Origin of the sequence: Bartonella sp. CB10SXKL, from assembly GCF_042195515.1 — a bacterium.
Taxonomy (GTDB): domain Bacteria; phylum Pseudomonadota; class Alphaproteobacteria; order Rhizobiales; family Rhizobiaceae; genus Bartonella.
Map to the genome: position 1 here is coordinate 57,672 of NZ_JBHION010000007.1, position 46,033 is coordinate 103,704.

General features: G+C 38.9%; 37 protein-coding genes, 1 other RNA gene and 1 pseudogene (1 of these 39 running past the window's edge). 22 read left to right on the forward strand and 17 right to left on the reverse strand.

Translation table 11 applies throughout. The features are described 5' to 3' along the window. The 13 genes from murD to ligA form a co-directional block, all read left to right on the forward strand. Positions 1 to 90, forward strand: the 3' portion of a protein-coding gene (murD, locus tag ACFIK3_RS05145) for a UDP-N-acetylmuramoyl-L-alanine--D-glutamate ligase (RefSeq protein ID WP_375664783.1). It extends 1,305 nt beyond the left edge of the window; 90 of the gene's 1,395 nt are visible here — the last part of the coding sequence; its start codon lies off the left edge, out of view; its stop codon occupies positions 88 to 90. Positions 91 to 235: 145 nt separating this feature from the next. Beyond that, entirely contained in the window at positions 236 to 1,390 is a 1,155-nt protein-coding gene (locus tag ACFIK3_RS05150; RefSeq protein ID WP_273790781.1) for an FtsW/RodA/SpoVE family cell cycle protein, read from the forward strand. Next, positions 1,383 to 2,519: an undecaprenyldiphospho-muramoylpentapeptide beta-N-acetylglucosaminyltransferase gene (gene murG, locus ACFIK3_RS05155; protein ID WP_375662971.1), complete on the forward strand. Its 1,137-nt coding sequence runs from the start codon at positions 1,383 to 1,385 to the stop codon at positions 2,517 to 2,519. The genes ACFIK3_RS05150 and murG overlap by 8 nt, the downstream gene beginning before the upstream one ends. Beyond that, positions 2,503 to 3,930 (forward strand): UDP-N-acetylmuramate--L-alanine ligase, encoded by a 1,428-nt coding sequence (gene murC / locus ACFIK3_RS05160; protein ID WP_273790779.1) that lies wholly within the window; start codon positions 2,503 to 2,505, stop codon positions 3,928 to 3,930. The genes murG and murC overlap by 17 nt, the downstream gene beginning before the upstream one ends. After that, positions 3,908 to 4,885: a UDP-N-acetylmuramate dehydrogenase gene (gene murB, locus ACFIK3_RS05165; protein WP_273790778.1), complete on the forward strand. Its 978-nt coding sequence runs from the start codon at positions 3,908 to 3,910 to the stop codon at positions 4,883 to 4,885. Before murC ends, murB begins: the two co-directional genes overlap by 23 nt. A gap of 238 nt (positions 4,886 to 5,123) precedes the next feature. After that, positions 5,124 to 6,044, forward strand: coding sequence for a D-alanine--D-alanine ligase (locus tag ACFIK3_RS05170; protein ID WP_375660019.1), 921 nt, complete (start codon positions 5,124 to 5,126; stop codon positions 6,042 to 6,044). Further along, positions 6,032 to 6,943, forward strand: a complete 912-nt coding sequence (locus tag ACFIK3_RS05175) for a cell division protein FtsQ/DivIB (protein ID WP_273790776.1) — start codon at positions 6,032 to 6,034, stop codon at positions 6,941 to 6,943. Before ACFIK3_RS05170 ends, ACFIK3_RS05175 begins: the two co-directional genes overlap by 13 nt. Further along, positions 6,940 to 8,241, forward strand: coding sequence for a cell division protein FtsA (gene ftsA, locus ACFIK3_RS05180; protein WP_273790775.1), 1,302 nt, complete (start codon positions 6,940 to 6,942; stop codon positions 8,239 to 8,241). Before ACFIK3_RS05175 ends, ftsA begins: the two co-directional genes overlap by 4 nt. A 63-nt stretch (positions 8,242 to 8,304) precedes the next feature. After that, positions 8,305 to 10,077 carry a cell division protein FtsZ gene (gene ftsZ / locus ACFIK3_RS05185; RefSeq protein WP_375631175.1) on the forward strand — a complete coding sequence of 591 codons (1,773 nt, stop codon included), beginning with the start codon at positions 8,305 to 8,307 and terminating at the stop codon, positions 10,075 to 10,077. Positions 10,078 to 10,293: 216 nt separating this feature from the next. Further along, on the forward strand, positions 10,294 to 11,178 hold the full coding sequence (gene lpxC, locus ACFIK3_RS05190) for a UDP-3-O-acyl-N-acetylglucosamine deacetylase (protein ID WP_375637669.1): 885 nt from the start codon (positions 10,294 to 10,296) through the stop codon (positions 11,176 to 11,178). A gap of 160 nt (positions 11,179 to 11,338) precedes the next feature. Continuing rightward, entirely contained in the window at positions 11,339 to 12,232 is an 894-nt protein-coding gene (locus tag ACFIK3_RS05195) for an outer membrane protein assembly factor BamD (protein ID WP_273790773.1), read from the forward strand. 6 nt (positions 12,233 to 12,238) lie between these two features. Then, positions 12,239 to 13,900, forward strand: coding sequence for a DNA repair protein RecN (recN, locus tag ACFIK3_RS05200; protein ID WP_375676343.1), 1,662 nt, complete (start codon positions 12,239 to 12,241; stop codon positions 13,898 to 13,900). A gap of 112 nt (positions 13,901 to 14,012) precedes the next feature. Further along, on the forward strand, positions 14,013 to 16,172 hold the full coding sequence (gene ligA / locus ACFIK3_RS05205) for an NAD-dependent DNA ligase LigA (RefSeq protein WP_375676344.1): 2,160 nt from the start codon (positions 14,013 to 14,015) through the stop codon (positions 16,170 to 16,172). 395 nt (positions 16,173 to 16,567) lie between these two features. Here ligA and ACFIK3_RS05210 read toward each other — a convergent pair whose 3' ends face one another. The 4 genes from ACFIK3_RS05210 to ACFIK3_RS05225 form a co-directional block, all read right to left on the reverse strand. Further along, on the reverse strand, positions 16,568 to 17,200 hold the full coding sequence (locus tag ACFIK3_RS05210) for a hypothetical protein (protein ID WP_375676345.1): 633 nt from the start codon (positions 17,198 to 17,200) through the stop codon (positions 16,568 to 16,570). Between the two features lie 965 nt (positions 17,201 to 18,165). Continuing rightward, entirely contained in the window at positions 18,166 to 19,992 is a 1,827-nt protein-coding gene (locus tag ACFIK3_RS05215) for an aminopeptidase P family protein (protein ID WP_375676346.1), read from the reverse strand. Between the two features lie 22 nt (positions 19,993 to 20,014). After that, complete coding sequence (locus ACFIK3_RS05220; RefSeq protein WP_375637653.1) at positions 20,015 to 20,884, reverse strand: 50S ribosomal protein L11 methyltransferase; 870 nt, start codon at positions 20,882 to 20,884, stop codon at positions 20,015 to 20,017. A gap of 26 nt (positions 20,885 to 20,910) precedes the next feature. Continuing rightward, positions 20,911 to 21,492, reverse strand: a complete 582-nt coding sequence (locus ACFIK3_RS05225; protein WP_273790767.1) for an SCO family protein — start codon at positions 21,490 to 21,492, stop codon at positions 20,911 to 20,913. 135 nt (positions 21,493 to 21,627) lie between these two features. On the opposite strand from ACFIK3_RS05225, the gene ACFIK3_RS05230 reads away from it, so the two are divergent. Beyond that, positions 21,628 to 22,257 (forward strand): DapH/DapD/GlmU-related protein, encoded by a 630-nt coding sequence (locus ACFIK3_RS05230; protein ID WP_375643457.1) that lies wholly within the window; start codon positions 21,628 to 21,630, stop codon positions 22,255 to 22,257. Positions 22,258 to 22,313: 56 nt separating this feature from the next. On the opposite strand, the gene ACFIK3_RS05235 is transcribed toward ACFIK3_RS05230, so the two are convergent. The 5 genes from ACFIK3_RS05235 to ssrA all read right to left on the reverse strand — a co-directional run bounded on the left by ACFIK3_RS05235 (position 22,314) and on the right by ssrA (position 26,314). Beyond that, positions 22,314 to 24,653, reverse strand: coding sequence for an ATP-dependent helicase (locus ACFIK3_RS05235; RefSeq protein WP_375676347.1), 2,340 nt, complete (start codon positions 24,651 to 24,653; stop codon positions 22,314 to 22,316). Positions 24,654 to 24,773: 120 nt separating this feature from the next. Further along, the gene (locus tag ACFIK3_RS05240; RefSeq protein WP_273790764.1) at positions 24,774 to 25,025 is read right to left on the reverse strand and encodes a ribbon-helix-helix domain-containing protein; all 252 of its coding nucleotides are present in this window, start codon (positions 25,023 to 25,025) and stop codon (positions 24,774 to 24,776) included. A 10-nt stretch (positions 25,026 to 25,035) separates the two neighbouring features. After that, positions 25,036 to 25,218 (reverse strand): DUF4169 family protein, encoded by a 183-nt coding sequence (locus tag ACFIK3_RS05245; protein WP_273790763.1) that lies wholly within the window; start codon positions 25,216 to 25,218, stop codon positions 25,036 to 25,038. Positions 25,219 to 25,226: 8 nt separating this feature from the next. Beyond that, positions 25,227 to 25,778: an SspB family protein gene (locus ACFIK3_RS05250; RefSeq protein WP_375631167.1), complete on the reverse strand. Its 552-nt coding sequence runs from the start codon at positions 25,776 to 25,778 to the stop codon at positions 25,227 to 25,229. A gap of 179 nt (positions 25,779 to 25,957) precedes the next feature. Continuing rightward, positions 25,958 to 26,314: a transfer-messenger RNA gene (gene ssrA / locus ACFIK3_RS05255) on the reverse strand. A gap of 97 nt (positions 26,315 to 26,411) precedes the next feature. On the opposite strand from ssrA, the gene ACFIK3_RS05260 reads away from it, so the two are divergent. Next, entirely contained in the window at positions 26,412 to 26,717 is a 306-nt protein-coding gene (locus ACFIK3_RS05260) for a DUF2853 family protein (protein WP_375660748.1), read from the forward strand. Positions 26,718 to 26,784: 67 nt separating this feature from the next. On the opposite strand, the gene ACFIK3_RS05265 is transcribed toward ACFIK3_RS05260, so the two are convergent. The 3 genes from ACFIK3_RS05265 to ACFIK3_RS05275 all read right to left on the reverse strand — a co-directional run bounded on the left by ACFIK3_RS05265 (position 26,785) and on the right by ACFIK3_RS05275 (position 32,322). Then, positions 26,785 to 28,092, reverse strand: a complete 1,308-nt coding sequence (locus tag ACFIK3_RS05265; protein ID WP_273790760.1) for an MFS transporter — start codon at positions 28,090 to 28,092, stop codon at positions 26,785 to 26,787. 653 nt (positions 28,093 to 28,745) lie between these two features. Next, positions 28,746 to 30,056, reverse strand: coding sequence for an MFS family transporter (locus ACFIK3_RS05270; protein WP_375676348.1), 1,311 nt, complete (start codon positions 30,054 to 30,056; stop codon positions 28,746 to 28,748). A gap of 958 nt (positions 30,057 to 31,014) precedes the next feature. Then, complete coding sequence (locus ACFIK3_RS05275; RefSeq protein ID WP_375676349.1) at positions 31,015 to 32,322, reverse strand: MFS family transporter; 1,308 nt, start codon at positions 32,320 to 32,322, stop codon at positions 31,015 to 31,017. Between the two features lie 213 nt (positions 32,323 to 32,535). Between ACFIK3_RS05275 and ACFIK3_RS05280 the strand changes: the two genes are divergently transcribed. The 7 genes from ACFIK3_RS05280 (at position 32,536) to ACFIK3_RS05310 (ending at position 41,513) form a co-directional block, all read left to right on the forward strand. Further along, on the forward strand, positions 32,536 to 33,330 hold the full coding sequence (locus tag ACFIK3_RS05280) for a thymidylate synthase (RefSeq protein ID WP_273790824.1): 795 nt from the start codon (positions 32,536 to 32,538) through the stop codon (positions 33,328 to 33,330). Beyond that, on the forward strand, positions 33,327 to 33,836 hold the full coding sequence (locus ACFIK3_RS05285; RefSeq protein WP_273790757.1) for a dihydrofolate reductase: 510 nt from the start codon (positions 33,327 to 33,329) through the stop codon (positions 33,834 to 33,836). Before ACFIK3_RS05280 ends, ACFIK3_RS05285 begins: the two co-directional genes overlap by 4 nt. 119 nt (positions 33,837 to 33,955) lie before the next feature. Continuing rightward, complete coding sequence (gene hflK, locus ACFIK3_RS05290; RefSeq protein ID WP_273790756.1) at positions 33,956 to 35,095, forward strand: FtsH protease activity modulator HflK; 1,140 nt, start codon at positions 33,956 to 33,958, stop codon at positions 35,093 to 35,095. Between the two features lie 2 nt (positions 35,096 to 35,097). Continuing rightward, positions 35,098 to 36,036, forward strand: coding sequence for a protease modulator HflC (gene hflC / locus ACFIK3_RS05295; RefSeq protein ID WP_273790755.1), 939 nt, complete (start codon positions 35,098 to 35,100; stop codon positions 36,034 to 36,036). A gap of 151 nt (positions 36,037 to 36,187) precedes the next feature. After that, positions 36,188 to 37,711, forward strand: a complete 1,524-nt coding sequence (locus ACFIK3_RS05300) for a Do family serine endopeptidase (RefSeq protein ID WP_273790754.1) — start codon at positions 36,188 to 36,190, stop codon at positions 37,709 to 37,711. Positions 37,712 to 38,570: 859 nt separating this feature from the next. Continuing rightward, complete coding sequence (gene miaA / locus ACFIK3_RS05305) at positions 38,571 to 39,443, forward strand: tRNA (adenosine(37)-N6)-dimethylallyltransferase MiaA (RefSeq protein ID WP_273790753.1); 873 nt, start codon at positions 38,571 to 38,573, stop codon at positions 39,441 to 39,443. Positions 39,444 to 39,713: 270 nt separating this feature from the next. After that, positions 39,714 to 41,513, forward strand: coding sequence for an acetolactate synthase 3 large subunit (locus tag ACFIK3_RS05310; RefSeq protein WP_375662978.1), 1,800 nt, complete (start codon positions 39,714 to 39,716; stop codon positions 41,511 to 41,513). Between the two features lie 1,145 nt (positions 41,514 to 42,658). Here the strand turns inward: ACFIK3_RS05310 and ACFIK3_RS05315 are convergent. The 5 genes and pseudogenes from ACFIK3_RS05315 to ACFIK3_RS05335 form a co-directional block, all read right to left on the reverse strand. After that, positions 42,659 to 43,024, reverse strand: coding sequence for a hypothetical protein (locus tag ACFIK3_RS05315; RefSeq protein WP_375631161.1), 366 nt, complete (start codon positions 43,022 to 43,024; stop codon positions 42,659 to 42,661). Between the two features lie 145 nt (positions 43,025 to 43,169). Then, positions 43,170 to 43,286, reverse strand: a pseudogene (locus ACFIK3_RS05320) (site-specific integrase); the annotation flags it as partial. Between the two features lie 70 nt (positions 43,287 to 43,356). Then, on the reverse strand, positions 43,357 to 44,283 hold the full coding sequence (locus ACFIK3_RS05325) for a D-2-hydroxyacid dehydrogenase family protein (protein ID WP_375676350.1): 927 nt from the start codon (positions 44,281 to 44,283) through the stop codon (positions 43,357 to 43,359). A 235-nt stretch (positions 44,284 to 44,518) separates the two neighbouring features. Beyond that, positions 44,519 to 45,556: a tyrosine-type recombinase/integrase gene (locus ACFIK3_RS05330; RefSeq protein ID WP_375631159.1), complete on the reverse strand. Its 1,038-nt coding sequence runs from the start codon at positions 45,554 to 45,556 to the stop codon at positions 44,519 to 44,521. A gap of 6 nt (positions 45,557 to 45,562) precedes the next feature. After that, the gene (locus ACFIK3_RS05335) at positions 45,563 to 45,781 is read right to left on the reverse strand and encodes a hypothetical protein (RefSeq protein WP_273791657.1); all 219 of its coding nucleotides are present in this window, start codon (positions 45,779 to 45,781) and stop codon (positions 45,563 to 45,565) included. Between the last annotated feature and the right edge of the window lie 252 nt (positions 45,782 to 46,033).

The following is a 46,033-nucleotide window of genomic DNA, read 5'->3' on the forward strand; positions in this document are numbered from 1 at the left end:
TTATCACCTGCTTGTGCAAGTTATGACCAATTTAAAAATTATGAAATGCGAGGCGAAGCATTTGTCTCTTTTGTGATGCAGTTACAATAAAAAAAGCATCAATTATAAAAAATATTTTTGCGTTAAGACTCCAGAATCTTTTTTTGTGTAATTTAGTTTTTAAAGTGTTTGTTAAACAGGCTGGGAACTCATATCACTTTGAGACAATTTATAAAATGGATAAGGTGTGTATATCATGGTGACGCGTGCAGATAGAGATCCAATTGCTAATTGGTGGTGGACGATTGATCGCTCTATCTTTGCAGCTTGTTTAATTTTAATGGGAATTGGCATTATGCTGTCTTTTGCTGCCAGCCCCATTATTACAAAAAAAATCGGAATTGCTGATAGTTTTTATTTTGTTCGGTGGCATATTATTTTCAGCATTTTAGCATTTTTTACGATGGTTACCATTTCTTTTTTTTCGCTTTCTAATATTCGTCGTTTATGTGCTCTTTTGCTCATTGTAACGCTTGCTCTTATGGTTGCAACCTTATTTTTTGGTCCAGAATTAAAGGGAGCACGGCGATGGATTCAGCTATTTGGTTTTTCTGTACAGGCTTCAGAGTTTATGAAGCCAGCTTTTGTGGTTATGTCCGCTTGGCTTTTTTCGGAACAGATACGCAAGAGGGGAATTCTAGGTTATACGTTAGCGATTGTACTTTATGGCATTTGTTGTGTGCTTCTGGTTTTGCAGCCTGATATTGGACAAACAGTTTTAATAAGTGCAACATGGGGGGGGCTGTTTTTTATTGCTGGTGTACCTCTTACTATTATTTTTCTCTTTCTCATTTTAGGCGTTGTAGGAATTATTTTAGCTTATTTTTTTCTGCATCATGTGCGCGAGCGGATCAATGGTTTTTTGACAGGTGAAGGAGATACTTTTCAAGTGGATGTAGGACGTGAGGCTATTTTGAATGGTGGTTGGTTTGGGCAAGGTCCTGGGGAGGGAACAGTAAAACGTATCATTCCTGATAGCCATACAGATTTTGTATTTTCCGTTGCTGCTGAAGAATATGGTATTATTCTTTGTTTATTAATTATGATGCTGTTTGGCTTTATCGTTATGCGTTCATTGTATATAGCCATGAATACACGTGATTCCTTTATACGTCTTGGTATTACTGGCATAGCAATGATGATTGGCTTTCAATCAGCTATTAATATGGCCGTTAATCTTCACTTAATTCCTCCAAAAGGCATGACATTGCCTTTTATTTCTTACGGTGGTTCTTCGATGGTGGCGATTGCGTTTTCAATGGGCATTTTGCTTAGTTTAACACGTCGTTGGCCAGAAGCACGCCTTTCAGCTTTTTCTTCCTCTTCTGTCTTGGATACCCCTTATGAATGATAAAAAAGTTATTGTTTTGGTGGCTGGTGGTACAGGTGGACATCTTTTTCCTGCTGAAGCCCTTTCTGTTGAATTAAGGAAGCGTGGATATGATGTTCATTTAATAACAGATGAAAGAGCACGACCTTTTGTTCGGTGCTTTGATGAAGAGCATATTCATATCGTTTCATCGGCAACGTTTATACGACGTCATCCTTTTGCTCTGATAAAGACGTTTTGGTCTTTGCTAAGGGGAATGGGGCAATCGTTGGCGTTGTTTTATAAATTACGTCCTGTTCTTGTTGGAGGATTTGGGGGGTATCCGAGCTTTCCTCCTCTTTTTATTGCGGCTTTAACGAGGCGTGTGACATTTATTCATGAACAAAATGCTGTTATGGGGCGTGCCAATCGGGTGTTGGCAATTTTTGTGCGTGCAATCGCTGGTGGTTTGTTGTCGCCAAATGGCGCTTATGCTCATAAAATACTTTTGACGGGGAATCCTGTCCGTGAGGCTGTGTTGAAGGCGGCCAAAATTCCTTATCATTCTTCAGAGGGGGAAAAGCCATTTAATTTTTTGATTTTTGGAGGTAGCCAAGGGGCTTCTGCTTTTTCACATATTGTTCCAGAAGCTATTGCTTTATTCGATGATAAGAACCGTAAACGTTTACGAATTGTACAGCAAGTTCGCGGTGAAGCAGGAGGGTTGATCAAAATCTACCGTGATATGGGTGTACAAGCAGAGGTTGCTCCTTTTTTTGATGATATGGCTGAACGTATGGCACATGCTCATTTTATTTTGTCGCGCGCTGGGGCTTCGTCCGTTTGTGAGATAGCGGTGATTGGTAGACCTGCTTTGCTTGTTCCCTATCCCCATGCTTTAGATCATGATCAGGCTGCCAATGCAGCTCTGCTTGCTCGTGTAGGTGGTGCGCAAATTGTATCAGAAAAAGATTTGAATGCACAAAAGCTTTTTTCTCTTTTAATGCACGCTTGTTGTGCACCCCATTTATTGGAAAAACAAGCGCTTGCTGCAAAAAAAGTTGGGCAACCTCATGCAACCCGTTGCCTTGCTGATATGGCTGAATCCTTAATTGCAGGGCGATTGTTGTCAGATATAAAAGAGGAGCTTTTAAATGAAAATGCCACTTGATATAGGCGTTATCCATTTTATCGGAATCGGGGGGATCGGTATGAGTGGAATTGCGGAGGTTTTTTATAATCTTGGCTATAAAGTTCAAGGGTCAGATCAAGTTGAAAGTGCAAATGTTGAACGTTTGCGGAAAAAGGGAATTAACGTTCATATAGGTCATTGTGCTGAAAACTTAGGGAATGCAGAGGTTGTTGTTTTTTCTACTGCCGTTAAAAAAACAAATCCTGAGTATATTGCTGCAAAGGAAAGACATTTACCGCTTGTTAGACGTGCAGAAATGCTGGCGGAGCTGATGCGGTTTCGGCGTGCAATTGCGGTGGGTGGTACACATGGTAAAACAACAACCACATCAATGGTTGCAGCCCTTCTTGATGCTGGTCATTTTGATCCAGTGGTGATTAATGGCGGTATTATTAATGCTTATGGTACGAATTCTCGTACAGGAGATGGCGATTGGATGATTGTTGAAGCTGATGAAAGTGATGGTACATTTTTAAAGCTGCCTGCTGATATTGCTGTTATTACTAATATTGACGCTGAGCATTTGGATCATTATGGAAGTTTTGATGCTGTGCGTGAGGCTTTTCGGCAATTCGTAGAAAATGTTCCCTTTTATGGTTTTGCTGTTTTGTGCCTTGATCATCCAGAGGTTCAGTCATTGGCGGGCCGTATTGATGATCGTTGGGTGATCACTTATGGTGCAAATCCACAAGCAGATGTTCGTTTTCTTAATCTTTCGATGGATGGTCAAAAAACGCATTTTGATGTTCTTGTTCGCTCACGCAAAACAGGAAGAAAGATTGAGTTGAAAAATATGCTTTTGCCTATGGCAGGGCAGCATAATGTTGCCAATGCAACGGCGGCGATTGCTATTGCGCATGAACTTGGCATTTCAAATGAAGCTATAAAAAGGGGCTTAGCAGAATTTGGCGGAGTAAAACGGCGTTTTACGCGAACAGGAAGTTGGCGTGGCATTGAAATATTTGATGATTATGGACATCATCCTGTCGAAATAAAGGCTGTTTTGCGTGCTGCACGTGAGAGTGCAAAAGGGCGTGTTATTGCGATTGCACAACCCCATCGGTATTCACGTTTGTATCATTTATTTGATGATTTTGCTGCTTGTTTTAATGATGCAGATACAGTGTTGATTACGCCCGTTTATGCGGCTGGTGAAGAGCCTATTGTAGGATTTGGTTCTCAAGAATTGGTAGAGCATATTAAAATGGCGGGTCATCGTGATGTGCGCTTGATACATGGTTTGGAAGATGTTGTGTCTCTTGTCTCAAAATTTGCTCAGGCAGAGGATTATGTTGTTTTTCTTGGTGCTGGCAATATCACACAATGGGCTTGTGCGTTGCCTCATCAGTTAGCGGTATTGGATGGTCATGATAAATTTTCAGCACATTGATGGTGAGGCGCTATTGGCGCAATTGCAACCATTGTTGGGTGGCGTGAGAGGAAAACTTACACCTAATGTTGAGATGCGTAAGGTAACGTGGTTTCGCACGGGCGGATTGGCAGAGCTTTTTTATCAGCCTGTTGATGAAGAAGATTTGGCTCTCTTTCTTCAAAATTTGCCTGAATTTGTTCCTGTAACAATTGTCGGTATCGGTTCTAATCTTCTGGTGCGTGATGGGGGGGTTCCTGGTGTTGTGATTCGTCTTTCGCCAAAAAGTTTTGGGCAAGTGAAGCAGGTTTCTCCAAAAGGCTTTTTAGTTGGTGCTGGTGCGGCGGATAAACATTTAGCTGCTGCCGCTTTAGAAGCTGAGATTGCAGGTTTTCATTTTTATCATGGTATTCCTGGAGGTCTTGGAGGAGCTCTCAAAATGAACGCTGGTGCGAATGGTGTTGAAACCGCAGCGCGTGTTGTCGAGGTCTATGCGCTGGATCGTAAAGGGCAACGTCATATCTTGAGTGTGAAAGATATGCATTATTCCTATCGCCATTGTGATGTTCCTAAAGATTTTATTTTTACGGCTGCTTTATTGGAAGGAAAACTCGGCAATAAAGATGATATTCGTGCTGCTATGGATGAAGTTGCCCTCCACAGAGAAACAGTGCAACCTATTCGTGAAAAAACAGGGGGGTCAACTTTCAAAAATCCTGGGAATGGATCTGCGTGGCGCGTGATTGATGAAGCAGGGTGTCGTGGTTTACGGATTGGTGGCGCTCAAATGAGTGAAATGCACTGTAATTTTATGATTAATACAGGGCAAGCAACAGGATATGATCTTGAAGCATTGGGAGAAACAGTGCGTGCACGTGTTTTTGCAAATTCAGCCCACCTTTTACAATGGGAAATAGAGCGTATTGGTCAATTTGAGCGTGGTCGAAGTGTTTCTCCTTTTGATCCATTTCATTGATTTATTGTTCACTAAAAAAGTGAAAATAAAAAATTGAGTCATTTCAAAGAGATAATAAAAAATTTCTATTAAGAATCAATAAATTAACAAAGAATCTCTTGCATCAGGCTTTTGAGTCTGATTCATTATGCAAAATGCTAGGTTATTGATTCGCAAGGATAAACTTTGTTTTTCCTGTATATGGTGCTGATGTATTCTATATAGACTACATATAGTATGCGAAAGAGGGTGATTTATTATGAAAGATAAACATATAGCTGTGTTAATGGGAGGTTTTTCTTCTGAGCGGTCTGTAAGTTTATCTTCAGGGGCGGCTTGTGCTGATGTTCTAGAGGTACAGGGGTATCGCGTGAGCCGCGTGGATGTTGATGCTCGTATTGCTTCTGTTCTTGAACAGTTGCAGCCCGATATTGCCTTCAATGCATTGCATGGTCCATTTGGTGAAGATGGCCGGATTCAGGGGATTCTTGAATATTTAAAAATTCCTTATACTCATTCTGGCGTGATGGCATCTGCTTTGGCAATGGATAAGGGACGTGCAAAAATTATCGTTGCAAATGTTGGGGTTTGTGTTGCTCCTTCTCGTATCATGAGCCGCTTTGCTTTGGGCCGAACGCATCCCATGGAGCCTCCTTATGTAATTAAACCTGTGTGTGAAGGATCAAGTTTTGGTGTTGTCATTGTCCAAGGAAATGAAGCTGTACCGCCGCATAATATTGGGGGAGCTGAGTGGGGATATGCCGATGAGGTGATGATTGAAAAATATATTCCTGGTCGTGAATTGACTTGTGCTGTTTTGGGGAATGAAGTGCTGGATGTGTGTGAAATTCTTCCCGATAAAAACTTTCCATTCTACGATTATGACTCAAAATATAAAACGGGTGGTTCTCTTCACATTTGTCCTGCACAACTTTCACTAAATATTTACCAAAGTGTGCAAAGAATGTCTTTAGCAGCCCATCAGGCGATAGGGTGTCGAGGTGTTAGCCGTTCTGATTTTCGTTTTGATGAAAAAACGGGAGAGTTGATTTGGCTTGAAATTAATACGCAACCCGGTATGACATCGACGTCTCTTCTTCCTGATATTGCAAAAGCGAGCGGCCGTACTTACGGCGATATTGTTCAATGGATGGTGGAGGACGCATCATGTATGCGTTGAATGTTAGTAAAACAAATGTTCCGATGGAGGTGCTTTCAGTGCCGGCTTTGCCACGTCTTTATCGTCGTTTTCTTCGGTTTATGTTTGAGTTTGTTTTTGTTAATATTCATATTCCACGCCATTTTGGCTCTTTTGCTGTTGTATGGTTTTTCTTTGTTACGGCTTTTTATGGACTTTCATCAAGTGGTCAGATGGCTGTGATCGTAAACACGATCATATTGGATAGTAGTTTTGTGGTCACTCATGTTGATATAAGCGGTAATAAGCGCTTGGCAAAGCAGGATATTTTTAAAATTTTAAAACTTGATGTTGCGCCTTCTATATTCACTTTTGATGTTGAAAGAGCGCGTTCTCTTTTGGAAAAACAGGCTTGGGTGCAATCGGCTAATGTTCAGAAAATTTATCCTAATAAAATGCGCATTTCCATCGTGGAGCGTGAACCCTATGCCATTTGGCAACATGATGGCATAATGGATATTGTTGATAATACAGGTCGTGTCATTGTGCCTTTTAAAGGGGAAATTGTTCGGGATTTACCTCTTGTGGTTGGGCAGGGGGCACAAAATGCTGCTAAAGTGTTTATTCAAGCGCTGTCAGTCTATCCGGAAGTATATGATCGTATTCGTGCTTTTGTGCGGGTAGGTGATCGACGTTGGGATCTTGTTTTGAATAATGGAATGCGCGTTATGTTGCCTGAAAATGGTGCTCTTGAAAGGCTTTCTTCTCTTTTTTCGTCCGGTACAATGCAAGATCTTTTATCTCGCGATATTCTCAGTGTTGATTTACGTCTTGCTGATCGAATTACTGTTTCTTTATCAGATGAAACGTTGGAGCGTTATCATGCTACTGTAGCAGAAGAAGAACGTATTTTAAAAGCGCGAAAGGCAGGAAGCCTATGATGCTACTCAGATCACATCATTTGAAGGGGCGTAAAACACGTTTTTTAACGGTACTTGATGTCGGTTCAAGTAAGATTGTTTGTCTTATTGCTTGTTTGCGTCCTTTGAAGCATGCACACTATTTACATGGTCGTACACATTCTACGGAAATTCTAGGCTTTGGAGTGCAGCGTTCACGTGGTATTAAATCCGGTGTTGTCATGGATATGTTTGCAGCAGAACAATCAATAAGATTGGCTGTTGATGCGGCAGAAAAAATGGCGGGTTTGGTGGTGGATTCAGTGATTGTGAATTTTTCCTCAAGTCGATTACAAAGTGCTTTGATTAATGGAAAGGTCCATTTGAATGGTCGTGAAGTCACCAAGCGTGATATGCGTATGGCCTTTTCAGATGTTTCGCGTAAAGCCTTTGATGCTGAACGTCATGTTATGCACTCAGTTCCAGTTTCTTATGTATTGGATGGAGATAAAGGAATTTTTGATCCTATTGGCATGGCAGGGGAAACATTTGGTGTCGACGTGCATGTGGTAACAGCAGAAACAGCCTCTTTGCGTAATTTAGAAACTTGTATTAATCGTGCACATTTGAGTGTTGAAGCAATGGTTGCTACTCCCTTTGCAAGTGGTCTTGCTGTCTTGATGAATGATGAGGCGCATTTAGGGGCTGCGTGTATTGATTTTGGTGGTGGAACAACAACATTTTCAGTGTTTTTTGAAGGAAAATTTATTCATGCGGATGCTCTTGCTGTTGGGGGGCATCATGTCACTCTTGATGTTGCGCGCGGATTTTCTATGTCTTTAACAGAGGCGGAACGTTTAAAAGTTGTTTATGGTTCAGCACTTTTAACAAGTGCTGATGAGCGGCAAATGATTAATGTAGCAGAAATTGGGAGTGAACAGCGTGAAACTCAATATCCTCGCGCGGTTCTTGGGCGTATCATTCGTGCGCGTGTTGAAGAAATTTTAGAAATGGTCCGTGATTGTTTAAATCGTTCTGGTTTTGGTCACATCATTGGTAAACGTGTTATTTTGACGGGGGGAGCAAGCCAGTTAACAGGATTGCCAGAAATGGCACGTACTATATTAGGAAGAAATGTTCGTATCGGGCGGCCTTTAGGTATTTCGAGGCTTCCTTCTCTTGCAAAAGGGGCGGCGTTTACATCTGCTGTTGGGTTGTTAATTTATCCGCAATTGGTGGGTTTTGAAGAAAAAACAATGCAGGCGGCAGGAAATCATTTATCGATGGGCACGCGTGGGTATTTTCAGCGTGTTGGTGAGTGGTTGCGTGAGAGTTTTTAGTTAAGTCTAGTTGGATAAATTTCATCGCTTTGGCTTGCGGTGTCTTATGAGAAGGAAAAGAAAATGACGATTAATCTGCATCGGCCAGATATCGCGGAATTGAAGCCACGCATTACCGTTTTTGGTGTTGGAGGTGGTGGCGGGAATGCCGTGAATAATATGATAAATGCTGGTCTTCAGGGAGTTGACTTTGTTGTTGCAAATACGGATGCACAGGCTTTGGCTATGTCAAAGGCTGAACGTGTTATCCAACTTGGGGCAGCTGTGACAGAAGGTTTGGGTGCTGGGGCTTTGCCGGAAGTTGGACAAGCGGCGGCAGAGGAATGTATTGATGAAATTATTGATCATCTTGCAGACTCTCATATGGTTTTCATTACTGCTGGTATGGGGGGAGGAACTGGAACAGGAGCTGCTCCCGTTGTTGCTCGCGCAGCGCGTGAAAAAGGTATTTTGACTGTTGGTGTTGTGACAAAGCCGTTTCAGTTTGAAGGCGCACGTCGTATGAAAACGGCAGAGGCTGGTATTGAAGAATTACAAAAGTCTGTCGATACATTGATTGTTATACCCAATCAAAATCTTTTCCGTATTGCAAATGATAAGACAACGTTTGCTGATGCTTTTGCTATGGCTGATCAAGTGCTTTATTCTGGTGTTGCTTCCATTACGGATTTGATGATTAAAGAGGGTTTAATTAACCTTGATTTTGCTGATGTTCGTTCTGTTATGCACGAAATGGGGCGAGCCATGATGGGAACGGGTGAGGCATCTGGTGATGGGCGTGCTTTGGCTGCGGCTGAAGCTGCTATTGCAAACCCACTGTTGGATGATACCTCTATGCGTGGGGCGCGTGGTTTACTGATTTCTATTACAGGTGGTCGTGATATGACTCTCTTTGAGGTTGATGAAGCTGCTAATCGTATTCGTGAAGAAGTGGATGCTGATGCGAATGTGATCTTTGGCGCTATTGATGATGAGTCATTGGAAGGTGTTATTCGTGTTTCTGTGGTTGCCACCGGTATTGATCGTGAAGTTAGTGATGTTGTTCAGTCCTCTCATCCTCAGATTCAAAGACCTGCTTCTTCAATACGCAAGAGCGATCCTGGAACGTCACACAGTTCTTTTCATGTTCAGTCATCGCCTCTGCGTTCTGAGTCAATGGTAGAAGTGATCGAATCACTTGAAATAGAGAAGGGTAAATCAACCGGAGAACAGTTCCGTCCCAAAAGTCAAATTTTTGCACAACCTGCAGAAGCAATGACGACACGAAGTGCCACGAATGCTGTTGCGTATGGTTCAAATGCTGTTCAGGAACAGAGATCCAATGTGCCTCGTATGCAAGTAAGCCGTGGTTCTCAACAGGCGATGACGGCTCCTGTGAGTATGGAGGCAACAGCACATGTTCTTGATGAGATGACAGGGGTTGTGAAGCAAAAAGAAAAGCCAGTGCAACCAAAACAAATGCAACAAATGCAAGCGCGCGCTCCAATGCGTATGCCTGAGTTAAAGGATTTTCCTCCTGTTGCTCATGGACAAAGTCAAAGAACATTTGTGACTGATCAAGGTCCTCGTAATCTTTGGCAGCGTTTGAAACAGAGCTTGACACATCGTGAAGAAGCTGAGCCAGAAGCGAGGCTGGAGCCTGCTGTTAGATCATCTCAGCAGAAAGAGTCTCATGTTTACAATAAAAATTCTCAGGCGCTTTCTCAAGATGCTTCTGTGTATGTTCCACGTCGTTCTGGTGAGCTGCACCCTCAGGTACCACAAGATCAACGTACTTTTATAAGTGAAGAAGATCAGTTGGAAATACCAGCATTTTTACGTCGTCAGGCAAATTAATTGATGAAAAGTGAGATAAAGTAAGAAAAATTATTATTTCTTTAATGATCAGTCAAAAATTATACAGTAAAATATATTGCTGTTTTTTTGATAAAATACTTTGTTTTAAAAAAAACCGCTTATTATAAGCGGTTTTTTTTTATTATTTACTATGAATATTCTTTATAATTTTATAAATTTTGTTAAAAGATGTACAAGCAATTTAATAAAATGATTATGATGAATTTAGTACCAAAATATCAGTCTACTCTTAAAAAAGCAGTAACATTTAAGGGGATTGGCGTTCACAGTGGCTGTTTGTCAGTGGTAAAGGTTTGTCCAGCGGATGTTGGGTGTGGTATTGTTTTTAAGCGTTGTGGATTAGACGGAACAGAGAAAATATTTCAAGCTCATGCATCGCAAACAGGAGAAACTGAATTATCAACAGTACTTGGAGATGGAGATGTAAGGGTTGAAACAATTGAACATTTGATGGCAGCAATTGCTGCTTATAATTTGGATAATCTTGTTATTGAAGTGTCACATAATGAGATTCCTATTTTGGATGGTTCAGCGTGGCTATATTGCCAAGCTTTTGAAGATGTTGGTATTGTACAGCAAAATGCGTTGCGTTCTTATTTCATTATAAAAAAGCCGGTGCGAGTTGAAGGATCTCATGGTGTTGCAGAGCTTTTGCCATTCGATGGACGTCGTTTTGATATAACGATCTCTTTTCCTTCTTCTGCTATTGGTAAGCAACATTTCAGTTTTGATCTTACCACACGAGGGTTTAGGGATGATTTGTCACGTGCGCGCACTTTTGGTTTTATCAAAGACGTGGAAGAATTAAGGCTTTCTGGAAAGGCGAGAGGTGCTTCTTTGGAAAATTCTCTTGTTATCGACCTTAATGATAAAATTTTAAATCCCGATGGTCCTTATTGGGAGAATGAATGTGTTCGGCACAAGATGCTTGATGCGATTGGTGATACTGCTTTGCTGGGAGCACCTTTTATTGGATTATTTCGTTCTTATTGTAGTGGGCATAGAATTAATGCGCAATTGGTGAAAGCTGTTTTGGCAGACGAATCATATTACCAAAAAAGCTTTTTAGGGAAAGAGTAAAAGAAAATTGACAAGATTTTTTTATCGTTTATTTGATTTTTAAGGGGATGATTGACCTAAACTGCTAAATTGGTTATGTGGATTTTAAAGTGATATGGTATAAAAACTTTAATAAATTGTTTTTGCTACAAGGTGATATTCTCTGGAGGCCGGAAAAACTATGAAAAAATCTCATGTGTGCATTGGAAATATGACATATAGAAAATCTAACATTGTACGCAAGATATTGGGGGTGGTACTTTTAGGAAGCACCTGTATGTTAGCGGGATGTCTCTTTAAAGAGAAAAAAACCCTTGATCCATCTGCTTATGTTTTGAAAATAGAGCCACCAGATGTTCTCTATAATCAGGCGCTTGCTAGCCTTGAAAGTGGGCGGCTTGGGGATGCATCGAAGAAGTTTTTGAAGATTGAAAAACAGTACGCTTATACAGACTGGGGGCGTAAATCTTTGGTCATGGGTGCTTTTACTAATTATCGACTCGGAAAGTATGATGATTCAATTAGTATGGCTCAACGCTATATTACTCTTTATCCAGGGTCGACTGACTCGGCTTATGCGTATTATATTATTGGTCTTTCTTCTTTCCGTCGGATTCCTGATGTTACACGTGATCAACGTGATACGAAACGTGCTATTGCTGCTATGCAGCTTCTTATAGAGCGTTATCCTAATTCTGAGTATGTCAAGGATGCTAAGGATAAAATCCGTTTTGGTCGCGAACAGCTGGCTGGTAAAGAAATGCAGATTGGCCGTTATTATGAAGAGGGGCGGCGTTACCTTGCGGCAAGTAGACGGTTTCGTACCGTGGTTGAAGAGTATTCTGATACAAATCAAATTGAAGAAGCGCTTTTCCGCTTGACTGAGGTTAATCTTGCTCTCGGCTTAACGGCGGAAGCACAGACGGCAGCAGCTATTTTAGGACGTAATTATCCCAAAAGTGAGTGGTATAAATTTTCTTATAATCTCTTGCAGAAGAATAAAATATCGCCACGTGAGCATAAATCTTCTTGGATCTCAAATGCTTTAGGTGGTGATAAGAAGAGGGTACGTTGATTCTCTATGTTGGTACAGCTTTCGATTCATAATATTGTTTTGATCGAAACGCTTGATATTCATTTTACGGCGGGGTTGACGGTTTTAACTGGAGAAACAGGTGCGGGGAAGTCTATTCTCCTTGATGCTTTATCACTTGCTCTAGGGGGGCGGGGTGATGCTTCGCTTGTGCGTCATGGTGCTGACCGCGGGCAGGTCACAGCTGTTTTTGATGTGTCTGTTTCACATCCTGCACGTCAACTTATTCGTGAGAATGGTCTTGATGATGAGGGTGATATTATTTTACGGCGTGTGCAATCAAGTGATGGACGTAGCCGTGTTTTTATCAATGATCAGGTGTCTAGTGTTGCATTGATGCGGAGTGTTGGCCGTTTGCTGGTTGAAATCCATGGACAACATGATGATCGTGCGCTTGTTGATGTTGCTACACATCGCCAATTATTAGATGCCTTTGGTGGTCTTGAAGATGAAGTGGAAAATTTGCGTCAGTGTTATCACTCATGGCGTGAATTTGAGGAGCGTTTGCAACGGCAGCGTCTTAAAGTAGAGAGTGCCGTACGTGAGGTTGATTATCTTCGTGCGTGTGTAGAAGAGCTTGAAAAGCTTGATTTTAAAGTTGGTGAAGAGGAAGCTCTTTCTCTTCGTCGTGCTGATATGCTTAAATTAGAAAAAATAGCGACAGATATTAAAGAAGCGGATGATCTTTTAACGGGTCAAAAATCACCAATCCCAGTACTTTCTAATTTGGTGAGGCGTTTGGAGCGGAAAATTCCTGAGGCGCAAGAACTTATTGTACCAGTGGTGAAATCTATTGATGAGGCATTGCATGCACTTGCAACAGCACAAGAAGGTATTGAGACGGCAATACGAGCATTAGATTTTGAACCTGATGAATTGGAACGGATAGAAGAGCGTCTTTTTTCTCTTCGGGGTTTTGCTCGTAAATATCAAGTTTCAGCGGATGAATTGATTCAGTTACGCGATAAAATGGATGCAGAACTCGCTGATTTTGAAGAGGCTCAGACTATATTGACACGCTTTGAAGATGAGGCAAGACAAGCACAAAAAAAATATGATATGTTAGCGCAAGCGTTGTCAATAAAACGTCAAGAGGTTGCAAAGCACTTGTCTGAAAGCGTGATGACTGAGCTACCGGCATTGAAATTAGAGAGGGCTGAATTTATTGTTGAAATGCAAAGTGATATGGAAAAGCGGAGTGCAGAGGGATGTGATCGTGTTGAATATTGGGTACGAACAAATCCTGGCACACGGGCCGGTCCCATGCTTAGTGTGGCTTCTGGCGGTGAATTATCTCGTTTTTTGCTGGCATTAAAAGTTGTTTTATCTGATCGAGGATCAGCACCGACGCTGATTTTTGATGAAATTGATACAGGCGTTGGGGGGGCTGTTGCAGCGGCTATTGGGCAACGGTTGCAACGCTTATCAGAACATGTCCAAGTTTTCGCTATTACGCATGCTCCACAGGTTGCATCGAAAGCGCATGGTCATTTTCTTATTTCAAAAATTGAGAGTCATGATAAAGGACGCTTTGTTACTGCGATTCATAAAATGGAAGAGCATGAGCGTGCAGAAGAAATTGCCCGTATGTTGGCTGGAGAACAGATTACTGAAGAAGCGCGTGCAGCGGCTCAAAAGCTTCTAGCATAAAGGTAATTAGTCAGCGATAAAAATACTGGAAAGCTTGTATTTATTGAGATTCACTTGATGAGGATGCGTGTGGAAATCCTTGTGGCAGTGCTTGTAATTTGGAATAGATTTTATGAACAAAGATGCAGATAAAAATCTCACAGCTGTTGAAGCAGAACGTGAATTAGAGTGGTTGGCAAAAGAAATTGCACGTCATGATGTGCTTTATAATCGTGATGATCAGCCTGAAATTTCTGATGCAGAATATGATGCTTTGCGCCGCCGTAATGCAGAAATTGAAGCTCTTTTTCCAGAGCTTATACGTATTGATTCTCCTTCACATAAAATTGGGGCACCAATTTCTGAAAAGTTTGAAAAATCTGTTCATGCACAGCCTATGCTTTCACTTGATAATGCGTTTAGCTCTGAAGATGTTAGTGAATTTGTTGAGCGTATTCGTCGTTTTTTACGGCTTCCAGAAACACAAGTGTTGGAAATAACAGCGGAGCCAAAAATTGATGGTTTATCTTTGTCTTTACGCTACGAAAAGGGGCGGCTTGTGCGTGCGGCAACGCGTGGGGATGGAACTGTCGGTGAAAATGTGACGGCAAATGCCCGAACAATTGCTGATATTCCACAAGTTTTACAAAGTGATTTTCCTGATATCATTGAGGTTCGCGGTGAAGTTTATATGGGGCGGGAAGATTTCCAAGCACTGAATATCAGCCAACAAGAGAAGGGAAAGTTAACTTTTGCCAATCCTCGAAATGCGGCGGCTGGTTCACTCCGTCAGCTTGATTCACGGATAACCGCTAGCAGAAAACTTCAATTTTTTGCTTATGCTTGTGGTGAGGTGAGTGAAATATTGGCAGAAAGTCAAATGGAGATGATGAAAAAGCTAAAAGAATATGGCTTTGTTATCAATCCATTAACAAAAGTCTTTAAGACAGTAAAAGAAATTATTTCGTATTATCACGATATCGAAGAATGCCGTCATTCTTTAAGCTATGATATTGATGGCATTGTTTATAAGGTTAATGATTTGATGCTCCAAAAGCGTTTGGGGTTTGTTTCTCGTTCGCCGCGTTGGGCTATCGCCCATAAATTTCCAGCAGAAAAAGCGATAGCGCTTTTGGAAGATATTGACATTCAAGTTGGTCGCACGGGAGCTTTGACACCTGTTGCACGTCTTACGCCTATTACTGTTGGTGGAGTGGTGGTGACCAATGCTAGTTTGCATAATGAGGATTATATTAAGGGAATTGGTCATAAAGGAGAGCCCATTCGTGAAGGACGTGATATCCGTGTAGGCGATAGCGTGATTGTACAACGTGCTGGTGATGTGATCCCTCAAGTTATTGATGTTATCATTGAAAAACGCCCGAAAGATGCTGCTGTTTTTATTTTTCCTCATTTGTGCCCAGCTTGTGGGAGTCATGCTGTTCGTGAAGTGGGAGAAGCCGTGCGTCGCTGTACAGGGGGGCTTATTTGTCCGGCACAAGCGATTGAACGTATTCGTCATTTTGTTTCACGCAATGCTTTTGATATTGAGGGCTTGGGTAAAAAACAAGTGGAGTTCTTTTTCCATGTTCAAGATGAAGCGCTTTGTATTCATACACCAGCCGATATTTTTACGTTACAACGGCGCCAAGAAAAATCTTTGATACGTTTGGAAAATATGGAAGGTTTTGGTACTGTTTCAGTGCGGAAATTGTATGATGCCATTAATGCGCGCCGAGAAATTTCTTTGAGCCGTTTTTTGTTTGCATTGGGGATTCGTCATGTTGGCGAAGTGAATGCACGCCGCCTTGCACGTGCTTATAAAAATTATACAGCTTTTGAGATCGCGGCTATGGAAGCACTTATGCCATGTGATAAGAAAAATGAAGAAGGAAATGAGGCTTGGATGGAGCTTACCAATATCGAAGGAATTGGACCACAGGTAGGGAGCGCAATTGTTGATTTTTATCAAGAAGCGCATAACCGTGAGATTTTATCTGTTTTGCTTGAAGAAGTAACACCTCTTGATGAAGAGCCTATCATAGCAGATTCTTCACCAATAGCGGAGAAGATCATTGTTTTTACAGGAACTTTGTCGCATATGTCACGCGATGAAGCAAAAGCATTGGCAGAGCGATTAGGGGCTAAAACATCTGGTTCACTTTCTAAAAAAACAGATCTTCTTGTTGCAGGACCTGGAGCGGGCTCCAAATTGGCTAAAGCTGAAGAATTAGGTGTTGAGGTTATCGATGAAGAGGTTTGGCTACAGCTGATTGAGAAACATAATATTTAAAGGGTGTTTCCCAGAAGATCGTATACTGTTGATATGATTATCTTTCTTACATTTTTTGGGGGGATGAAATCAAAAAGGGGATAATAGGAGCTGTTTTTTGCAAAAATAGAGCGCCATATACTTTGATATTTATTAAGTTATTAAAATAATTAACGTTGAACTTAAATATTAAACTTAAACTATTATGATGAAGAATATGCAAGGTTATTATTAGTAAAAGATATAAATTATTACTGTGAAGAAAGGTAAAATTTTTGAACAAATATGTAGAATTTAATCCAAAATGCCGTAATAGAAATGTAACGCGGAAGATTACAAAATATAATAAAACATTCCGCTATAAATGAATAAGGGATATAAATGCGAGTTGTTTATTATGTTGAATTTATAAAAGATTACTGGTACCTATACTTATCAGGCATTATTAGATGGTACACTTGTCCAATTTCATTACAAAATTTCGGATATTCGCTAATGCGTCTAGCAGCATAATTTTTTTCCTGACTTCCTTCATCTCTCTCAAATTTCTCAGCATAGGAAATTTCGTTTATTAGAGCTAGTATTTGGATTGAGAATATTTCAGAATTAAATACCATTCGTGCGTATCTAAACATTGGATCTGTCGAGTTCATGACCAAATTTTTTGCCCAAATGAAATCGTTTTCTTTCCAATTATATTGAGAACGTAGCTTATGTATGTAGGTAGGTAGGGATAATGCTGGAAATTTTTTATTGTACTCTCCCTGTAATAAGTCCACAAGGCATGCACACCAAACAACTTTCGCATGGATAAGATTTATATTTTCAGGAATTAGTACTACCATCCCAGGGCTTAGAACATGATATACACCATAACTCTTATTATCCAGATATTTTTTTGCAATTTCTAGGCGCTCTTCGTATATATTATCAGGATATTGTGTCTTTACGTACTCTTCGTATAATTTATCGTACTGATTTGGAGTAATGACTTGATTTTCAGAAAATAAAGCAATAGGAATTCGCTTAAATTTAGTAATTTCCTTCAATACAGAAGGCCCAATATAGTATCCAAATAATAATATTACGGAACAAAATAAAATTATACGCCTTAGGATAGTCACTTTATTTCTAAAATACTGGATAAGGAAAGGATATAGATTACTAAGATCTGTGCTTAAGATTTTGTTAACTAACAAGCTATAAGACACACGTTTTATTGTGTATTTTTCAGAGCATTTGTAAAACTCTGTAGAGAGTTTGAATCTTCTTTATTTACGTGACTGTTTTTGTGTTATCTAGTTTTTCATATCCTCTGTTATTGTTGTTAATTTTTAGCTGAATAACACATTCAGGTCAAAACACATGCCTCCATATATGTTGTTTTTATACTGTGTAGTTGGAAACTATCTATATTGTGGGTAACTTTTTTTCAACAGTAAGTAATAGTCTAGAAAATAATATTTTACTGTTAACTATGCAAATAAATAAAAAACTTTAACGCTGATGTTATCATCATGCTCCTTCTTTTAATTCTAACTTAATTTTATTTCATAGCAGATTCTATTTTATTGTAGCAATATGTATTATAATTAATTACAACTATTGAAAATGATTCAAGAATTAAAATAATATAAATTATCATTGTGAAGCAAACAAAAAGGTAAAATTTATTCGAATAAATATGCAGAATTTTTGAATCCAAACAGCGTAATAAGCTGGTTATAATAGGTGTTTTAGAAATACGATGCGAAGGATTACAAAATATAACGAGAGTTTCCATATAAAGAAACTAGGGATATGGTAGTGTCTAGATGGTAATACCCAAAATAAGCATTACCACGTGCAGGCGTATCTCACTCTGCTTCACCTAGGTCAGTGTTTGCCATATCAGAAAAAACGTGAAGTATCTTGTAGAAATATTTTTTGTATTTCCTGACGCAAGTACATATTTTTCTCTAAAAAAAGACGGTGCTGTTTTTGTAGAAAGGGTAAAAGTTATAGGTTGCTTGATTTAAAGGGGCATTGTTGCTTCTTTTGCCCATTTTTTATCTTCTTCATTTAAGTAAGGTGCATTCATCTGATAAACGCGCGCATGGTAATCATTGAGCCATTGCCGTTCTTCTTGTGTCAAAAGCTCTGGAAGGATTAACCGTCGATCAATGGGGCAATGTGTGAGTGTCTCAAACGAGAGCATTTCTATATCTCCACCATCAATTTTTTGTGCTGGCTTTACTATCATCAAATTTTCAAGACGGATACCAAAAGCACCTTCGCGATAATATCCTGGTTCGTTTGAAAGAATCATACCGGAGATGAGTTCTTGGCATCCTTTGCGGGAAATATTTTGTGGTCCTTCATGAACAGAAAGATAAGACCCAACACCATGACCGGTGCCATGAGCATAATCAAAACCAGCTTTCCACAATGCAATGCGTGCTAGAATATCAATGTCTTGTCCACGGGTTCTTTTGGGAAAGCAAGCAGTTGAAAGAGTAATCATGCCCTTGAGAACAAGAGTGAAACAGCGTTTTTCTTCTTCTCCAATATTCCCAATTGCTACTGTACGTGTGACATCTGTCGTTCCATCACGATATTGGCCACCTGAATCAACAAGATAAAGTTCACCAGCATTGAGTTGTTTATTTGTTTGTGTTGTTACACGATAATGAATAATGGCGCCATTTTCTCCTGCTGCTGAAATTGTATCAAAAGAAAGATCTTTAAGTTTTTCTCCCATTTCGTTTGCTGTATTTATGCGAAATTCTTCTAATTTTTGAGCAGCAGAAATTTCACTTATTGATCCTGGTATTTGTTTATCTAACCAAGAAAAAAAACGGGTTAGGGCAACACCATCGCGTAGATGCGCTTTGCGTGCGCCATTGAGTTCTGTGTCATTTTTAATGGCACGTGGTAGAGCAGCAGGATCGGTAAGTGTGATAAAAGAGCTATTTTTTTCTTCAATAACAGTTCGTAATTTTTCGCATGTTAGCTGTGGATCTAAGGCAAACACGGTCCCTTTTTGAACATACTCTTTGATCTTGGGAATAAGCTGTTCTGGTTCATATAATTTTGCATAACGTTCCAGATATTGTTTCTGTTCTACACCAAGTTTTTTGCTGTCAATGAATAAGGCTGGTGTTTCGTTAAGTGGAATGAGAGCAAAACAAAGGGAAAAAGGCGTGTTGGAAACATCATTGCCCCGTATATTGAATGTCCATGCAATGGAAGAGGGGTCTGTAAAAATAAAAGCATTTGCATGAGTTTGCTGTATATCTTTGTAAATCAAAGCGAGTTTTTCATCTGTATCGCACCCAGCATATTTGAGAGGGTGAATTGATAAGGCAGATTGTGGTAACTTTGGTTGATTATGCCAGAGCAAATCAATGGGATTATGTGGAACTTCTACAAGTTTTCCACCTGCTTTCATTTCTAATGCGTTTCTCAATGCATCGGTGGCAGCAATCGTGTGGAGCCATGGATCAAAGCCAATAGAAAGTTTTTGACCATTTTTTTCAAGCCATTGTGAGGGAGGACAAGTTATGAGATCTTCATAATTAAAAATATCAGGATCAGTTTGTTGGCGAACTTGGAGCTTATATCGCCCATCTGTAAATATGATGGCTTTGTTTTTTAAAATCAGTGCAATCCCAGCTGATCCAGTAAAGCCGGTTAACCAGCTAAGGCGTTGAGCATGAGGGGGGACATATTCTCCTTGATGCTCATCGCACCGCGGAACAAGAAAACCATCGAGTCCAAGGTGATCGAGTTCTTTACGAAGGCAAGAAATGCGTTCTGCTGTATAAGCAGGATTTGTTGTCGCCTCAAAAGATTGATACATAACGACGTCCTTTTCTTTTATTTTATTTCAGATGTATCGTAACCCATCCTTGCCGGTGGTATGTTTCGATATGCTTCATTCCTTGTTTTATATAAGTCTCCAAAACATGGGCATGTTGTTCTTCAAGAATTCCAGAGAGTATAAGTGATCCCCCTTTTTGAAGTGCCTTTACCACTTCTTGCGCAAGTTCAATAAGCGGATTAGCAAGGATATTGGCAACGATGAGATCAAAAGGGGTTCGTGATGCAATTGCATCATGGGCAAAATCTGTTGCTGTAATAGCTGTAATATATTCCTTGACACCATTGAATTCGATATTGTGTTGTGCAACTTGAACAGCAATTGGGTCAATATCGGATGCAAGCACAGGAATTGGTTTGAGCATTGCTATGCCAATGGCTAGTACACCGCTCCCAGTACCAAGATCAAGGGCATTTTTGGGATTTTCGTGTTTCATGACTTTGGCAATCATTTCTAAACAACCGGCTGTTGTTCCATGATGTCCAGTGCCAAAAGCTTGATTAGCTTCAATTTCAATAGGGAGAACATTTGCTGGAATGGCGTTTCGGTTGTGACTTCCATGAAGAAAAAAAGGACCAGCTTGCACAGGTTTTAGTCCTTCTAGGCTTTTTTGTACCCAATCAATGTTGGGTAAAACTTCCATATTAATTTTATCAAAATCTATAGAAAGGATTTGAGCAAAACGTTTCAATGCGTTCTCTTGATTGTCTTGATCGACATATAGAGAAAGCTCATATACAGCATTTTGTTCATCTATCTCTGTGAGAGCAAGAGGATACCCTTCTTCGTCAAAGGCTGTTTCTATAAGGGTATAGAACCGTTCTGCTTCATTTTTAGAAGCAGTATAATAGAGGCGAATTTGTTGCGACATGCTGTTCTTTCTTTTGATCGGTTTTTTTAGTTTAAGATGAGTTTTTTTAACCGTTCAATGGCGATTTCATCTTTTAATTCGCTATCGCTTTCTTTCGTGTCATAACGGATAACGCCAGCTAATTTTCCACCTTTTTTGAGTAAAAAAATTGCTGCTGTATGGTTATATGTATAGTTTCCATCTGTTTCAGGGACTTTTTCAGCAACGATGTTGAAAGAATTGACCATTTTATGAACTTTTTCAGGATCTCCGCTGATGCCAACAATTTTATTGTTAAAATTACTGAGATAATCATGGAGTACTTTTGGTGTGTCACGTTCAGGATCAACAGTCACAAACCATATACCTAATTTATCAGCTTCAGGCCCAAGGGCTGTAAGCCATCGATCAAGATTCATCAGTGTGGTAGGGCAGCTTTCAGGACACATAGTGAAGCCGAAAAAAATTATTGAAGGCTTGCTTCGAACATCAGCCTCAGTAATATTTTTTCCATTAGAATCAGTGAGAGTAAAGTTATCACCTAAAGGCTTATTTGTCAGCGTATCATAAATAAAAACACCTGCAAGAAATATGATTGTCAGCCCCAAGATGCGTATTACATTTTTCATAGTTTGACTCTCTTAAATAGATCGAGAAATTGTAACATCGGCAGGTTTGTTTTGCAATGTGTGTTTCATGGTTGATTTTATTGGCTTGATTGGTATGTCTTTCCATATCTATGATGAAACATTGGTGAAAGATGCATGAATATTGAGAACGATCTTCGGTTTCATGAAAGTGAGCCTCGTATCCATACGACGGCACGGCTGCATGGTTGTAAATTAGGGCGCTATGTGGAAATTAATGAGCGGGTGATTTTACGGGATGTAACCGTTGGAGATTTTTCTTATTTAGAACGTAATAGTGAGGCTATTTATAGCGATATTGGGCGTTTTTGTTCTATTGCATCTCATGTACGGATGAATGCGTTGGAGCATCCTATGGAGCGCGTTTCAACGCATAAAATAACCTATCGTCCAAACGAATATTTTCGTTATATGGCATTAGATAGTGGTTTTCGTGAAAGGCGTTGTGCAAAACGTGTTATTATTGGGCATGATGTGTGGATTGGATATGGTGCGGTTATTATGCCTGGGGTGACTATTGGTCATGGCGCTATCATTGGCGCGAACGCTGTTATAACGAAAGATGTTTTGCCTTATACGATTGTCGTTGGGGTGCCTGCTAAACGGTTGCGGATGCGTTTTCCCAATAATGTGATAGAATGCCTTTTAGATATGGCTTGGTGGGATTGGCCGCTTGATAAAATTCACAACGCATTGCCTGATATGCAAAATTTGCCCATTGAAGCCTTTGTTCGTAAATGGAAATGACATTCAGAATAAAATAAAGTGGTTTCTTGAAAAAACTGATCGTGGTTTACTTGTAATTAAGCTTTGTTTACAAAATTGTCTAGTACACGCTTTTCTCCGGCTTTTTCGAACATTATTGTCAATTTATGATCGTCTATTGCTGTAATATGACCATAACCAAATTTTATGTGAAAAATCCGATCATTGACAGAAAAATCTGATGGTGCATGAGAGATTGATTGAGAGATAACTTTCCCTTCAATATTCTTGTTTTTTTGTGCACGCTTTTGTCTTGCTGTTGCATAGTCAGTATAAAAGGAATCGTGATGTTGAAAGGAAGATTTTCCATAACCACCATAGGATGTTTCCATTTCTACAACTTCTATATGTTCTGCTGGTAATTCATCTAGAAAACGGGAGGGAAGAGCAGGTTGCCAAAGTCCATGAATTCTTCGATTAGATACAAACCATATATGCAAATGTTTTTTTGCTCTTGTTAGACCTACGTAAGCAAGGCGCCGTTCTTCTTCTAATCCTGAACGTCCACCTTCATCTAATGAGCGTTGGTGGGGAAAGAGTCCTTCTTCCCAACCTGGAAGAAAAACTGTTTCAAATTCAAGTCCTTTGGCTGAATGAAGTGTCATGATGTTGACTGCATCCATATTTTCATTATTTTCCGTTTCCATAACGAGTGCAACATGTTCCAAAAAACTTTGAAGATTTTCAAATTGTTCCATGGAACGAATCATTTCTTTAAGATTTTCTAGTCTTGTAGGAGCCTCTGGTGAGCGATCTTCTAACCACATGGTTGTATAACCAGAATCATCAAGGACGATTTCGGCAAGTTCTCTATGAGGAGTGTCTTGAAGCATATTTTGCCAGCGGCGGAAGCTTTCAATGAGGCTTCGTAACGCACTGCGTGCCTTAGGCTTTAATTCATCTGTTTCAATGATGTCAGCGGCAGCAGAAAAGAGAGGAACAGCACGTGCACGTGCACTCTCATAAAGAATGCGCAGGGTTGCATCTCCTATGCCGCGTTTTGGTGTATTAATAACACGCTCAAAAGCTAAATCATCAGTAGGTTGGACAACAACGCGTAAATAAGCCATGGCATCACGTATTTCCATTCGCTCATAAAAACGAGGACCACCAATGACGCGATAATTAAGGCCAAGTGTTACAAAGCGATCTTCAAATTCACGCATTTGAAATGATGCGCGTACCAATATAGCCATATGATTTAATGCATGACCGGTTTGTTGTGCGCGTTCGATTTCTTCTCCGATTGCTCGTGCTTCTTCTGCCGAATCCCATGCTGAATGAATTTTTACCTTTTCTTCCTCACTCTTTATTTGAGCAGAAAAAAGGACTTTTCCCAGCCTTTCTTCATTATGAGCAATGAGATGGGAGGCGGTTTTGAGAATATGGGATGTTGAGCGATAATTGCGTTCTAGACGAATAATTTTAGCAGAAGGAAAATCTTTTTCAAAACGTAATATGTTTTCGACTTTTGCACCACGCCATCCATAAATGGATTGATCATCATCGCCAACACAACAAAGATTAACATGTTGACCTTGAGGATGTTGGGCCAAAAGGCGAAGCCAAAGATATTGTGCTGTATTTGTATCTTGATATTCATCGACAAGAATATAACGAAATTGAGAATGATATTCGCGAAGAATATCTGGATTATGTTGGAAGATAGAGATAGAATGAAGTAGAAGGTCACCAAAATCACAAGCATTAAGATCTTTTAATCGATTTTGATAATTGTGATAAAGTTCACGTCCCATGCCGTTACCAAAGGAATGAGCATCACTTTTTGAGATATGTTTTGGTGAAAGTCCTTGATTTTTCCAAGAATCAATCATCATGGCAAGGTTTCGTGCGGGCCAACGCTTATCGTCTAATCCTTCAGCTTGAATAAGCTGTTTTAAAAGTCGAAGAACATCATCGCTATCGAGAATTGTAAAGTTTCTTTTTAAATCAACAAGTTCTGCGTGACGGCGTAAAATTTTAGCGCCAGTGGAATGAAAGGTTCCAAGCCAAGGCATACCTTCAACAACTTCTCCAATAAGTTCACCAATACGTATTTTCATTTCACGTGCTGCTTTGTTGGTGAAAGTGACAGCAAGTATTTGCTGAGGAGAGGCAAGTCCAGAGCGTAAAATGTGAGAAATACGGGTTGTTAAAACGCGCGTTTTTCCTGTACCAGCACCTGCAAGAACTAAAAGAGGTCCCTCAGTATTCATAACAGCTTGTTGCTGTTCTGGATTGAGTCGTTCTAAATAATCTGTGTTATATGATTTTTGTTCTTTTAGAGTATGGGAGAAAAAACCAGAGCTCTTCTTATCATGGTCTGGAGGGGAATCTTCTTCAAAGAAAGGTATGTTGTGATCAGAAAAATTACTCATTATCTCTCTTTTGTAGTCTTTTTTTTATTGAAGTTCTAGATTAAAAAAACTTCTCTTAAAAAGTCACAACAGTTTCAGTTAAACAGACAGAAAGAGAACGTAAAAAAATAAGCACAAACATTAAAGGCGCTGGGTGAGAACGCTTTGAAGGGCATAAACGCGTAACGAAGCTGAAAGATTTACTTGTTGTGGTCTTTTGCTATCAATATCGGTGATAATAAAGGCTAAAGATTGTCCTTTTTGGCGGGCTATATCTTTTAGAATATCTAAAAATGGTGGTTCTAAAGAGACGCTTGTTGCGTGTCCATCAACGCGAACAGATATCTTTCGTGGAATGACTTTTGACCAATCGATAGAATTATTTTCGTGCATTTTTCCACCTTTATTCGTCGTTTCGTAAACGATTTTGATCAAGAAATTTTTGCGTTTTTAAAGATTTTTGTTGCTCAAAATTTTTTTCAGTTTTTGTTCGTCCAAAACGATAACGATTTTGCTCAGCACGAAGAGATTTTTCTGTACGTTTTTTTTGTTTTCGAAATTGGCGAAGATTAATCAATTCAGTCATGAGAAAAATTATTTTTTCCGAAAGGAATCTAAAGAGACAACATCAGCACTTTGACTTTGTTTTGCATCGTTATTTGAAGGTTCTTTGTTTGTACTGAGATTTTGTTCTTTTGTAAGCGTATTTTCTATTTTTTGTTTGTTTGATAAGGTAATGGGCGTAGTTGAGGTATTTTCTGAATTTTCACTTTCTCCAGAGGTCAGATTTGAGGGCAGATCAAATGCTGCTTCAAATGCTGCTACAGGATCATAAAAGACCTGAATGGAAGTAAAAGGAATCACGAGCTTTTCGGTTATTTCCCTGAAAGAGAGGGTTACTTCGAAAGCTGTTTCTGAAACACTGAGATCTCTAAATTGATGTTGTAAGACGATTGTCATTTGCTCGGGATAGCGATTTTTTAGCCGAGGAGAAATTTTAACGCCTGGGGCATTTGTCAAAAAAGTTATAAAAAAATGATGATTTCCCGGAAGACCTGCTTTGGCAACTTCCGATAAAACTTTACGGATAACTCCACGAAGCGCATCCTGAACGAGAATATCGTAACGGATTTGATCTTTAACCATCGAAGTTTATTCCTTTTATTTCACGTAGCAGAATGGGGCGTATTGATATTGTGTGACAGAATATATTTTAAATTAGCAGATTTTTTCTACGATGCACCTCAATAAATCGAATAAATACGAAACTCTATGGTAAATAATGTCTGATAATGTCTGAAAGATCAATCAACAACATTTAAAAAAGTGAAGGCTTCTGTTGCCAGGTGCCTCCGAACCCCGCTTAAACCTGCGACGGTTTAAGGCTCAAATTGAAACATTCACACCACCTTAAGCGGCGAGACGTGCTTCCGCATAGTTGTCATTTGCAACTACTCATTTAGCCCGATAACGGTGGTACAATGCCGAGTAAAAGAGCGATCTTTACACCCTTGTCGATCCTATTTCGCCCCCACCAAAATATAACTTTGGTTTCTTATATTTTGGTGGAGGCGCCGGGTACCGCCCCCGGGTCCAATAGGTTTATTTCACCGTCCATTTATTACCATAGCTGGTAAACCAGCCCTCTAAATATAGATGAAGAACAGTCTTAGGAAAAGGGGGGGTTGTTAATATTTTTAATCCTCTAATTATTTATGGAGCTATATGATGCGGCTGTAAAGTATAGTCCGCTCATTTTTGGAGAGGAGATGATGCAAAATGACAAATAATTTAGCAGATATTAAACTATATGATTCAAATCCCGATGAAGCAGCAGTAGAACGACTTAGCCGTCGTTTAGCTTTAGTGATGAAAAAGCAGGATGCAGCGCTTGTTGCTACATCGGATCCAAAAGAGTTAGAACGTGTTGAAAAATGGGTTCAAGATGTTTTAGAAGCCGATGAGAAGAGTGCTAAAATGGCTGTTTCAAAAGTGGCTGAGATGATGTCTGGAGAGCGTAGAAAAAATCGACTGACTTTTTATTATCTAGTTGCTAAGCACCTTAATGCACTTCATAAAATTTAAACAATATTAAATTTGTGATAATGATAAAAAAGCCCAATTTCTTGGGCTTTTTCGTTGATAAAAAGGGTTAATGTTTTTCATCCTCTTGGAGGTAGCCTCCTTTACGCATACTCGGGACAAAGAGAAGAGCAATGAATGCCATGATCATCACGACGGTTATATAAAAATAAAAGAGTGATTCATGACCGTACTTTTTTAATCCAAGCGCAACGTATTCAGCAGAACCACCAAATAAGGCGTTGCCAATGGCATGAGAGATGCTAACGCCTAATGCGCGTATTGAAGAGGGAAACATTGCTGATTTGACGACACCAGAGATGGATGTATACATGCTCATAATGAAGAGCAAGCCAATAATGACGGAAAAGGCAACCCATATACTATGCGTATTACCGATTATCCAGAGTCCAGGAAATGTAAAGATGACAGAGAGTATACTCCAAATGATAAGTAAAGTTTTTGTTCCAATTTTATCGGCTATGATACCAGCTATGGGTTGGAATAGGATGAAAATAAATAGTACAGCTGTCATAATCGTTGTTGCGGTATGTTTATCAAAGCCGGTGGTTGTGATTAGATATTTTTGCATATAAGTCGTAAAGGTGTAAAATGTGAGTGATCCTCCTGATGCAAAGCATGCAATTACGACAACGGCTTTTGTATGCTTGGTGAGAAGTTCCTTAAGACTGCCAGAGTGTTTGTGAGAGCGGCTTTCTTTCGTGGTTGTTTCGTGGAGAGAACGACGCAGATAAATCGCAATCACTGCCCCGAAACCACCAATCACAAAAGGAATGCGCCATCCCCATGCTTTTAACTGATCTTCAGAGAGATAAGATGCTAGAATAAATATAATGAAGCTGGCAAGAAGTTGACCTGTAATAAGGGTGGCTGATTGGAAAGAAGCAAAAAGCCCACGATGTTTTTTGAGAGCAACTTCGCTCATATAAGTGGCTGCTGTACCATATTCACCACCCGCTGAAAGTCCTTGCATCATCCGAGCTAAAAGTAAAAGGATTGCTGATGTTATTCCTAAGGTTTCATAGGTGGGAAGTATGGCGATGAAAAAAGAGCCACCACACATCATAAAAATGGATATAAGCATCGAGCGTTTACGTCCATAACGATCGGCGACAAATCCTAAAAACCAAGCTCCAATAGGGCGCATAAGAAAGCCAATAAAAAACACACCCGCGGTTTTTAACAGTGGCGTAATCGTATCACCATCGGAGGGAAAGAATTGTGATGCAAAATAAATTGATGCAAATGAGTAAACGTAAAAATCATACCATTCTACGAGATTTCCTGATGCGCTTGCTATAATAGCAAAAACACGTTTTCTTGCATCCTGTGATGCTGAAGTTGTTTCATTTTTCATGAATTGTTCCCCTTTTGGATTTATATTTTATATTTTCTAAACATAATTGTTTATGATTTCCAGAAAAATTCAATTGTATTATAATAATTTCTTAGGGAAACTCTTTAAGATGATTTATTAGAGTTATGTTGTCATTCGTTTTAAGATTTTTACTTGTGTTATAGAATAAAAAGTTATCACGTTGCATTTAAAGGGAGAGAACATTGAAAAGTAGATCAAGATACCTTTAAACTTTATGAGAAGAATGCAATTATTGGCATACCGGAAGATTATAGAAGAGATGGTCTTTATGAGCAGAAAGCCCAAAAACTGAAGACATTTCATAAAGCTTAAATAATGTAAAAGGGGATTTTTGTGTCCTTGCTTATCTTGTTGTATCACCACACATCATTATTTAGGAGGGGGAGGTAAGGCTCAGATAAGGTTTTCCGTATGAGGTGTTTTTCAGATATCATGATAAATATTTAGGGTAGGGCTTGCCTATAGAATCTTATCAAGTAAATTACATAAAGAGGGCAGTAACTATAGACAATTTAAGAGAAACTGAGTTGTTTGTAAGACGAATGCGGGGCAGAATTTTCGTTCTTTGTTAGGATGGAGAGGAGATAAAAAAAGCCCAATTTCTTGGGCTTTTTTTTATCCAGAAAATAAGTTTAATGAAGTCTATCGTCTTTATCGAGATATCCTCCTTTATCTATATCGGGCATAAGAAGAATAGAGATGAGTGCAATGACCATCATACCAACTATGTAAAAAAAGAAAACAGATTCGTATCCCATATTTTTTAATCCAAGCGCTACATATTCGGCAGAACCGCCAAAGAGTGCATTGCCAATGGCAAAAGCAAATCCAACACCAATTGCTCGGATTGAAGCAGGGAACAATTCTGCTTTTATGATACCAGCGATGGACGTATAAAAACTCATAACACAGAGTATTCCAATAATGATTAAGAGTGCTGTCCATGGATTATGGGCATTACCGATCATTTTAAGTACAGGGATAGTGCAGATAATGGATAATAGCCCCCAACTAATGAGTGAAGCTCTTGCTCCAATTTTATCGGCTAGGGAACCAAAAAGGGGTTGGAGTAGCACAAAAATAAAGAGGGCGGCAGTCATTATCGTTGTTGCGGTTTGTTTATCAAAGCCGGTGGTTGTGATCAGATATTTTTGCATATAAGTAGTGTATGTATAAAATGTGAGTGATCCACCAGCTGTAAAGCCAACAACCAAAAAGAAAGCTTTTTTATGATTGCGAAAAAGTTCTCGAAGACTACCAGTATGTTTTTCAGAGCGGCTTTTGTGGGTTGTTGTTTCATGGAGCAAACTACGCAGATAAATTGCAACGATTGCTCCAAAGCCACCAATCACAAAAGGAATACGCCATCCCCACGCTTTTAACTGATCTTCAGTAAGGTAAAGGGCTAAAATAAATATTATAAAACTTGCGAGAAGTTGACCTGAGATCGTTGTTGCATATTGAAAAGAAGCAAAGAGCCCGCGACGATTTTTGGGTGCAACTTCGCTCATATAAGTTGCTGCTGTACCATATTCACCTCCAACGGAAAGTCCTTGAAACATACGGACAAAAAGGAGAAGGAATGCTGCTGCTATTCCCAAGGTTTTATAAGTGGGAAGTATGGCAATGAGAAAAGAGCCACCACACATCATAAAAACAGAAATAAGCATTGAGCGTTTACGTCCATAACGATCCGCAATGAATCCAAAGAGCCATGCTCCAATTGGACGCATAAGAAAGCCAATAAAAAAGATTCCTGCCGTTTTTAACAGTTGTGTAACGATATCTTCATCTTCAGGAAAAAATTGTGAGGCAAAATAAACCGATGCAAAGGAGTAAGCATAGAAGTCGTACCATTCTACCAGATTTCCTGATGCGCTGGACATGATAGCAAAAATACGTTTCCTTGTATCATGTGGGTCTAAAGTTGTTTGATTATTCATGAAGTATTCCCCTTTTAGATTTATAACTTTTCTTCTTTTTAAAGCTATTTACGATGTGCATTATAAAAACGCCATTGTACCATGATAATTTTTCAGGGAAACATAAAGATTTTTTCTAGAGCTATCAGTGCTGTTTTGGGCTTATGGTATTGTTATATTGCGTAAATCATGCGCTTTTTACTATCCTTAAGGAAATATTATTTTTTGTTTGATTGTGAATTATTTGCATATGCAGAGTGCTTATGAAGATATGATACTCTTTAGTTTATATGCTTGATGTTGTTTCGGAAAATGATGTTATTGACTATTGCATGCGAGGTTGGTGTATCAGTTAAAATACTTTTTAGGAATGATCTTAAGTGTTAAGGGGGAGTACAATATTAAGAGTTCCTCAATAGTATAATGATAGCGGCTTGCACTTTTATTAAGTGTAAAGAGAGTGATGCCCATGTTTATACTTTACGGGGCTTTTACGTTATGTCATTCACGGGTGCCGTTGTGAAATGGAGTTGGGTGCATTGAGAAATGTTTCTCAAAAAAGTGTGCGAATTCATAATATAATGGTATTTTCTATTTTTCATGAAAGGATTTGTTTTGCATGAGGGGGTACTATTAAGAACGCATTAAACAAAATCATGAGTGTAATCTTTATTATTGATAAAATTTCTTGAAAGATAATCACTTTTCTTCGACGTTGAGTGGGAATGGGAATATTAAAATAAATCAAACGTTTTTTATCTTCAGTGAATTAAATTCAGCAAAAGAAGTATTTATTACATAATAATATGAAGCTATTTGTTTTTATAAGCGGCGTGTGCAGGAAGGAACATTGCTTCTTTAAAGTGTTTGAAGGGATAAAAAACTGTGAGCTTTAAACTTCTATCGGAAAGAATATAAAAAAGCCCAGAATACTGGGCTTTGCTTTTTTGTTGAAACCCTTGTTTGTTAACATTAAAGGTTAATGAATATCGTCTCCTTGTAAATACCCTTTTTTGCGAGCATCTGGCATTAAGAGAACAGCAATGAATGCAATAATCATCATGCCGGTTATATAAAAATAGAAGACAGATTCATATCCAAGATCTTTTAATCCAAGCGCGACATATTCAGCAGAACCGCCAAACAGTGCGTTGGCAATAGCATAAGAGAGCCCAACTCCTATTGCTCGTACTGAAGCGGGAAACATTTCTGATTTTACAATGCCAGAGATAGATGTATAAAAGCTCATAATGCAGAGCATTCCAGTAATGACTGATAAAGCAATCCATGTACTATCAGTATTACCAATCATATTAAGTCCAGGAATGGTAAAGATAATAGATAAGACACTCCAAATAAGGAGAGAAGTTCTTGTTCCAATTTTATCTGCGAGAGAACCAAAGAGGGGTTGGAGTAACATGAAAACAAAGAGTGCAGCAGTCATTATAGTTGTGGCTGTATGTTTATCAAAGCCGGTGGTTGTGATCAGATATTTCTGCATGTAAGTCGTATAGGTGTAAAATGTGAGCGATCCTCCAGCGGTAAAGCCGATAACTAGAAAAAAAGCTTTTCGGTGGTTGCTCAGAAGTCCCCTAATACTACCAGCTTGTGCACTAGAACGACTTTCTTTGGTCGTTGTCTCATGGAGTGTGCGGCGTAGATAAATCGCAACAATTGCGCCGCATCCACCAATAGCAAATGGAATACGCCAGCCCCACGCTTTTAGCTGATCTTCGGTGAGATAAAGCGCTAAAATGAATATAACGAGACTGGCTAGAAGTTGACCACCAATCAGTGTGGTATATTGGAAAGAGCTAAAAAATCCACGGCGATTTTTGAGGGCGATTTCGCTCATATAAGTTGCTGTTGTACCATATTCACCACCGACAGAAAGCCCCTGAAGCATTCTGAGTAAAAGTAAAAGAATTCCTGCTGCCATTCCAATGGTTTCATAGGTAGGAAGTAGGGCAATTAAGAACGAACCACCACACATCATAAAAACAGAGATAAGCATTGAGCGTTTGCGTCCGTAACGATCGGCAATGAAGCCAAAAAGCCATCCGCCGATTGGGCGCATAAGAAAACCAATAGCAAAAACACCCGCCGCTTTTAAAAGTTGCGTAACGTCATTGCCATCTGAGGGAAAGAATTGTGATGCAAAGTAAATGGATGTAAAGGAATAAACATAAAAGTCATACCATTCTACTAGATTACCTGATGCACTGGACACGATAGCCCAGATACGTTTTCTTGTATCATGTGGTTTTAAAGCTTCTTGTTTTTCCATAGTCGATCCCTTTATTTGATGTTTATCCATCTTTGTTCATTTATGTCATTTTCTTAGAAGCTGTCTATAGTATTTTATCTTTTGCATCAAAAATTTAGTCAGATCATGATAATTTCTTGTGTAAGATGTTTTTGGAAAAAGATTTGAATTATGTTTGTACGGATTTTACAGTTTTTATTTTCTATAATGAGAAGAATCGGACATAATAGCCCTATGAAGTCATATCTTGCTCTTTTATCTCATGTTTTAAATCAGGGTATTGATCGGACAGATCGAACGGGTGTTGGCACGCGATCTATCTTTGGGTATCAGATGCGCTTTGATTTACAAGCAGGATTTCCGTTGTTGACAACAAAGAAGCTACACTTACGTTCAATTATTTATGAGCTTTTGTGGTTTCTTAAAGGCGATACAAATATCGCTTGGTTGAAAGAGCATGGTGTGTCGATTTGGGACGAATGGGCTGATGAAAAGGGAAATCTTGGTCCTGTTTATGGTTATCAGTGGCGTTCTTGGCCTGCTCCTGATGGACGCCATATTGATCAAATTAACAATCTTTTAACGATGATTAAGGAAACGCCAGATTCTCGTCGCTTGATTGTATCAGCTTGGAATCCTGCATTAATAGAGGAAATGGCGTTACCTCCGTGTCATTGTCTTTTTCAATTTTACATTGCGGAGGGTAAATTATCTTGTCAACTTTATCAGCGTTCGGCGGATATTTTCTTAGGTATTCCATTCAATATTGCATCCTACGCATTGCTAACGATGATGATTGCGCAAGTAAGCGGTCTTAAAGTAGGCGATTTTATTCATACTCTGGGAGATGCTCATCTTTATTCTAATCATTTTGAACAGGCAAAATATCAATTGTCTCGTATACCAAATGCTTTGCCATGTATGCGCATAAATCCAGCGGTAACAGATCTTTTTTCTTTTCAATTTGAGGATTTTGAGTTGCTTAATTATGAAGCACAACCTCATATTAAAGCGCCGGTAGCAATATGACGATTTCCATTTGTTTAATTGCTGCTGTTGCAGAAAATGGTGTTATCGGTCGTGAAGGTGCAATGCCGTGGCATTTATCGACGGATTTGCAACGCTTTAAAGCTTTGACGTTGCGTAAGCCCATTATTATGGGAAGAAAAACTTGGGATTCTATCGGGAGACCTTTATCAGGGCGTACAAATATCGTCATTACGCGTGATTGTACCTTTTGTGCTGAGGGGGCTGTTGTTGCTCACTCTTTATCGCAAGCTTGTTCTCTTGCAACAAGCGTTGCTTCTCAAAATGATGTAGAGGAAATTTTTATTATTGGTGGTGGTGCAATTTTTCAACAAGGGTTGCATATGGCTGATAAAATATTTCTTACAGAAGTTTTAGCTTCTATAGAAGGTGATAGTTTTTTTCCTGTTTTTGATAAAGAAAAGTGGACTATTGTGCAAACACAAGATATTCCAAAAGGGGATAAAGATAGTCATCCGACACGTTTTGTTGTTTATGAGCGGAAATAATTTTTTGTAATATGAAGTGGAAGGGGTTATCAGTTGTATTGTAATGAGGTAAGAGACACCCTATAAGATCAAGCAAATGGTTGGTGTTCGAGTAGTGGTAATCAGTTAAAGAGGTGATAATGCCCTGGACAAATCAAAATGGTGGTGGCCCGTGGAGTGGCGATAAAAACAGTGGTGACAAAAAAACACCAGCTAAGAATCTCTTTGGTTCTGGTGGCGGTAATGGTGGCGAAAATGGTCCTAATCTTAATGATATTTTGCGCAAAGGGCAGGATCAGTTTAAACAATTCGGGAGAAGCAGTTTTTCTGTTTTATTCCTTCTGCTTATTGTGTTTTTTTGGCTATACCAGTCAATTTATATTGTTCAGCAAAATGAACAAGCGGTAGAGTTGCGCTTTGGCATCCCTAAAGAAGGTATTATTGGTGATGGGTTGCATTTTCATTTTTGGCCAATTGAGACCTATATGAAAGTACCTTTAACGGAAAAAACAATTGCGATTGGTGGGAAGCCTGGTCAGGCGCAACAAAGTGATGGCTTAATGCTTTCAAGTGATCAGAATATCGTTAATGTTAACTTTTCCGTTTACTATCGGATTTCATACCCTAGTCAGTTTTTATTCAATGTGAATGATCAAGAGGGAACAGTCCGCCAAGTTGCTGAGAGTGCAATGCGTGAGGTCATTGGTTCGCGGCCGGTTGATGATGTTTTACGTGACAAGAAAGAGGAAGTTGCTAATGACGTCAGAAAGATTATTCAGTTGACTGTAGATAAATATCAACTTGGTGTTGAAATAAGTCGTGTGTCTATCAGTGAAGCTGCTCCTCCGACAAAGGTTGCTGCTGCGTTTAATTCTGTTCAGCAGGCGGAGCAGGAACGTGGAAGAATGATTGAAGAGGGGAATCGTGTGCGTTTTACGAAAATTGGTTTAGCAAATGGTGAAGCTTCACGCACACGGGAAATCGCAAAAGGTGAAAAGGCACAAATGGTTGAAGAGGCAACAGGGCGTGCTGAACGTTTTCAGGCGATAGCTCGTGAGGCTGCGATTTCACCAGAAGCTGCTCGCTATCGTCTCTATATGGAGACGATGGGGCGGATTCTTTCTTCACCAAATAAGCTGGTTCTTGATCAGGCAAATTCTCCAGCGGTGCCTTATTTACCTTTGAACGAATTGTTGCGTAGCAAGTCATCGGAAAAAGTAAAGGCAACATCAGCGCGTCCTGCGTTACTCTTAGATTCTCGTATTTCTGGAGGAGATTAATTATGCAGCAATCTCGCTTTTTGTTTGTTTTTAGTGCTATAGTGTTTGTTTTGATGATTTTGTGGATGTCCGTATTTATCGTCTATCCTCGTCAACAAGTAGCAATTAAGCGTTTTGGACAAATTGTTCAGGTAGAATCTAATCCTGGAATCTATTTCAAGGCGCCCTTTATCGATAAGATGATCATTGTTGATAATCGGTTATTGCGTTACGATGTTCCTACACAATCTGTACAGGTTCGTGGTGGTGCGTATTATGAGGTGGATGCGTTCTTTATTTACCGTATTACAGATCCTAAGTTGTTTTTACAGCGCATTGCTTCTGGGCGTCCACAAATTGCGGCACGTGAAAACCTTGCACCACGGTTTATTGACGCTTTGCGTGCTGTTTATGGTAAGCGAGAATTTAAAGCAGCCTTATCGGATGAACGAGGCGCGATGATGGCTGAAGTACAGAAGCAGTTTTCTGTAGATGCAGGTTCGTTGGGTATTACCATTGTTGATGTGCGTATTCGTAAAACCGATTTGACTGATGCTGTTTCAGAAGATGTCTATCGGCAAATGGCAGCTGAACGTGAAGCTGCTGCGGAAAATATCCGTGCTCGTGGTCAACAAGAGCGAGATCGTATTGTAGCAGAAGCTAATCGTGAATATGAAGAAATTGTAGCAGCGGCAAAGCGTGATGCTGAAATTACTCGTGGTGAAGGTCAGGCTGAAAGTATTCGTCTTTTATTGAATGCGAGGGAGGCTAATCCGTCTTTTTACGATTTTTGGTTGGCGATGGAACAATACAAGAATTTAGAGAAAACACCGATGGTGATTTCTCCAAATGAGGATTTCTTTTTCTATTTTCGTAATCCGCCGCAGGCAAATAAAGCATTCTTACCGACAATGAATACTGGCATTAGTAAAACTGATCCAAAATCGGGAGAGAATAGATAAAATAATGGATTGCAGATACGAGATTTTGCATGAAAAGAATGATCTGTGACCATTTTCTTTTATGGTAAAAGTGGTAGAGAGTATCGAGCCGTGCTGGTTTTATGTAGATAAATTTAGTGGGGCTCTTTGCATCTTTGATTAAAGGCATGTCATGGATAGAAGTGTCGTGAGTAAAAATACGTTTTTAAAGTTTTTTATCACAAGAGTTGTTTTTTGTGTGACTTTGTTTCTATCAGGGTCAGGTTTGTCTTGGGGAGCAGAGACAAGCGAGGCATTGCTTTCTATTCCTGATTTAGCTTCTGAGCTTTTGGAAACAGTTGTGAATATTTCCACGGCACAGACTGTTGAAGGAACAGAACAGGATGAAAATACCTCGGTACCCGTTATCCCAAAAGATTCATTGCTGGAGGAATATTTTAGTGATTTTTTTACACCCAAGGATGCTCAAAAAGATAGTCAATTTCAAAAGGTGCGTTCTTTAGGGTCTGGTTTTGTGATTGATGCGCAAAAGGGGATTATTGTTACAAATTATCATGTTATTGTTGATGCTGATGATATTGAAGTTAATTTTACGGATGGTACAAAACTAAAGGCAAAGCTTCTTGGAAAGGATAGCAAAACTGATTTGGCGTTGCTTCAAGTCGATGCAGGAAGTAAAAAATTAAAAGCTGTGCGTTTTGGTGACTCAGAAAAAGCACGTATTGGTGACTGGGTTATGGCTATTGGTAATCCTTATGGTTTTGGTGGAAGTGTGACGGTTGGTATTATTTCTGCGCGTAACCGTGATCTTAATGCTGGTCCCTATGATAATTTTATTCAAACAGATGCAGCAATTAATCGGGGCAATTCTGGTGGTCCGTTATTTGATAGAAATGGTGAAGTCATTGGCATTAATACAGCAATTGTTTCACCTTCGGGAGGATCTATCGGTATTGGATTTGCTATTCCATCGGATATGGCACTTTCTGTTATTAATCAATTGCGTGATTTTGGAGAAATAAGACGTGGTTGGTTGGCTATTCGTATTCAGCCGGTAACAGAGGATATTGCAAAAAGTTTAAAATTGGACAATGCTGTGGGAGCATTGGTGGCTGGTAAAATAGAACAGACGGAAGAAAATAATGTAGATAATAGCCAGTTACAAACTGGAGATGTTATTCTTTCTTTTGGTAATTCCAAAATTAAGCATGCACGTGATTTGCCGCGTTTAGTTGCAGAAAGTTCAGAAGGAAAGGTGGTGGATGTTACTGTTTTACGGAATGGGCAAGAAGAAACAGTAAAAGTTAAGCTTGGACGTTTGATTGAAACAGATCCAAATGAAGATACAGAAGAAGAAGTTGATGATAAAAAAAATCAAGATCTGTCGAAAAACGTGACAATGCAATTTATGGGAATGACGTTATCTGAACTGACGGAGGATTTGCGTCATCGTTATTCAATTTCAGATAAACTTCGAGGACTAGTGGTGACATCTGTTGCACAAAATAGTGCAGCGGATAAAAAGCGTATTCGCGTTGGTGAAGTGATTGTTGATATCAATCAGAGTTCTATCACAACAATTGATGAGGCTAAAAAACGTATTCATAAATTACGTGAAGCTGGACGAAAAAATGCTCTATTTATTGTAGCGCGTCCAGATGGAGAGTTACGGTTCGTAACGCTCCTAATGGATTGATCCTTAAAAATTATTTTTTGTTTTTTATCAGCCTTAGTATATGGGATATTTTGCAAGCTAGGCATGTGATGTCCAATATTTCTCAAATTCATTTCACGATAGAGAGCATGGGGTGTGCAATATAAAATTCATTGGGCAGCTCTATTTTTGCGTTAAATAAAAGTACAAGTTGCTACCATCATAGATTTGCTAGATTTCCAACCTTGCAACAGCTTAGGCTTTAAAATAGTGCATAAGAGATCTATGTTTTGTATTTAAGTCAATTATTATTATAAATAATGTTGTATCTAGTGAGAATTTTAGCACTTTGTGATTGTATTTTGTGTGCTATAGAGAACGTTTTTTCACTTCAGTTTGAAAAAAGCTCTCTCAGAGAAAAATCATATTAGACTAAATTAGTTATATATATATATTTACACCTTTCTTGGTGATGGATGAAAAAATAGTTATAAAAAAAGAGCGTGAAGAAGACAATTTCTGAATCTCCTATTATAAATCAGAGTAGCATGCTGTTTTTATAGGAAAAAATAAAGCTGTTTGATTGTATAGGTTAAGCTCAGTATTATTTTCATAAATGATGACAAAGAGTATGTTTTTAATGGCCTAAACGGACAAAATTATTATAGCTGTGGTTTGTTATTGAATTATGATAGCAAAAAATGCTTGGAAATTCCTTTGGTGTTGTTCTTAAGTCTATTTTTTCTTTTTTATAAGTTTCATAGGATTTTCTTTGTATTGAAGAGAATTTGTGTTCGTATTTTTGTTTGAAGTATTTACTCTATGATAATGGAGAGAAGATAGTGGCTTTGGGGGTGTCTGTATGTTGCAATAAGTTATTGATTGGGAGAAATTGCTATTCATGGCACAAAGAACAATTACATTGATAGCAGGGCCAACGGCAAGTGGGAAGTCAGAACTTGCCTTGCAAATGGCTCAAGAAAAGAATGCTCTCATTATTAATACTGATTCAATGCAGGTTTATGATGTTTTAAATATTTTAACGGCACGGCCGGGGGAGGCTGACACCGCGATTGTTCCCCATTATCTTTATGGTCATGTGAGTCCTACTTTGAACTATTCAGTAGGGCAATGGTTGTGTGATGTCGAGGAGCTATTGGCTACTTTTTCTTTAAGATCAGTTATTTTTGTTGGTGGAACAGGACTTTATTTTCGTGCTCTTTTAGAGGGGATTTCGGAAGTCCCTCATGTTCCAGATGTTGTGCGGCAGAAGTGGCGTTTGCTGCTTGATAAAGAGGGACCTGAAAGTCTTTATCGCCAGTTGTTGCAGATTGATGCTGTTGTTGCTGAAAAAATTTCTTCGCATGATAGACAGCGTATTGTCCGTGCTTTGGAAGTTTATGATGCAACCGGTAAGACGCTCAGTTGGTGGCAGAAACAAAAAACAACACCTCTCATTGCGCCGAATTTGACCGAAAAAATTCTTCTCATGCCACCACGTCCTTTGCTTTATGAACGTATTCATAAACGCTTGGATTCTATGATTGAAAGAGGAGCTTTAGAAGAAGTGGTGGCTATGAAAAAACTTAAACTTTCCCCTTCATTACCAGCAATGAAGGCTATTGGTATACCTGAGTTTATGGCTTATTTGGATGGATATAGAAGCTTTGAGAGTGCTCTTGAAGCGGTGAAAATACAAACGAGGAGATATGCAAAAAGACAAATGACATGGTTTCGTAATCAATTTGATGAAGAATGGATGCTTACTTTTTGATAAAAGAGCTGGAGCCTTGCAAAGAAACTTTCGAAAGATAAAAGATAATTCGTAAAAAAGAAATTTTTTAGAAAATATAATTTTTTATTGACGAATGGTATCAATGGAATTAGAAATCTGTCTACAAGGAATTTTTTATATATTTTATACGTTGGAATAATGGGGGGTAATCATACAGTATGTGTTGTGTAATGGGCTCCTTTGGGGGCTTTTTTTATGGGCTCCGTTAGGGGCTTTTTTATTGTCCTATAAAGTAGGTGAGTGGGAAAAATGAGAAATGATCAAAGAAAGCAAGAGAGTGCAGATGGAAAAATAATGTCGGGCGCTGAAATAGTGGTTCAGGCTCTTATAGATCAAGGCGTTGAACATATTTTTGGTTATCCTGGTGGGGCTGTTTTGCCTATTTTTGATGTTCTTTATCACCAAGATACACTCCAGCATATTTTGGTGCGCCATGAACAAGCTGCAGGGCATGCGGCTGAAGGCTATGCACGCAGCACAGGGAAGGTAGGGGTTATGCTTGTGACTTCTGGTCCAGGGGCAACGAATGCTGTGACACCTTTGCAAGATGCTCTTATGGATTCGATACCTCTTATTTGTTTTTCTGGGCAGGTGTCAACAACGGTGATTGGAACAAATGCTTTTCAAGAGGCTGATACAGTTGGAATTACAAAGCCTTGTACGAAGCGTAATTGGCTGGTTAAAAATGTCAATGATCTTGCGGCTATTATTCATGAAGCTTTTTCTCTTGCTCAATCAGGTCGTCCTGGGCCGGTTTTGATTGATATTCCTAAGGATGTTCAATTTGCTTCAGGACTTTATAGAGCACCTCAAGTTCAGGAGTCTTTACATTCTTTTCCCTCGTTGAAAGGGAATACTAAGGCTATTGAATCTGCCGTTTCTCTTTTAGTTGAGGCAAAACGCCCTATTATTTATTCTGGTGGTGGTGTTATTTCATCGGGGATGAAAGCTATACAGCTTTTACGTAATTTGGTTCAATTGGGGGATTTTCCGATTACTTCAACATTAATGGGACTTGGTGCTTATCCTGCTTCCGGTAAAAATTGGCTTGGAATGCTTGGAATGCATGGAACCTATGAGGCTAATATGGCCATGCATGATTGTGATGTCATGTTAGCTGTTGGAGCACGATTTGATGATCGTATCACGGGGCGCCTTGATGCATTTGCACCTCATGCGCGTATTATTCATATTGATATTGATCCTTCTTCCATCAATAAAATTGTAAAAGCAGAAGTTCCAATTATTGGTGATGTGGCTTGTGTTTTAGGAGATATGACGCAACTCTTAAAAATACAGCAACCAGCGTTTAACAGTGAAGTCCGTGAGGCGTGGTGGACGCAAATTAACCGTTGGAAAGCTCGTAATTCATTGGCATATGCGGAGAAAAAAGATGTCATTATGCCGCAATATGCTCTTGAACGACTTTATGCTCTTACCAAAGATGCGAATGCTTATATTACAACGGATGTCGGACAGCATCAGATGTGGGCAGCACAGTATTATCATTTTGATGAACCAAAACATTGGATGACTTCTGGTGGTCTTGGAACGATGGGGTATGGTCTTCCGGCGGCTATCGGTGTTCAAATAGCACATCCTGATGCGCTTGTTGTGTGTATTTCTGGTGATGCCTCCATTCAGATGAATATTCAAGAGCTTGCAACAGCTATTCAGCATGACACACCTGTAAAAATTTTCATTTTAAATAATCAGTATATGGGGATGGTTCGCCAGTGGCAGCAATTGCTGCATGGTAATCGTCTTTCTCATTCTTATACGGAATCTATGCCTGACTTTGTGAAATTGGCACAAGCTTATGGAGCCGTGGGAATTCATTGTTCAAAACCCGATGAACTTGATGATAAAATTCAGCAGATGATTGACTGTGATAAGCCTGTTCTTTTTGATTGTCGTGTTTATCATTTAGAAAACTGTTTTCCTATGATCCCATCGGGATGTGCTCATAATGAGATGTTATTACCCGATGAGGCAAGCGAAGAAGCTATTGCAAATGCTATTTCTTCCGAGGGAAAGATTCTTGTATAAAATTAATATGTTAACAAAATGGTGAAGGATAGTGATGATGAAGTCTTTGGAGTCCTCATCTCTGTCTCTTCTTTGTGGAGAGTTCCTATTATCCTTAGAGATCATTTTATGATTTTCATTCTTTGTTTAAAGACATGGGGTGTATTATTATTTGTTCATCTAAAAAATGTTATAAGTCGTGTGCACAATTATGTTTGAATTTATTTGTACGCGATGTTTGTTTTTTTAATTCATATGTTCACATTAATAGCTATTTCGTTGCATTTTTTAGATAATACATTGAATTATCTGTTATAAATTAATTATGTTGTCTCATATATGAAAGATTCCATCGTGCAAGAAAAAAATCCACTGTGCTTGAAGGGGGCAACCATGCAAACCGTCATACTTGTGAAAACAATAGAAAAGTTTGTCACTATGTTTTGGTTTCGCATTATGAAATTACTCCAAATCGCTTTTTCAAGGGCTTGATAGGGGAATCCCCCTAGCGGCTTGAAGGAAGGGCAAAAATAACAAAGATCAAATGCAGCCATAGAAAATCAATTGGCCACCATAGCTTATAATTAGGTAGTAACCTCACCTGATTATGCGGGAGAAACCTATACATATGAGATGTATCATCAATATATAAACCAGAATAATACTCAACATTATATCATTATCAGGACATTAACATTGAAAATCAAATACTCTTTCTTTTATTTGTTCTATATATCTATGATTCCATAAATCTGCAGAGACCAACACTCTTTGAATCCACCGCATTGGATTTTCATAACTATCAAATGATCCAAAAAACTTATCTCTAGAGTGTAGAGCCATTCTATTATCAATGTATAATAATCTTCCTTAGTGGTACATCAATTCCAAAAGATACAGCCTTAATAGCTTCATAAAAATGATCTAAAGCTTCCTTGGCTTTTTTGACTGTGGTTCTAACATGCCAGGATAAAAAACAGCGCTGATATCAGGGAATTCACTGTCCCTGTGAACTAGGGGCACTTTACTTGTAGAGGTTACCCCATTTTTTCTCCATCTATAGGGAACATTAATTATATATAAATTATCCCTTAAGCTCCTCAAATCCTCCTCACTTAAAAATTTTAAAGCTAGACGTGCATCAGACTATTCTCGTTAACGGGCCATCAACGCCATTGCGAACACCAGATAAAAGTATCCCCTTTAAGAGATAAATTTAAACCCGTTATAAATTTTAGTGCAGCATTTTCTGTATGAAAATCTAACTCAACTTCAGATCCTAATTCTGTATAATCTTTTTTATTATCCTCTAAAGGAAGCAGGTTATTTACTATATGTTCGCCTTCAAACTTAATTGAATAAGGCTCTCCGATCACTAAAGAAAACATCATAATTAAATTTTCGCTAATATAGCCACTTTTACAAGACGCATCTAAATTATAAGGATTAGGTGACGTATTAATTTGTCTATCAACAGGAAGGTTTTCAAAGATTAAATATGGTCTAGGGGTAATAGACCCCTTTTTGTTCATAAGAATTGTCAATATTCTATGTGGTAGCAGCGAAAATGCTATTTTTTAACTCAACCGAATATTCAATACTACCGTATGGATACTCAATAATAATTAAGTCAATAAGTTATATTAATAGTGAGAGTTTTATTCGTTATTGATTCTATTACGTTTTTTTGCCTCTATTCCTCATCTTTTTGAAGTTTTTTATAGCTTCAAGAGTGAGTTTTTTACGGTCTGCGCTCTTTGTGTAAAGAGATGCCATGGCGTCATCTGTCCAGCCAATATGTGTCGTGCAAATTTGATAGGCTAGCGATATAAGATAAATTTTACAAACATTGGCTCAGCCGGCATTAAGCGCTCGTCATAAAAGACGCTATATTTTGGCAAGCTTTTTCAAAATAATTCTCAAAGCTTTCTTCAGTCACATAGCCCAGATGCGGTGTGCAAAGAACTCTATCTGATTGCAATAATTTGCTCTCATATACTGGCTCGCTGTCATAAACATCCAGTGCAAAGTAAGTTGAATTTTCCAAACTTAGTATTTTTTCTATCGCCCCTTTTTCAACCAAAGCTGAACGCGCTGTGTTGACAAAAATAGCATGAGGTTTCATGCTCAATAGATCATCTAATTTTATGATTTCTCTGGTTTTATCGCTTAAACGTAAATGGACGGATATAATGTCAGGACGTGTAAAAAATTCATCTTTTGAATGCGTAAAATGATAACCTAAATTTTTTGCTTCTTGCGTTGAACGCTCGCTCCCATAAACCAAAATGGACATGCCAAAAGCTTGAGCATATTGAGCAACCATTTTACCAATACGGCCAAACCCGAATATTCCAAGAGTAGCCCCTTTCATTTGGTTGCCAAATGTTGTTTGCCATCGTCCTTTTTTCATATCAGATACAGATTTACAGAGTTTTCTACGCGCAGACATAATTAAGAGCCACGCAAATTCAGCAGCAGAAGTTGGATCTCCACCACCGTCTAATATTTCAATTCCTAAGTCTCTACAAGTTTCTATATCAATATGTGAACCTATAGGGCCTGTTTGGCAGATTAATTTTAAATTTGGCAGTTTCAGGAGAAGATTTCTATCAACTATAGTCCGCTCTCTGATTAAGATAAGAATATCTATCTCTTTGAGCTTATCTTCTAAATCACATTCTTTAGCTAAATTATTTATAACCAGCACTTCATGCAATTTCATTAATTTTGTAATAGACTGTAATGTTAGGGTGGCTTTTTGATAGTCATCTGGAATTAATATTTTCAATTTAAACCTTCCGTTTCATTCATCAATATTTGAGCTCATTATTTCATTTCTAAAACAACCAAAAAGTAATCCATCGCTGATATTTTGATATAACGCCAAGCCTATTAACAAATTATACCTCTTGATTTATTGTTATTTCTAGCAACGGTAACAAATAATAATTAAATCAAAAAGTTATATTTGTAGTAAGGGATTAGGTGCTTATTGATTCTATTATGTTTTTTTATCTCTATCCCTAACTTTTTTGGAGCTTTTGTATCGATTCAAGGGAGAGTTTTTTGCGATCTGCGCTCTTGGTATAAAGAGATGCCATACTGTCATTTGTCCAGCCAAAGAGTGCTTTGAGTTGTGATACTGTTGCACCAGAGTTAGCTGCGCGTGTTGCTGCTAATTTTCTTAAGCCATGCGCTGATTTTTTGATACCTGCTTGGGTACAAGCATTATAAAATGTAATTCCGAAGCTTTTTTTGGGTATTTTTTTCCCGCGTTTACCACAAATGAATGTTTCTTCTCCAATAGGACCAACTTCAAGCGTTTTGGCTAATTCTGGCAAAATTGGGAGAAAGACATCTGTTTTAAATTGGCTCTTTTCTGTTTTGATGTGAATGATATTATCTTTGACGTCTTTCCAGCCAATGCGGACCGCATCACCACGACGCAGACCCGTATATAAAAGAACATCAATCCAAACGCGTTCATGGGTACCATGTGACCAGCGTTGGTAATATTTTTCAACATCTTCTTCTGTCCAAACGGGAAAGCCCTCTTTATTTTTAAGAGGAGGTCTTGTGATACCTAAAGTAGGGTTGCTTTCCAAAAGTCCTTGTTCAATTGCCCATTTAAAAAGCCCATTTAGGGATTGTAGAAAGTCTCTAGCCATTGCTGGTGTTTCTTTGCGCCGTTCAACACCGGCTATGATATGTTTCTTTTCGATTGCTTGGTATGAAATGTGACCTATAGTATCGCACACTTTCATAAGAGTGTATTCTCTTTGTTTCTTTGTGGCTTTAGCGAGGTTATGCCAATTGGAGCTATTAAAATACTGTTTAAGGAGCCATGCGAATGAACCTTCGACTAGCTTACCAGTTTTTGATTTAGGAAGTATAAGCCCTTGTAACTCGGCAAGTGCGCTTTTGTAGTTATCAACAAACTCTTGCGTTCCATAGGTGCCGCGTATTCTAATACGTGGTCCATGACCAATACGTACATACCATATAATTTTACCATGACGTGTGACTTCTTTGACAAGATGAGGAGGACGTGGTTTTGGCATGGTATTTTACATCTTAGAGAGTGCGGTTTCGTAATATTCATTCTTTGACAAATCTAAAAGTTTGTCTGGGTGGTTAACTGAATTTGGTAGTGGAATATCGGATTTAAGATAGATAAGCAGTTCACCGGTAGGTTTGATTTCTACGAGTTCACAACCTTGTTTTTTAGCTTCTCTTAAAGCGCGTGCAATGGCTGGTTGCGTTATAGCAGCTGGACGAGGCGCCATATCTTTTCTCCTTACATTGAGATGCAATTCACGTGTGGCGTGAATCACGCATTACTTGAAAGTGTTAAGAAGGGTGGGGGTGCTAGGAGGCATTTGTGAAGAGAAACACCTCCATATGTAAAAAATCTGTAAGTTTATTTTTTAGATGTGCTTAATTTCATATTTCCAATCAGGCAATTGAGTAAGAGCTAATGCGAGTTGTCCTCTATGACACATGCATACATTGGCTTCAAAACAGGTGATTGCAACGCG

Coding starts and splice junctions, on each gene's coding strand:
- ACFIK3_RS05150 (WP_273790781.1), top strand. CDS start 236: ATGGTGACGCGTGCAGATAGAGATCCAATTGCTAATTGGTGGTGGACG.
- murG (WP_375662971.1), top strand. CDS start 1,383: ATGAATGATAAAAAAGTTATTGTTTTGGTGGCTGGTGGTACAGGTGGA.
- murC (WP_273790779.1), top strand. CDS start 2,503: ATGAAAATGCCACTTGATATAGGCGTTATCCATTTTATCGGAATCGGG.
- murB (WP_273790778.1), top strand. CDS start 3,908: ATGATAAATTTTCAGCACATTGATGGTGAGGCGCTATTGGCGCAATTG.
- ACFIK3_RS05170 (WP_375660019.1), top strand. CDS start 5,124: ATGAAAGATAAACATATAGCTGTGTTAATGGGAGGTTTTTCTTCTGAG.
- ACFIK3_RS05175 (WP_273790776.1), top strand. CDS start 6,032: ATGTATGCGTTGAATGTTAGTAAAACAAATGTTCCGATGGAGGTGCTT.
- ftsA (WP_273790775.1), top strand. CDS start 6,940: ATGATGCTACTCAGATCACATCATTTGAAGGGGCGTAAAACACGTTTT.
- ftsZ (WP_375631175.1), top strand. CDS start 8,305: ATGACGATTAATCTGCATCGGCCAGATATCGCGGAATTGAAGCCACGC.
- lpxC (WP_375637669.1), top strand. CDS start 10,294: ATGATGAATTTAGTACCAAAATATCAGTCTACTCTTAAAAAAGCAGTA.
- ACFIK3_RS05195 (WP_273790773.1), top strand. CDS start 11,339: ATGAAAAAATCTCATGTGTGCATTGGAAATATGACATATAGAAAATCT.
- recN (WP_375676343.1), top strand. CDS start 12,239: ATGTTGGTACAGCTTTCGATTCATAATATTGTTTTGATCGAAACGCTT.
- ligA (WP_375676344.1), top strand. CDS start 14,013: ATGAACAAAGATGCAGATAAAAATCTCACAGCTGTTGAAGCAGAACGT.
- ACFIK3_RS05215 (WP_375676346.1), bottom strand. CDS start 19,992: ATGTATCAATCTTTTGAGGCGACAACAAATCCTGCTTATACAGCAGAA.
- ACFIK3_RS05220 (WP_375637653.1), bottom strand. CDS start 20,884: ATGTCGCAACAAATTCGCCTCTATTATACTGCTTCTAAAAATGAAGCA.
- ACFIK3_RS05225 (WP_273790767.1), bottom strand. CDS start 21,492: ATGAAAAATGTAATACGCATCTTGGGGCTGACAATCATATTTCTTGCA.
- ACFIK3_RS05230 (WP_375643457.1), top strand. CDS start 21,628: ATGAATATTGAGAACGATCTTCGGTTTCATGAAAGTGAGCCTCGTATC.
- ACFIK3_RS05235 (WP_375676347.1), bottom strand. CDS start 24,653: ATGAGTAATTTTTCTGATCACAACATACCTTTCTTTGAAGAAGATTCC.
- ACFIK3_RS05240 (WP_273790764.1), bottom strand. CDS start 25,025: ATGCACGAAAATAATTCTATCGATTGGTCAAAAGTCATTCCACGAAAG.
- ACFIK3_RS05245 (WP_273790763.1), bottom strand. CDS start 25,218: ATGACTGAATTGATTAATCTTCGCCAATTTCGAAAACAAAAAAAACGT.
- ACFIK3_RS05250 (WP_375631167.1), bottom strand. CDS start 25,778: ATGGTTAAAGATCAAATCCGTTACGATATTCTCGTTCAGGATGCGCTT.
- ACFIK3_RS05260 (WP_375660748.1), top strand. CDS start 26,412: ATGACAAATAATTTAGCAGATATTAAACTATATGATTCAAATCCCGAT.
- ACFIK3_RS05265 (WP_273790760.1), bottom strand. CDS start 28,092: ATGAAAAATGAAACAACTTCAGCATCACAGGATGCAAGAAAACGTGTT.
- ACFIK3_RS05270 (WP_375676348.1), bottom strand. CDS start 30,056: ATGAATAATCAAACAACTTTAGACCCACATGATACAAGGAAACGTATT.
- ACFIK3_RS05275 (WP_375676349.1), bottom strand. CDS start 32,322: ATGGAAAAACAAGAAGCTTTAAAACCACATGATACAAGAAAACGTATC.
- ACFIK3_RS05280 (WP_273790824.1), top strand. CDS start 32,536: ATGAAGTCATATCTTGCTCTTTTATCTCATGTTTTAAATCAGGGTATT.
- ACFIK3_RS05285 (WP_273790757.1), top strand. CDS start 33,327: ATGACGATTTCCATTTGTTTAATTGCTGCTGTTGCAGAAAATGGTGTT.
- hflK (WP_273790756.1), top strand. CDS start 33,956: ATGCCCTGGACAAATCAAAATGGTGGTGGCCCGTGGAGTGGCGATAAA.
- hflC (WP_273790755.1), top strand. CDS start 35,098: ATGCAGCAATCTCGCTTTTTGTTTGTTTTTAGTGCTATAGTGTTTGTT.
- ACFIK3_RS05300 (WP_273790754.1), top strand. CDS start 36,188: ATGGATAGAAGTGTCGTGAGTAAAAATACGTTTTTAAAGTTTTTTATC.
- miaA (WP_273790753.1), top strand. CDS start 38,571: ATGGCACAAAGAACAATTACATTGATAGCAGGGCCAACGGCAAGTGGG.
- ACFIK3_RS05310 (WP_375662978.1), top strand. CDS start 39,714: ATGAGAAATGATCAAAGAAAGCAAGAGAGTGCAGATGGAAAAATAATG.
- ACFIK3_RS05315 (WP_375631161.1), bottom strand. CDS start 43,024: ATGAACAAAAAGGGGTCTATTACCCCTAGACCATATTTAATCTTTGAA.
- ACFIK3_RS05330 (WP_375631159.1), bottom strand. CDS start 45,556: ATGCCAAAACCACGTCCTCCTCATCTTGTCAAAGAAGTCACACGTCAT.
- ACFIK3_RS05335 (WP_273791657.1), bottom strand. CDS start 45,781: ATGGCGCCTCGTCCAGCTGCTATAACGCAACCAGCCATTGCACGCGCT.